The sequence below is a fragment of the Xanthobacter luteus genome (genome assembly GCF_040049235.1).
Classification (GTDB): Bacteria; Pseudomonadota; Alphaproteobacteria; order Rhizobiales; family Xanthobacteraceae; genus Xanthobacter.
In genome coordinates, this window is sequence record NZ_JBDZDO010000003.1 from 111,561 (window position 1) to 166,236 (window position 54,676).

The 54,676-nt window shown below is 71.3% G+C and carries 54 protein-coding genes and 1 other RNA gene (2 of these 55 only partly in view); 27 read left to right on the forward strand and 28 right to left on the reverse strand.

The window, feature by feature from the left end; genetic code table 11:
• The 3 genes from ABLE88_RS11510 to rnpB form a co-directional block, all read right to left on the reverse strand.
• On the reverse strand, positions 1-838 hold the 5' portion of the coding sequence (locus ABLE88_RS11510; RefSeq protein ID WP_348831825.1) for a glycerol dehydrogenase. 281 nt of this gene lie to the left of the window's left edge; the window shows 838 of its 1,119 coding nt (coding positions 1-838); the start codon lies at positions 836-838; its stop codon lies beyond the left edge, outside the window.
• Between the two features lie 38 nt (positions 839-876).
• The gene (locus tag ABLE88_RS11515; RefSeq protein ID WP_348831826.1) at positions 877-1,596 is read right to left on the reverse strand and encodes an SDR family NAD(P)-dependent oxidoreductase; all 720 of its coding nucleotides are present in this window, start codon (positions 1,594-1,596) and stop codon (positions 877-879) included.
• A gap of 457 nt (positions 1,597-2,053) precedes the next feature.
• Positions 2,054-2,422: RNase P RNA component class A (gene rnpB, locus ABLE88_RS11520), an RNA gene on the reverse strand.
• Positions 2,423-2,757: 335 nt separating this feature from the next.
• Here rnpB and ABLE88_RS11525 point away from each other — a divergent pair.
• The 7 genes from ABLE88_RS11525 (at position 2,758) to ABLE88_RS11555 (ending at position 12,876) form a co-directional block, all read left to right on the forward strand.
• On the forward strand, positions 2,758-4,365 hold the full coding sequence (locus ABLE88_RS11525) for a carboxyl transferase domain-containing protein (RefSeq protein WP_348831827.1): 1,608 nt from the start codon (positions 2,758-2,760) through the stop codon (positions 4,363-4,365).
• Positions 4,366-4,597: 232 nt separating this feature from the next.
• Positions 4,598-5,374, forward strand: coding sequence for an enoyl-CoA hydratase/isomerase family protein (locus ABLE88_RS11530; protein ID WP_348831828.1), 777 nt, complete (start codon positions 4,598-4,600; stop codon positions 5,372-5,374).
• Positions 5,371-7,386, forward strand: a complete 2,016-nt coding sequence (locus ABLE88_RS11535) for an acetyl/propionyl/methylcrotonyl-CoA carboxylase subunit alpha (RefSeq protein ID WP_348831829.1) — start codon at positions 5,371-5,373, stop codon at positions 7,384-7,386. Before ABLE88_RS11530 ends, ABLE88_RS11535 begins: the two co-directional genes overlap by 4 nt.
• Positions 7,386-8,291: a hydroxymethylglutaryl-CoA lyase gene (locus tag ABLE88_RS11540; RefSeq protein WP_348831830.1), complete on the forward strand. Its 906-nt coding sequence runs from the start codon at positions 7,386-7,388 to the stop codon at positions 8,289-8,291. The genes ABLE88_RS11535 and ABLE88_RS11540 overlap by 1 nt, the downstream gene beginning before the upstream one ends.
• A 291-nt stretch (positions 8,292-8,582) precedes the next feature.
• Positions 8,583-11,447: an HD domain-containing phosphohydrolase gene (locus ABLE88_RS11545; protein ID WP_348831831.1), complete on the forward strand. Its 2,865-nt coding sequence runs from the start codon at positions 8,583-8,585 to the stop codon at positions 11,445-11,447.
• Between the two features lie 214 nt (positions 11,448-11,661).
• Positions 11,662-12,102, forward strand: a complete 441-nt coding sequence (locus tag ABLE88_RS11550; RefSeq protein WP_348831832.1) for a PaaI family thioesterase — start codon at positions 11,662-11,664, stop codon at positions 12,100-12,102.
• Between the two features lie 192 nt (positions 12,103-12,294).
• On the forward strand, positions 12,295-12,876 hold the full coding sequence (locus tag ABLE88_RS11555) for a TetR/AcrR family transcriptional regulator (protein WP_348831833.1): 582 nt from the start codon (positions 12,295-12,297) through the stop codon (positions 12,874-12,876).
• Positions 12,877-12,896: 20 nt separating this feature from the next.
• Here ABLE88_RS11555 and ABLE88_RS11560 read toward each other — a convergent pair whose 3' ends face one another.
• From ABLE88_RS11560 to ABLE88_RS11570, 3 genes are all read right to left on the reverse strand, one after another.
• Positions 12,897-13,316, reverse strand: coding sequence for a DUF1330 domain-containing protein (locus ABLE88_RS11560; protein WP_348831834.1), 420 nt, complete (start codon positions 13,314-13,316; stop codon positions 12,897-12,899).
• A 4-nt stretch (positions 13,317-13,320) separates the two neighbouring features.
• Positions 13,321-14,133 carry a crotonase/enoyl-CoA hydratase family protein gene (locus ABLE88_RS11565; RefSeq protein ID WP_348831835.1) on the reverse strand — a complete coding sequence of 271 codons (813 nt, stop codon included), beginning with the start codon at positions 14,131-14,133 and terminating at the stop codon, positions 13,321-13,323.
• Between the two features lie 154 nt (positions 14,134-14,287).
• On the reverse strand, positions 14,288-15,400 hold the full coding sequence (locus tag ABLE88_RS11570) for a site-2 protease family protein (RefSeq protein WP_348831836.1): 1,113 nt from the start codon (positions 15,398-15,400) through the stop codon (positions 14,288-14,290).
• A 155-nt stretch (positions 15,401-15,555) separates the two neighbouring features.
• On the opposite strand from ABLE88_RS11570, the gene ABLE88_RS11575 reads away from it, so the two are divergent.
• The 4 genes from ABLE88_RS11575 to ABLE88_RS11590 all read left to right on the forward strand — a co-directional run bounded on the left by ABLE88_RS11575 (position 15,556) and on the right by ABLE88_RS11590 (position 18,549).
• Positions 15,556-15,996, forward strand: a complete 441-nt coding sequence (locus ABLE88_RS11575; RefSeq protein WP_348831837.1) for a MarR family winged helix-turn-helix transcriptional regulator — start codon at positions 15,556-15,558, stop codon at positions 15,994-15,996.
• Positions 15,993-17,351, forward strand: coding sequence for a multidrug effflux MFS transporter (locus ABLE88_RS11580; RefSeq protein WP_348831838.1), 1,359 nt, complete (start codon positions 15,993-15,995; stop codon positions 17,349-17,351). Before ABLE88_RS11575 ends, ABLE88_RS11580 begins: the two co-directional genes overlap by 4 nt.
• Positions 17,352-17,515: 164 nt before the next feature.
• Positions 17,516-17,947, forward strand: coding sequence for a cysteine rich repeat-containing protein (locus ABLE88_RS11585; RefSeq protein ID WP_348831839.1), 432 nt, complete (start codon positions 17,516-17,518; stop codon positions 17,945-17,947).
• Positions 17,947-18,549, forward strand: coding sequence for an OmpA family protein (locus tag ABLE88_RS11590; protein ID WP_348831840.1), 603 nt, complete (start codon positions 17,947-17,949; stop codon positions 18,547-18,549). The genes ABLE88_RS11585 and ABLE88_RS11590 overlap by 1 nt, the downstream gene beginning before the upstream one ends.
• A gap of 243 nt (positions 18,550-18,792) precedes the next feature.
• Here the strand turns inward: ABLE88_RS11590 and ABLE88_RS11595 are convergent, their stop codons facing one another.
• On the reverse strand, positions 18,793-19,359 hold the full coding sequence (locus ABLE88_RS11595; RefSeq protein ID WP_348831841.1) for a hypothetical protein: 567 nt from the start codon (positions 19,357-19,359) through the stop codon (positions 18,793-18,795).
• A gap of 354 nt (positions 19,360-19,713) precedes the next feature.
• Here ABLE88_RS11595 and ABLE88_RS11600 point away from each other — a divergent pair, with 354 nt between their 5' ends.
• Positions 19,714-20,172: an arsenate-mycothiol transferase ArsC gene (locus ABLE88_RS11600; RefSeq protein WP_348831842.1), complete on the forward strand. Its 459-nt coding sequence runs from the start codon at positions 19,714-19,716 to the stop codon at positions 20,170-20,172.
• A gap of 109 nt (positions 20,173-20,281) precedes the next feature.
• Here ABLE88_RS11600 and denD read toward each other — a convergent pair whose 3' ends face one another.
• The 5 genes from denD to ABLE88_RS11625 form a co-directional block, all read right to left on the reverse strand.
• Complete coding sequence (gene denD / locus ABLE88_RS11605; protein ID WP_348831843.1) at positions 20,282-21,259, reverse strand: D-erythronate dehydrogenase; 978 nt, start codon at positions 21,257-21,259, stop codon at positions 20,282-20,284.
• Positions 21,260-21,269: 10 nt separating this feature from the next.
• Positions 21,270-22,016: an SDR family oxidoreductase gene (locus ABLE88_RS11610; protein WP_348831844.1), complete on the reverse strand. Its 747-nt coding sequence runs from the start codon at positions 22,014-22,016 to the stop codon at positions 21,270-21,272.
• A 37-nt stretch (positions 22,017-22,053) separates the two neighbouring features.
• Complete coding sequence (locus ABLE88_RS11615; protein WP_348831845.1) at positions 22,054-22,755, reverse strand: GNAT family N-acetyltransferase; 702 nt, start codon at positions 22,753-22,755, stop codon at positions 22,054-22,056.
• A complete protein-coding gene (locus ABLE88_RS11620) occupies positions 22,755-23,594 on the reverse strand; it encodes an isocitrate lyase/PEP mutase family protein (RefSeq protein ID WP_348831846.1) in 840 nt (279 codons plus the stop codon). The genes ABLE88_RS11615 and ABLE88_RS11620 overlap by 1 nt, the downstream gene beginning before the upstream one ends.
• A 178-nt stretch (positions 23,595-23,772) precedes the next feature.
• Positions 23,773-25,587: an IlvD/Edd family dehydratase gene (locus tag ABLE88_RS11625; protein WP_348831847.1), complete on the reverse strand. Its 1,815-nt coding sequence runs from the start codon at positions 25,585-25,587 to the stop codon at positions 23,773-23,775.
• Between the two features lie 408 nt (positions 25,588-25,995).
• On the opposite strand from ABLE88_RS11625, the gene ABLE88_RS11630 reads away from it, so the two are divergent.
• The 3 genes from ABLE88_RS11630 to ABLE88_RS11640 are packed head-to-tail and all read left to right on the forward strand — an operon-like array spanning position 25,996 to position 27,814.
• The gene (locus tag ABLE88_RS11630; RefSeq protein ID WP_348831848.1) at positions 25,996-26,655 is read left to right on the forward strand and encodes an energy-coupling factor ABC transporter ATP-binding protein; all 660 of its coding nucleotides are present in this window, start codon (positions 25,996-25,998) and stop codon (positions 26,653-26,655) included.
• Positions 26,652-27,269, forward strand: a complete 618-nt coding sequence (locus ABLE88_RS11635; protein WP_348831849.1) for an energy-coupling factor transporter transmembrane component T family protein — start codon at positions 26,652-26,654, stop codon at positions 27,267-27,269. Before ABLE88_RS11630 ends, ABLE88_RS11635 begins: the two co-directional genes overlap by 4 nt.
• A complete protein-coding gene (locus tag ABLE88_RS11640; protein WP_348831850.1) occupies positions 27,269-27,814 on the forward strand; it encodes a biotin transporter BioY in 546 nt (181 codons plus the stop codon). Before ABLE88_RS11635 ends, ABLE88_RS11640 begins: the two co-directional genes overlap by 1 nt.
• A 3-nt stretch (positions 27,815-27,817) precedes the next feature.
• Here ABLE88_RS11640 and rnhA read toward each other — a convergent pair whose 3' ends face one another.
• The 3 genes from rnhA to ispH are packed head-to-tail and all read right to left on the reverse strand — an operon-like array spanning position 27,818 to position 30,233.
• Entirely contained in the window at positions 27,818-28,282 is a 465-nt protein-coding gene (rnhA, locus tag ABLE88_RS11645) for a ribonuclease HI (protein WP_348831851.1), read from the reverse strand.
• A gap of 19 nt (positions 28,283-28,301) precedes the next feature.
• Positions 28,302-29,267 (reverse strand): homoserine kinase, encoded by a 966-nt coding sequence (locus tag ABLE88_RS11650; protein WP_348831852.1) that lies wholly within the window; start codon positions 29,265-29,267, stop codon positions 28,302-28,304.
• Between the two features lie 3 nt (positions 29,268-29,270).
• On the reverse strand, positions 29,271-30,233 hold the full coding sequence (gene ispH / locus ABLE88_RS11655) for a 4-hydroxy-3-methylbut-2-enyl diphosphate reductase (RefSeq protein ID WP_348831853.1): 963 nt from the start codon (positions 30,231-30,233) through the stop codon (positions 29,271-29,273).
• A gap of 287 nt (positions 30,234-30,520) precedes the next feature.
• Between ispH and ABLE88_RS11660 the strand changes: the two genes are divergently transcribed.
• On the forward strand, positions 30,521-31,222 hold the full coding sequence (locus ABLE88_RS11660; protein ID WP_348831854.1) for a DUF1013 domain-containing protein: 702 nt from the start codon (positions 30,521-30,523) through the stop codon (positions 31,220-31,222).
• A gap of 34 nt (positions 31,223-31,256) precedes the next feature.
• Here ABLE88_RS11660 and ABLE88_RS11665 read toward each other — a convergent pair whose 3' ends face one another.
• The 7 genes from ABLE88_RS11665 to ABLE88_RS11695 form a co-directional block, all read right to left on the reverse strand.
• On the reverse strand, positions 31,257-31,628 hold the full coding sequence (locus ABLE88_RS11665; protein ID WP_348831855.1) for a DUF2019 domain-containing protein: 372 nt from the start codon (positions 31,626-31,628) through the stop codon (positions 31,257-31,259).
• 227 nt (positions 31,629-31,855) lie between these two features.
• Entirely contained in the window at positions 31,856-32,227 is a 372-nt protein-coding gene (locus tag ABLE88_RS11670) for a DUF2019 domain-containing protein (RefSeq protein ID WP_348831856.1), read from the reverse strand.
• On the reverse strand, positions 32,224-32,799 hold the full coding sequence (locus ABLE88_RS11675) for a hypothetical protein (protein ID WP_348831857.1): 576 nt from the start codon (positions 32,797-32,799) through the stop codon (positions 32,224-32,226). The genes ABLE88_RS11670 and ABLE88_RS11675 overlap by 4 nt, the downstream gene beginning before the upstream one ends.
• A 436-nt stretch (positions 32,800-33,235) precedes the next feature.
• A complete protein-coding gene (locus tag ABLE88_RS11680; protein WP_348831858.1) occupies positions 33,236-35,302 on the reverse strand; it encodes a hypothetical protein in 2,067 nt (688 codons plus the stop codon).
• Positions 35,303-35,327: 25 nt separating this feature from the next.
• A complete protein-coding gene (locus ABLE88_RS11685; protein ID WP_348831859.1) occupies positions 35,328-38,147 on the reverse strand; it encodes a DUF4159 domain-containing protein in 2,820 nt (939 codons plus the stop codon).
• A gap of 58 nt (positions 38,148-38,205) precedes the next feature.
• On the reverse strand, positions 38,206-39,138 hold the full coding sequence (locus ABLE88_RS11690) for a DUF58 domain-containing protein (RefSeq protein ID WP_348831860.1): 933 nt from the start codon (positions 39,136-39,138) through the stop codon (positions 38,206-38,208).
• Between the two features lie 12 nt (positions 39,139-39,150).
• A complete protein-coding gene (locus ABLE88_RS11695) occupies positions 39,151-40,152 on the reverse strand; it encodes an AAA family ATPase (protein ID WP_348831861.1) in 1,002 nt (333 codons plus the stop codon).
• A gap of 193 nt (positions 40,153-40,345) precedes the next feature.
• Here ABLE88_RS11695 and ABLE88_RS11700 point away from each other — a divergent pair, with 193 nt between their 5' ends.
• Genes ABLE88_RS11700 through ABLE88_RS11715 form a run of 4 tightly spaced genes read left to right on the forward strand, consistent with a single transcriptional unit; the run spans position 40,346 to position 43,172 of the window.
• Entirely contained in the window at positions 40,346-40,963 is a 618-nt protein-coding gene (locus tag ABLE88_RS11700) for a DUF1285 domain-containing protein (RefSeq protein ID WP_348831862.1), read from the forward strand.
• Positions 40,964-40,969: 6 nt separating this feature from the next.
• Positions 40,970-41,707 (forward strand): CoA pyrophosphatase, encoded by a 738-nt coding sequence (locus ABLE88_RS11705; protein WP_348831863.1) that lies wholly within the window; start codon positions 40,970-40,972, stop codon positions 41,705-41,707.
• Positions 41,704-41,964 carry a DUF6111 family protein gene (locus tag ABLE88_RS11710; protein ID WP_348831864.1) on the forward strand — a complete coding sequence of 87 codons (261 nt, stop codon included), beginning with the start codon at positions 41,704-41,706 and terminating at the stop codon, positions 41,962-41,964. The genes ABLE88_RS11705 and ABLE88_RS11710 overlap by 4 nt, the downstream gene beginning before the upstream one ends.
• Positions 41,961-43,172: a CCA tRNA nucleotidyltransferase gene (locus tag ABLE88_RS11715; protein ID WP_348831865.1), complete on the forward strand. Its 1,212-nt coding sequence runs from the start codon at positions 41,961-41,963 to the stop codon at positions 43,170-43,172. Before ABLE88_RS11710 ends, ABLE88_RS11715 begins: the two co-directional genes overlap by 4 nt.
• Before the next feature lie 28 nt (positions 43,173-43,200).
• On the opposite strand, the gene ABLE88_RS11720 is transcribed toward ABLE88_RS11715, so the two are convergent.
• From ABLE88_RS11720 to ABLE88_RS11735, 4 genes are all read right to left on the reverse strand, one after another.
• Complete coding sequence (locus ABLE88_RS11720) at positions 43,201-43,425, reverse strand: YodC family protein (protein ID WP_348831866.1); 225 nt, start codon at positions 43,423-43,425, stop codon at positions 43,201-43,203.
• Positions 43,426-43,512: 87 nt separating this feature from the next.
• Positions 43,513-44,406: an oxygen-dependent coproporphyrinogen oxidase gene (hemF, locus tag ABLE88_RS11725; RefSeq protein WP_348831867.1), complete on the reverse strand. Its 894-nt coding sequence runs from the start codon at positions 44,404-44,406 to the stop codon at positions 43,513-43,515.
• A 102-nt stretch (positions 44,407-44,508) separates the two neighbouring features.
• The gene (locus tag ABLE88_RS11730; protein WP_348831868.1) at positions 44,509-45,522 is read right to left on the reverse strand and encodes a sulfotransferase family protein; all 1,014 of its coding nucleotides are present in this window, start codon (positions 45,520-45,522) and stop codon (positions 44,509-44,511) included.
• 94 nt (positions 45,523-45,616) lie between these two features.
• The gene (locus ABLE88_RS11735; protein WP_348831869.1) at positions 45,617-46,093 is read right to left on the reverse strand and encodes a tRNA (cytidine(34)-2'-O)-methyltransferase; all 477 of its coding nucleotides are present in this window, start codon (positions 46,091-46,093) and stop codon (positions 45,617-45,619) included.
• Positions 46,094-46,387: 294 nt separating this feature from the next.
• Between ABLE88_RS11735 and petA the strand changes: the two genes are divergently transcribed.
• The 6 genes from petA (at position 46,388) to ABLE88_RS11765 (ending at position 52,388) form a co-directional block, all read left to right on the forward strand.
• Positions 46,388-46,915, forward strand: a complete 528-nt coding sequence (gene petA, locus ABLE88_RS11740; protein ID WP_348831870.1) for a ubiquinol-cytochrome c reductase iron-sulfur subunit — start codon at positions 46,388-46,390, stop codon at positions 46,913-46,915.
• A 51-nt stretch (positions 46,916-46,966) separates the two neighbouring features.
• Positions 46,967-48,247 (forward strand): cytochrome b, encoded by a 1,281-nt coding sequence (locus ABLE88_RS11745; protein ID WP_348831871.1) that lies wholly within the window; start codon positions 46,967-46,969, stop codon positions 48,245-48,247.
• Positions 48,248-48,270: 23 nt separating this feature from the next.
• A complete protein-coding gene (locus ABLE88_RS11750; RefSeq protein WP_348831872.1) occupies positions 48,271-49,104 on the forward strand; it encodes a cytochrome c1 in 834 nt (277 codons plus the stop codon).
• 274 nt (positions 49,105-49,378) lie between these two features.
• The gene (locus tag ABLE88_RS11755; protein ID WP_348831873.1) at positions 49,379-49,915 is read left to right on the forward strand and encodes an adenine phosphoribosyltransferase; all 537 of its coding nucleotides are present in this window, start codon (positions 49,379-49,381) and stop codon (positions 49,913-49,915) included.
• Positions 49,916-50,211: 296 nt separating this feature from the next.
• The gene (locus ABLE88_RS11760) at positions 50,212-51,210 is read left to right on the forward strand and encodes a Gfo/Idh/MocA family protein (protein WP_348831874.1); all 999 of its coding nucleotides are present in this window, start codon (positions 50,212-50,214) and stop codon (positions 51,208-51,210) included.
• 26 nt (positions 51,211-51,236) lie between these two features.
• Positions 51,237-52,388 (forward strand): DegT/DnrJ/EryC1/StrS family aminotransferase, encoded by a 1,152-nt coding sequence (locus ABLE88_RS11765; RefSeq protein ID WP_348831875.1) that lies wholly within the window; start codon positions 51,237-51,239, stop codon positions 52,386-52,388.
• A 23-nt stretch (positions 52,389-52,411) separates the two neighbouring features.
• Here the strand turns inward: ABLE88_RS11765 and ABLE88_RS11770 are convergent, their stop codons facing one another.
• The gene (locus ABLE88_RS11770) at positions 52,412-52,894 is read right to left on the reverse strand and encodes a thermonuclease family protein (RefSeq protein ID WP_348831876.1); all 483 of its coding nucleotides are present in this window, start codon (positions 52,892-52,894) and stop codon (positions 52,412-52,414) included.
• Between the two features lie 227 nt (positions 52,895-53,121).
• Between ABLE88_RS11770 and ABLE88_RS11775 the strand changes: the two genes are divergently transcribed.
• Positions 53,122-54,195: a sensor histidine kinase gene (locus tag ABLE88_RS11775; RefSeq protein ID WP_348831877.1), complete on the forward strand. Its 1,074-nt coding sequence runs from the start codon at positions 53,122-53,124 to the stop codon at positions 54,193-54,195.
• Positions 54,196-54,268: 73 nt separating this feature from the next.
• On the opposite strand, the gene cobT is transcribed toward ABLE88_RS11775, so the two are convergent.
• A protein-coding gene (cobT, locus tag ABLE88_RS11780; RefSeq protein ID WP_348831878.1) for a nicotinate-nucleotide--dimethylbenzimidazole phosphoribosyltransferase crosses the window boundary here: on the reverse strand, positions 54,269-54,676 show its end. 624 nt of this gene lie beyond the right edge of the window; 408 of the gene's 1,032 nt are visible here — the last part of the coding sequence; the start codon falls outside the window, past its right edge; it ends in the stop codon at positions 54,269-54,271.

Sequence of the window (54,676 nt, forward strand, 5' to 3'; positions counted from 1 at the left end):
GGCAGCCGTGCAGCGCGGATGCGGTCTCCGGCACCGCGGTGAGGCCGCGCGTCATGGCGTGGGCGATGGACAGGCCGGCGCCCTCGAAGCCGAGGCCGGCGAGCAGGAAGCAGGCCTCCACCACCTTCTCGAACGCCTCGTCCGGCGCCTTGGCCCGGGCCGCGGCGAGAGCGTCCACCGCATGGGCGCGCAGCACCCGGTCGCACAGTTCGGCGAGCGCCGGCGCGGCGAGCGTGGCGCGCGCGCCGAACATGTTCGGTCCGTCCGCGCCGACGCACTGGGCGGCCTCGAAGCGCTTCACCAGCGCGTCGCCGATCCCCGACACGAGGAGTTCCGCCGGCGCCTCGGCGAGGATCTGCGTGTCCACCAGCACGATCTCGGGATTGCGGGCGAGCCGCTCCGCGCGCAGCAGCCGGTGGTCGTCGCCGTAGAGCACGAAGACGCGGCTCGTGGCGCCGTCCTGGGAGGCGGCGGTGGGCAGGGTCGCGAGCCGCACGCCGAGGGCGTGGGCCACCGCCTTGCCCATGTCGACGCCCTTGCCGCCGCCCGCCGCGAGCACGAGGTCGGGCGCGAAGCCGCGCGCCTCGCCGGCGAGGCGCCGGGCGGTGGCCTGCGTCACCGCGCCCTGGAAGCCGAGGACCGAGAAGGCAAGGCCTTTCGGCTCCAGCAGCGGGGCGATCCGCTGCTGGAGGGGCCCCGCCATCAGCGCGTCGGACACCAGGAGCACCCGGCGGGGCGGCGGCGACAGATGGGTGGCGAGCAGGTCGGAAAGCGTGGCGAGCGCGCCCGGCCCCTGCACGTAGAGGCTCGGCGCGCCGAAGACTTTGAGATGCCGCATGGGGATGCCTTCTCCCTTTCCTGGCGACGTCGGCGGCGTCAGGCGATGGAATAGCCGCCGTCGACCGGCAGTACCGCACCGGTCACGTAGCGCGCCACGGGGGAGGCGAGAAAGCCGACGACGCCGGCCACGTCGTCCGGCTCGCCCCAGCGGCCGAGCGGGATGCGCGCGGTGATGGCGGCATGGCGGGCGGGGTCGTTCATGGCGCCGGCCGACAGCCTGGTGCGGATCCAGCCCGGCGCCACCGCGTTCACCCGCACCCCGTCGCCGGCGAACGCCACCGCGAGCGAGCGCGTGAGCTGGACGATGGCGCCCTTGCTCGCGGCATAAGCGGGGTTGCGGCCCGAGCCGAAGAACGACCACATGGAGGCGAGGTTGACGACGCTCCCGCGCCTCAGCCGCAGGGCATCGCGCAGCGCCATGGTGACGTCCTGGGCGCCGCAGAGGTTGACGTCGATCACCCTGCGAAACCCGGCGGGGGAGAATTCCTCCATGTCGTGCAGGATGATGCCTGCCGCATTCACCAGCACGTCGACGCCCGGGAGCCGGGCGGCGAGATGGGCGATGGCGCCCTGGTCCGTGACGTCGAGCTCCTGGAAGACGAGCCGCGGATGCGCGGCCGTGGCTTCGCGGTCGCGCCCCAGCGCCACCACGGTGCATCCCTCGCGCAGGAAATGGAGCGCGCAGGCGAGCCCGAGCCCGGTCCCGCCCCCCGTTATCACCGCCACCCGACCACTTAAATCGATTAGCCCATCCATGGAAACCGCCACTCCCTCCCGCCATTCCCGCGCCTGCCCTTGGCGTGGCGCGGGGTGCGCCCTTTGTCGGTCCCGCCTGTGCGCGCGCCTGGCCCTCGGGGGATAAACGCGGCGGCGGGGACGGCGTCTTGACCAGATGTAGCATGAGGTCCGCCCGCGCGAACAGGCGCCGGCGGGCATCCTCGCCGGTTCGGCGGGCGGGCGGCGCGCCCGGGGCCGGATTGCGGAAGCGCAGAGGCCCGGATCTGCCGAGGCGATAGGCGATGCCGGCGCCGACGCCCCATCCGCCGGGCAGGCACCGGTGTCGTCCTGCCGGGGGCGCCGAGATGGTTCCGCGCGTGGCCGCGTGGGCGGTCCGCGCGGCCGGCACGAGGCCAAGCGGCCGCACGAAAATTTGTTGCCACGATAGCGGTTCGCGCGCGGCGCGGTCGCCGCGGCGGCACGGGGAAGGCTCGAGAGCACCAGCCGGCCTGTAAGCCGGGTTCTGTACGGCGGGCTTGCGCCCGCGCGGCGGCCATTCCTCTGGGACGCCGGTTGCCCGGCGCCTCTAGCAGTCAACCCGGACGACGCCCCGGAGGCGGGGCTGGTTTCCCGTGCCGTCCCTATTCGACTTTGCTCCCGGTGGGGTTTGCCGTGCCGCTTCCGTTGCCGGTCGCGCGGTGGGCTCTTACCCCACCGTTTCACCCTGGCCCGTGCATGCACGGGTGGTTTGATTTCTGTGGCACTTTCCCTGGGGTTGCCCCCGCCGGACGTTATCCGGCACCGTGTCTCCGTGGAGCCCGGACTTTCCTCGGCATCGAGATGCCGCGGCCGCCCGGCCGGCTGGTGTCGTGCAGCAATGGGGATCGCGGCCCGCCGCGTCAAGGCTGACGCGGCGACTCGTGGCGCCGACTGGGGATATCCTCCGGCGCGGGCGAGGATCCCGGCCCGGTCGCGGGCCGATCGCAGCGCCCTTTGCTCCCTTGCGACTTTGGTGTAACCCGCAGGCAGCCGCCCGGCCGACGCCGGCCCACCTTCCCCCTTGCGCCGGCGTTAAAAAAACGTACGATCGTTTCCAAGCCGGCCGAACCGGCACCGGAGGAGATCGCCGCGCCACGCTGCCCGCCCATCGCGGCGCGCGGCAGCGGGTCCAATCTTCTCGCAAACGGGGCGAGGACGCTCATGGCCATCATCGAGGATGCGGTCGACCGCCGCTCCGACACGTTCCGGCGCAACCGCGAAGCCCTCGAGGCGAGCGTCGCCGACCTGCGGGACAAGGTGGAGCACGCCGCCGAGGGCGGCGGACCGGTCGCCCGCGAGCGCCACTTGAAGCGCGGCAAGCTGCTGCCGCGCGACCGCATCCGCACCTTGCTGGACACCGGATCGCCGTTCCTGGAGCTGAGCCAGCTCGCCGCCTACGGCATGTATGACGACGAGGTGCCGGCGGCCGGCATCATCACCGGCCTCGGCCGGGTCTCCGGCCGCGAATGCGTGATCGTCGCCAACGACGCGACGGTGAAGGGCGGCACCTACTTCCCGATGACGGTGAAGAAGCACATCCGCGCCCAGACCATCGCCCTGAACAATCATCTGCCGTGCCTCTACCTCGTCGATTCCGGCGGCGCCAACCTGCCGAACCAGGACGAGGTGTTCCCGGACCGCGAGCATTTCGGCCGCATCTTCTTCAACCAGGCCACCATGTCGGCGCGCGGCATCCCCCAGGTGGCGGTGGTGATGGGCTCCTGCACCGCGGGCGGCGCCTATGTGCCGGCCATGGCGGACCAGTCCATCATGGTGAAGAACCAGGCCACCATCTTCCTCGGCGGGCCGCCTCTGGTGAAGGCGGCCACCGGCGAGGTGGTCACCGCCGAGGAGCTGGGCGGCGCGGAGGTCCACACCCGCATCTCCGGCGTCTCCGATCACATGGCGGAGAACGATTCCCACGCCCTCGGCATCGCCCGCTCGATCGTCGCCGACCTCAATTCCCGCAAGGCGCACTCCCTCGACATCCGCGAGCCGAGGGCGCCGCTCTACGACCCGAAGGAGATGTACGGCATCGTCTCGGCCGATCCCAAGCGGCCGTTCGACGTGCGCCAGATCATCGCCCGCATCGTCGACGGCTCGCAGTTCGACGAGTTCAAGCCGCTCTACGGCCAGACGCTGGTGACCGGGTTCGCGCGCATCTTCGGGTATCCGGTGGGCATCGTCGCCAACAACGGCATCTTGTTCTCCGAAAGCGCGCAGAAGGGCGCGCACTTCGTGGAACTGTGCTGCCAGCGCAACATCCCGCTGGTCTTCCTGCAGAACATCACCGGCTTCATGGTGGGCCGCAAATACGAAGCCGGCGGCATCGCCAAGGACGGGGCGAAGTTCGTCACCGCGGTGTCGTGCGCCAGCGTGCCGAAATTCACCGTGGTCATCGGCAATTCCTTCGGCGCCGGCAATTACGGCATGTGCGGGCGCGCCTTCGATCCGCGCTTTTTGTGGATGTGGCCCAATGCCCGCATCTCGGTGATGGGCGGCGAGCAGGCGGCGAACGTGCTGGCGCAGGTGCGCCGCGACGGCATCGAGGCCAAGGGCGGCGCCTGGCCGGCCGAGGAGGAGGAGGCGTTCAAGGCGCCGATCCGCCACCAGTACGAAGTGCAGGGGCACCCTTATTATTCCTCCGCCCGCCTGTGGGACGACGGCGTGATCGACCCCGCCGACACCCGCATGGTGCTGGCGCTGGCGCTGTCCGCCTCGCTCAATGCCCCCGAGAGGGAGACGCGCTTCGGCGTGTTCCGCATGTGAGGGCGACCCCGCTTCCTGCCGCGCACCGTGTTCCCCGGACAAGCGACGGCGCAGCCGGAGCGCCGAGCCGGAGTCGAGCGCAAGACTCCTGCGCAGCAGGCATTGCGTTCTGCCGTCGTGCCCACGAAGACCGCCTTCGGCGGCACTTCTGCGCTGGATCCCGGCTCTCCTGCCGCGCGGCTGCGCCGCGCGCCCGTCGGCCGGGACACGCCAGGCGTGAAAGGCTGACCCCATGAGCCTCCTCGCATCCGTGGAGGACGGCGTCGCCGTCCTCACCCTCGACCGGCCGCAGGTGCACAACGCCTTCGACGATGCGCTCGTCGCCGCGCTCACCCGCGCCTACGCGGCGGCGATCGCCGATCCTTCCGTCTACGCCATCGTGCTGCGGGCCAACGGCAAGAGCTTCTCCGCCGGCGCCGACCTCAACTGGATGAAGCGCATGGCGGGCTATTCCCGCCACGAGAATCTGGTCGACGCTTTGGCGCTCGGCACGCTGCTGCGCACCATCGACACCTGCCCCAAGCCGACGCTGGCGCGGGTCCAGGGCTCGGTGTTCGCCGGCGGCACCGGGCTGGTGGCCGCCTGCGACATCGTCGTGTGTGTGCCGGAGGCGGAATTCGCCGTCACCGAGGTGCGCCTCGGCCTGATCCCGGCGGTGATCAGCCCCTACCTCGTGCGGGCCCTCGGCGCGCGGCAGGCGCGGCGCTATTTCCTCACCGCCGAGCGGTTCTCGGCCGCGACCGCGCTGGCGCTCGGCCTGGTCCACGAACTGGTGCCGGCCGAGGAGCTGGACGCCGCGCTCGCGCGCCACCTGAAGGCGCTCAGGGCCAACAGCCCCGCCGCCATCGCCGCCACCAAGGACCTGATCGCCGCCGTGGACCGGCCGGTCGATCCGGCCGTGGTGCAGGACACCGCCCGGCGCATCGCCGACCAGCGCGCCAGCGCCGCGGGCAAAGAGGGCGTCGCCGCCTTCCTGGAAAAGCGCAAGCCCAATTGGGGGACGCCATGATGGGGAACGCCAGCAACCGGCCCATTCGCACCCTCCTGGTGGCGAACCGGGGCGAGATCGCCGTCCGCGTCATGCGCACCGCGAGGTCCATGGGGATCCGCACCATCGCGGTCTATTCCGAGGCCGATGCCCACGCGCTCCACGTGGCGGTGGCGGACGAGGCCTATCCCATCGGCCCCGCCCCGGCGCGCGAGAGCTATCTGAAGATCGACGCCATCCTGGACGCCGCGCGCAAGAGCGGGGCGGATGCCATCCATCCCGGCTACGGCTTCCTCTCGGAGAATGCCGATTTCGCCGAGGCGTGCGCCAGAGCGGGCATCGTCTTCGTCGGCCCGCCCGCTTCGGCGATCCGCGCCATGGGCTCGAAGAGCGCCGCCAAGGCGCTCATGGAGACCGCCGGCGTGCCGCTGGTGCCGGGCTATCACGGCGCCGACCAGGACGAGGCGCTGCTCGCCCGCGAGGCGGCGCGCATCGGCTTCCCGGTGCTCATCAAGGCCTCCGCCGGCGGCGGCGGCAAGGGCATGAAGGTGGTGGAGGGCGAAGCCGCGTTCCCTGAGGCCCTCGCCTCCGCCAAGCGCGAGGCGCAAAGCGCGTTCGGCGACGACCGGGTGCTGATCGAGAAGTATCTCACCCGGCCGCGCCACATCGAGGTGCAGGTGTTCGCCGACACGCACGGCAATGCGGTCTACCTCCACGAGCGCGACTGCTCGATCCAGCGCCGCCACCAGAAGGTGGTGGAGGAGGCGCCGGCCCCCGGCATGACGCCCGAGCGGCGCGCCGAGATGGGAAGCGCGGCGGTGGAGGCGGCCAAGGCCGTGGGCTATGTGGGCGCCGGCACGGTGGAGTTCATCGCCGAGGGCGACGGCTTCTATTTCATGGAGATGAACACCCGCCTGCAGGTGGAGCATCCGGTGACCGAGGCGATCACCGGCCAGGACCTCGTGGAGTGGCAGATCCGCGTCGCCGAGGGCGAGCCGCTGCCGCTCGCCCAGAGCGAGATCCCGCTCGAAGGCCACGCCATCGAGGTGCGCCTCTATGCGGAGGACCCGCAGAAGGACTTCCTGCCCCAGATCGGGCGGCTGGAGCATCTCGTCCTGCCGGTCGCCGCGCCCGGCGCGCGGGTCGACACGGGCGTGCGGGCCGGGGACGCGGTGTCCGTGCATTACGACCCGATGATCGCCAAGATCATCACCCGCGGCGCCGACCGCACCGAGGCCATCGCCCGGCTGGAGACGGCGCTCGCCATGACCGAGGTGGTGGGCCTTTCCACCAACCGCGCCTTCCTGAAGGCCATCGCCTCCCATCCGGCCTTCGCCGCGGCCGACCTCGACACCTCCTTCATCGCCCGCCACCAGGCCGATCTCCTGCCGCCGCCGGCGCCGGTGGACGACGCCGTGGTGGCGCTCGCCGCGCTGTTCGTGCTGAAGGAGGAGGCGCGCCAGTCCGCCGAGGCGGTGGATGCGGCCGACCCGTTCTCGCCCTGGGGCCGCGCGCCGGGCTGGCGGCTCAACCGCGACGCCCATGTGGACCTCACCTTCGCCGACCGGGAGCGGCGGATCGCCGTGCGGGCCCATTTCCGGCCCTCGGGCTTCGTGCTCGATCTGCCCGGCGGCCCCTTGACGGTGGAGGGCGAGGCGGACGCGGAGGGGGCGATCCGCGCCCGGCTCGACGGCGTCGCGCTGTCCGCCCGGGTGGTGCGCACCGGCGCCCATCTCATCGTGTTCGTGCGCGGCGGCGAGTTCGGCCTCGAATTCGTCGACCCGCGCCTCGCCTCCCAGGCCGCCACCGGCACCGCCGGCCGCCTGGTCGCGCCGATGCCGGGCACCATCATCCGCATCGCCGTCACCGAGGGCCAGGAGGTGGCCAAGGGCGCGCCGCTGGTGGTGGTGGAGGCCATGAAGATGGAGCACACGGTCGCCGCCCCCCGCGACGGCCGGGTGAAGGCGCTCAAGTTCGCGGTCGGCGACCTGGTGGACGAGGGCGCCGAGCTGCTGGTTCTGGAGGAGGTTTGATGGCCCGGCCGTCTTTCGTGCGCATCGTCGAGGTGGGCCCGCGCGACGGGCTCCAGAACGAGCCCGGCATCGTGCCGCTCGCCGCCAAGGTGGCGCTCGTCGAGGCGCTGGCCGACGCCGGCCTCAAGGTGATCGAGGCAGGCTCGTTCGTCTCGCCCAAATGGGTGCCGCAGATGGCCGACACCGCCCAGCTCCTGGCGGCGCTGAAGCGGCGGCCCGGCGTGCGCTACACCGTGCTCACCCCGAATCTCAAGGGGCTCGAGCAGGCGCTGGCGGCGCAGGCCGAGGAGGTGGCGGTGTTCGCCGCCGCCTCGGAGGCGTTCAGCGCGAAGAACATCAACTGCACCATCGCCGAGAGCCTGGAGCGGTTCGCGCCGGTGCTCGACATCGCACGCGCCAACGGCATCGCCGTGCGCGGCTATGTCAGCTGCGTGCTCGGCTGCCCCTATCAGGGCGAGGTGCCGGTCGCCAAGGTGGTGGAGGTGTCGCAGGCGCTGGTCGCCATGGGCTGCTACGAGGTCTCGCTCGGCGACACCATCGGGGTCGGCACGCCCGACAAGGCAAAGGCCATGGCGAAGGCGGTGGTGGACCAGATCGGCGCCGCGCGCACCGCGCTGCATTTCCACGACACCTACGGACAGGCGCTCGCCAACGTGCTCGCCTGCCTCGATCTCGGCATCGCCTCGGTGGATGCGGCGGTGTCCGGCCTCGGCGGCTGCCCCTATGCCAAGGGCGCCTCCGGCAATCTCGCCACCGAGGATCTCGTCTACATGCTGGACGGCCTCGGCATCGAGACCGGCGTCGATCTCGACCGGCTCGCCGCCGCCGGGCGCGCCATCACCGAGGCCCTGGGGCGCCCCTCGGCCTCCAAGACGGCGCGGGCGCTCGCGGCCAGGGCCGGCTAGCGGGCCCTCCCGCAGAGACACGCCGGTTCGCCGGGCGGACGGTCGTGCCCGCGGGCCGGTACCCCGTGCCGACGGGCATTGACGAACCCCCGCTTTCAGGATGGGATCACGGCACCGCTTCGTCAGGCCGGAATGAGGCGGTCGCGGTGAGCTGATGTCAGCAAGACGCCGCTCCCCGACCCGGCGCAGGCGCCGCGGGGGGCGGAACCAAAGCCGGCCGGTGGAGCGCCCATGCGCCTCGCGAAGACTGGCCTTTCGTCTCGCCGTCCGCGTGGCGGGTTCACTTGGCCCTTGCCGCTGCTCATCGCGATCGTGGTGGTGGCTTCCATGAGCGCGCTTGGGGCGCTGCTCATGTGGCAAGGCTGGCAGGTCGCCCGGACGGCGCTGCTTCAGTCGGCGCAGGAGAGCACCCTCGCCATGGGGCGGCTCATCGACGAGAAGGTGCGCCGGCTGATCGCGCCGGCCTCGGCGAGCCTGCGCTATCTCGCCAACGACCCGATCGTGAACGAGAGGGATCTCCAGGGGCGGCTCGCGCGGGTGGGCGCCTTCATCCAGATCCTCGAAGGCATCCCATTCCTGTCCGCGGCCTATGTGGGCTATGCGGATGGCGAGTTCATCCTCGCCCGGCCGCTGCGCACCGCCGCCGCGCGTGCCCAGCTCGATGCGCCGGATGGCGCGCTTTATCTCCTCCAAAGCGTGGAGCGCGGCGCCGACGGGCAGGTGGACACGGTCTGGCGCTTCCTCGGCGAGGACCGCGCCTTGTTGGCCACGCGCACGGTGGCGGGCAACACCTTCGATCCGCGCCAGCGGCCCTGGTACATCGACGCCGACCAGTCTCCGGGCGAAAACCTGACCGCTCCCTACATTTTCTTCACCACCCGGCAGATCGGCGTGTCGCTCAGCCTCGCCTCCCGCGACGGGGCGGCCGTGGCGGGCCTCGACGTGGACCTGTCCGACCTCGGCAACGAGCTGAAGGCCCTGCGCCTGACGCCCCATTCGGAGATCGCCATCGTCGGGGCCGACGGCAACGCTTACGCCTATACCGACCTTGAGCGCGCCTATCGCCGGGTCGGCGACGAGGTGCAGCTCGCCAAGCTGCGCGAACTCCAGGTTCCGGCCCTCACCGCGCTTGCGGAAAGTGGCGCCGGCGACAACCAGCCGGTGCGGCTGCCGGTGGGCGGTGATTCCTGGTTCGGCATCGCCATGCCGCTCGCGGCCTTCCCGGTGGGCCGCCTGCGGCTGCTCATGGCGACCCCCGACAGCGACCTCCTTGCCGGCGTCCGCGCCGGCCTCATGCGGCAGGCCTGGCTGACCGCGGGCCTCGCGGCGGCGCTGCTGGTCATCGGCTGGCTGGTCGGCCATCGCCTGGGGCGGGACCTCACCGATCTGGCGCGTGAGGCCCAGCGCCTGAGCCGCTTCGATTTCCGCAAGCCCCAGCTGCGCGGCTCCATGATCCGCGAGATCCGGCAGCTGGAGGACGTGCTGGGCGAGGTGTGCACGACGATCCAGAACTTCCTCGGCACCACCGAGACCATCGGCAACGAGCCCGCGCTCGACCGCATGCTGGCGACGGTGCTCCAGCAGACCGTGGAAGCGACCGGCTGCACCCAAGGCGCGGTCTATCTGCTGGACGCGCAGGGCGGCGGCCTCGACCTCGCAACGGTGGCGGCGCAAGGCGCCGCGGCCGTCGGCCGCCTCCCCGCGCACCTCGCGCTCGACAGCCTGTCGGCAGGGGGCGGCATGCTCGCCCGGCCCGCCGACGGGCAGGGCCAGCTGGTCCTGCCGCTGACCGACCGCCAGTCGGACACCCTCGGCCTGCTCGTCCTGGAGCATCCCCGCGATGTCCCGCACGGCGGCGCCGAGTTCCGCGCCTTCGCGGAGCGCCTGTCCGGGGCCCTGTCCTCCGCCATCGAGACGCGGCGGCTGATCGAGGCGCAGCGCAAGGTGCTCGACGGCTTCGTGCACCTGGTCGCCGACGCGGTCGACGCCAAGAGCCCTTATACCGGCGGGCACTGTCGCCGCGTGCCCGAACTGGCGACCATGATCGTCGACCGGATGACGCAGGAGCAAGAAGGTCCGTTCAAGGATTTCCGCCTGAACGCGGAGGAGCGGCACGCATTCCATCTGGGCGCCTGGCTGCACGATTGCGGCAAGGTCACGAGCCCAGAGCACGTGATCGACAAGGCCACCAAGCTGGAGGCCATCCACAACCGCATCCACGAGGTGCGCACGCGGTTCGAGGTGCTCTGGCGGGACGCGGAAATCGCCCACCGGGACCGCCTCGCCGCGGGGGCGGACCGTGCGCGCTCGCAGGCCGAGCTGGCCGCCGCCCAGGCGGCGCTGAGGGACGATTTCGCGTTCGTCGCCGCGAGCAATATCGGCGGCGAGTTCATGACCGACGAGGCGGTCGCCCGGATCAGGGCGATCGCCGGGCGCACCTATCTGCGCCACTTCGACGACCGGCTCGGGCTCTCGCGCGAGGAGGCGCGGCGGGTCGCCCACGTGCCGGCGGACACGCTGCCGGCGGTCGAGGCCCTGCTCTGCGACCGCGAGGCCGACATCATCCCCTGGTCCGGGCGCCGTCCGCCGGTGGAGACGGGCGATCCCGCGAACGTCTACGGCTTCGACATGGTGCTGCCGCCGCACCGGGAGAACCGCGGCGAGATCCACAATCTCTCGATCCGCCGGGGCACGCTGACGGACGAGGAGCGATTCCTGGTGAACGACCACGTGGTGCAGACCTACGCCATGTTGAGGAGCCTGCCCTGGCCGCGGCATCTGGCGCGGGTGCCGGAGATCGCCTCCACCCACCACGAGCGCATGGACGGGACGGGCTATCCGCGCCGGTTGAAGGGCGGTGCGCTCTCGGTCGAGGAGCGCGTGATGGCGCTCGCCGATGTATTCGAGGCGCTCACCGCCGCCGACCGTCCCTACAAACCGGCCAAGCGTCTCTCGGAGGCGCTGCGCATCATGGCCTTCATGTGCAAAGACGGCCATCTCGACCCGGCTGTGTTCGGCTATTTCCTGGAAAGCGGCATTTGGCAGACCTATGCCGAGCGCTTCCTGCGGCCGGATCAGCGCGACGGGATCGACATCGGCGCCCTGCGCGCCGTCGCCACCGCCGTCGCCGGCGCCGGCAGGGCGCCCGCGGCGTGAGCGCCCGCGCTCCGGCGCGCGTTTCCCGCGTCAAGGCCGCTGGAGCCGCAGCTGCCGGCACGGGCAGCGGAACCGTCCGGTCCCACAAGGTGGAAAGCGAATGGCCGGCGCCATGGAACCGGGCGGTGGTTCCATAGGCTCGGATCGCGCTTTAGGCTCGGCGGGAACCCCAAGGTGTCGGGAGGGCCGGATGGGCAGCGAGTTTGGGAAGCCGGTGAGTGAGGCGATCGCGCGGCGGGTCGAGGAGAGCTTCGCCCGCCAGGGCCTGATGGTCCATCTCGGCGCCGTGCTGCACGAGATCCGCCAGGGCCTCGTCGCCATCCGCATGCCGTTCCGGCCGGAGCTGTCGCAGCAGCACGGCTATTTCCACGCCGGCGCGACCTCCGCCATCGCCGATACCGCCGGCGGCTATGCCGGCTTCACGGTGTTTCCCGAGAACAGTTCGGTGCTGACGGTGGAGTTCAAGTTGAACCTGCTGAATCCCGCCCAGGGCGATTTCCTCGAGGCTGTGGGCCGGGTCGTCAAGTCGGGCCGGACGCTGACCATCTGCCAACTCGAGGTGTTTGCCCACCGGCCGGACGAGCGGGTGCCGGTGGCCATCGGCCAGCAGACGCTGATGTGCATGGCCGGCCGGCCGGATGTGCCGAGCGGCTAGGCCCCCGCCGCGGAGGTTTCTCGCCCCCCGGACGGGTCCCGCGCGTGGGGACGCTGGCGCGGGTGGCGCGCCGGGTCAGTTCCATCTCAGTTCAGATCATATACTGAATCTAAATTCAAACTTCTCGTTTTGTATTGACGAGCGCAAATAATCGTCTAAGTCAATTTGAGATGAAAACGGTGAATCTTGCGCATGAAGACCCCCGGACCGCCGACCCGCGCGCGCATCGTCGCCGCCGCCTCCAAGCTGTTCTACGCCGAGGGCATCCGTAGCGTCAGCGTCGACGCGGTGGCGGAGAAAGCCGGCGTCACCAAGCGCACGCTCTATTATCATTTTGCCAGCAAGGACGATCTCGTTGCCGCCTATCTGGCGATGCGCGACCAGCCCAATCTCGCTCTGTTCATGCGCTGGTTCGCCGAGACCGAGGGCGCGACCCCAGAGAAGGTGCGGGGCATCTTCCGCAGCCTCGCCAAGTCGGCGCGCCATCCCAAATGGAAGGGCTGCGGCTTCCTGCGCACCTCGGCGGAACTCGCCAACATGCCCGGCCATCCCGCCATCAGGATCGGCGCCGCCCACAAGAAGAGCTTCGAGGGCTGGCTGCGCGGCGTGTTCGAGGCGGACGGCTGCCGCGATGCCGCGACCCTCGCGCGGCAGATCCTGCTGCTGCTCGACGGCGCCTTTTCCGTCGAGCTGCTGCACCGCGACCCCTCTTACATGGAGACGGCGGGCGAGGCGGCGTTCGCCCTCGTGGCCGCCGCCCGCCCGGCCCCCTGACGCCTGCGGCCGGGGGCGCGTCATCCGGCGAATCCGGCGCCCGGCGGCAAAGCCGAGAACCGGATCAGGCAGCTGTCGGCGACCCCCGCCTGGCGGTGCACCATCGCTTCCCGGTAGAGCGGGCTGCGGAACATCTGGGCGAACGCCGCCGGGCTCGGATATTCGGCGATGAAGGCGATGTCCCACCGGGTGTCGGCCGGACCCACCAGCGCCTGCTCGAACCCGCCGCGCCAGACGATCCACCCGCCGAGCTCGTGCAGCACCGGCGCGCTGAGGCGGCTGTAGGCCGCATAGGACTCCCGTCCGCAGGCGGCCCGGCCGTCGCCATAGGCCGCCTGCGGACGCAGGCGGATGAGGTTGAGCATGTGCACCGGGCCGGGTCGGCCATCGGCGCGCAAGGCGGCGAACGCCTCCTTGGTGAAGCTGGTGTGGCCGGTCACCGCCTCACTCCGCCGCCACGGCGGTCCAGGAGCCGGGATAGACCGGCGTGCGCCGGCCGATCCAAGCGTCGAGGCCTTCCCTAAGGTCCTCGGTCGGCGCCATGCGGGCGAACTGCTCGGCCTCGATCAGCAGGCCCTCGGCGATCGGCAGGTTGATGCCGCGCGTGACCGCCGTGAGGATGGTCGCCACCGCCAAAGGCGAATGGACCAGGATGCGCTCCAGGAGGCGGCGCGCCGCGGGCATCAGGTCGGCATGGGGAACCACCGCGTTGACCAGCCCGAGCTCCAGCGCCCGCGCCGGCGAGAAGGCCTCGCCGGTGAGCAGCAGCTCCATGGCCCGTTTGCGCCCGGCGAGGCGCGGCAGGCGCTGGGTGCCGCCGAAGGTGGGCGGCATGGCGAGCCGGATCTCCGGCTTGGCGAACACCGCTTGCTCGCTCGCCACGGCGAGCGGCGCCGCCTCGGTGACCTCGCAGCCGCCGCCAAAGGCAAGGCCGTTGACCGCCACCACGATCGGCTTGCGGAACGCCTCGATGCGGGCGGTGAGACGCTGGCCGCGCGCCACGAAGTCCCGCAGCGCCGGGTCGGCGCCCAGCGCCACCGAGCGGGCGAATTGCGGGATGTCGCCGCCCGCCGAGAACGCCCGCTCGCCCGCCCCGGTGAGGATGATGCCGCGGACCGCGTCATCGCCCTCGATGGCGTCGAGATCGGCGAGCAGCGTGTCGATGGTCTCGTAATCGAGCGCGTTCAGCTTGCGCGGGCGATTGAGCGTGAGCGTCGCGATCGCGCCATGGGTTTCCTTGAGCACCGGCCGTGTCATCGGCACCTCCTCCTGAGGATCAGGCGGACAGGATGCGCGGGGCGCCGGCTCAGGTACACTGACTGTACGGTATACATGACGGCGCGCCGAAGCAGCCGCCGCCACGGTTTGCCGCGGCCCCGCAGCGGCGGGCCCGCTGGCGACGCGCGCGGCCTCAGGCCGCGCCGGCGGGCCGGGGGGCGTGGGGCCGGCCGCCGAGCGCGACGTGGATCATCATCAGCTCGCCGACATTTTCGGCCGTCAGCAGGCCGACGAGCCGGCCGGTGCCGTCGAGCACGCCCACGGCCGGAGCCTGCGTCTCGGTGAGGAGCTTCAGCGCCGTGTCGAGGGTGGCGCGCGCATCCACCGTGGGCACGTCCGGCTGCATCACCTCGATCACCGGGGTCTGCGGACCCTGGTCCTTCAAAGCGCGGATCATGGCGTCGCGGGTCAGCACGCCGCGCAGGCGCCCGCTGCCATCCACCACCGGGAACTCCTTCTGGGTCGAGCGGATCAGCGCCTCGGCCGCGTCGTCCACCGTGGACTGGGGGCCGAGGGTCTCGAAATGGGTGATCATCGCGTCCTGGACCAGATGGCCGCGCGAAGCCTCCTTGAGCTGCACCTGCCCGGCCTCGCCCGAGGCGGCGAGGAACACGAACACGGCGATCACGATCAGCATGGGATTGCCGAAGATGCCGAGCAGGCCGAGGGCGATGGCGAGGCCCTGGCCGATCGTGGCGGCGAGCGCGGTGGCCCGCGAAAAGCCCATGTTCATGGCGAGCACGGCGCGCAGCACCCGCCCGCCGTCCATGGGGAAGGCCGGGATCAGGTTGAACACCACGAGGAAGATGTTGGCCCCCGCGACCTTGGCGAGCAGCGAGGTGCCGGGGTCCTCGATCTTGGCGAGGTCGTCCACGTTCAGACTGCCACCCAGCACAAGCAGCAAGACCAGCGCGATCAGCACGTTCACCGCCGGACCGGCGAGCGCCACCACCAGTTCCTCGGACGGCTTCTCGGGGATGCGCTCGAGATTGGCGATGCCGCCGAACGGCCAGAGCGTGATGTCCGGCGTCTTCACGCCGTAGTGGCGCGCCGCGACCACATGGCCGAGCTCGTGCAGCAGCACGCACAGGAACAGGAGCGCGACGAAGATCACCCCCTCCCACGCCGCCTGCGACCCGCCGAGGCGGTAATAAGCGGCCCAGATCCACACCAGGAACAGAAGGAAGGTGACGTGGATCCTGATGGCGGTCTCGCCGAACCGGCCGATGGTGAGGGACCAGGGCATGGACGTCTCCCGTTGGGCTCGCCCCCACTCATAAAGGTTCGAGGCCGGCGCGCAACGCACCTTGCCGCACCGCCGCGGCACCTTTGCGGCCGCACGCTTCCTTGCACCGCACGCGCCGATATTATATGGTTAGCTTATTATATGGTCTACTTGCTATGAATGAACCTCCCCTCGGCTTTCTCCTCGTGGATGCGGCGCGGCTTTATCGCGCGCGGATCGACAGCGCCTTCGAGCAGTCCGGGGTCGGGCTGACCGCGGGCGAGGCCCGCACCCTGGCTTATGTCAATCTCTATCCCGCCCACCGCCAGTCCGCCTTGGCGGTGAAGATGAATGTGGAGCCCATGACGCTGGTGGGCTTCCTCGACCGTCTGGAGGCGCTCGGCCTGGTGGCGCGGGAGACCGATCCGGCCGACCGCCGCGCCAAGATCGTCCGTCTTACGGCGGCCGCCGCCCCCGATCTGGAGCGCATCACCGCGGCCGCGGCCGCGGCGCGGCAGGAGGCGCTGGCGGGCTTCAGCGACGAGGAGCAGGCCGCGTTCCGCAGTCTCCTGGCGCGGGTGCGCGCCAATCTGGCGCGCTGCAAGGAGGCCCCGTGAGCAAGCTGGATCCCCTGACCATGACGACCTCCGGTTCCGGCACGCCGCGCGGTCCGCTGATGTCGGAGGCGCGCGTCGCCGTGGTGGGCGGGCTCATGGTCACCATCGGCCCGGTGAGCCTCACCATGTACACGCCGGCCATGCCGCAGCTGGTGGCTGCGTTCGCGACCGACATCTCGACGGTGAAGCTCACCATCACCGTGTTCTTCCTCGGCTTCGCCGTGTCGCAGCTGATCTGCGGCCCGCTCTCCGACGCCTACGGGCGGCGGCCGGTGGCGCTCTCCTTCTTCGGCGTCTATCTGGTGGGCGCCTGCGTCGCCATGCTGGCGCAGGACATGAGCTGGCTGCTGGCCGGGCGGGCGCTGCAAGGTGTGGGCTGCGCCGCCGGCATCGCCATCTCCCGCGCCATCGTGCGCGACCAGTTCACGGGCCAGGCCTCGGCGCGGGTGATGAACCATATCGGCACCATGCTCGCCATCGGCCCGGCGCTCTCGCCCACCATCGGCGGCCTGCTGCTCGCCGTGGCGAGCTGGCATGTGCTGTTCATCGCCATGTCGGTATTCGGCGTGCTGCTCATGGGCCTCATAGTGCTCGGCGTGCCGGAGACCAACCGCTACCCCGACCGCGCCTTGGCGGAGCCGCGGCGCATCCTGAAGAGCTATGGCGAGCTGCTGCGCAGCCGCGTGTTCCTGCGGGCGAGCCTGGTGCTCGCCTTCGCGCTCGGCGGGGTGTACACGCTCGCGACCTTGGTGCCCTTCATCCTGATCGACAAGGTGGGCCTCAGCCCGACCCAGTTCGGTCTGGCGATGATGATCCAGAGCGGCTCCTTCATCGTCGGCACCCTGGTGGCCGGGCGCCTGCTGAAGCGCACCAACGCGCTCAAGCTGGTGCCGGTCGGCCTCGCCCTCGCCATGCTGGGCGCCACCGGGCTCAGCATCGGCCCGCAGGTCCTGCCCTTGACCACGGCCACCATCATGGTGCCGATCGGCTTCTGGACCTTCGGCATCGCCTTCATCGTGCCGGGCTGCACCACGACCGCGCTCGCCGGCTTCGCCCACATGGCCGGAGCAGCCTCGGCGCTCATGGGCTTCCTGCAGATCGGCGGCGGCTCCTTCGGCTCGGCGCTCTCGGTGCTGTTTCCCACGCCGCTCGCGGCGCTGGCGAGCCTGCTGCCCGCCATGGTGGCCTCGGCCATCGCCACACACGTGCTGCTGCGTCCGCCGGCCGGCGCGCGCGCCGGCGCGCCGGAGCCCCTGGTGGAGGCGACGGACCTCGAGCTTGCCGCCGATCCGCTGGGCGTGATCGGTGCCGCGGGCGACGAGATCGAGGCCGAGACGTACACCCGCCGGCGCTAAGGCGGGGCAGGGTCCCGCCCTCATCCGCCGCCGCTGCGAGCGGCCGCCGCGGCGGCCGCCTGGTTTGCCTTCAGCGGCCAACGCGGCGCGGGCCATGACCTCGCCCATTGACCTTGGGGCCGGTGCGTGGCCAATCTCCCGGCAACGGCTGGGAGAGGGACACCATGAAATTCTGGAAAAGCTCCGGGTGCGTGCTTGCGCTCGTCCTGGCGGCGTTCGCCGGCGCCGGATCGGCCCGCGCGCAGACGGTGAGCTACGCCGAGGCGGCGGGCCTCTTGGCCCAGCATTGCGGCGAGGACATCATGAGGCTCTGCCGCGGGCTCAATCTCGGCAATGGCGCGATCCACCAGTGCCTCGCGGGCAATGCCGCCCGCCTGTCGCCCGCCTGCGGCGCCAACCACGAGGCGATCCGGCAGATGACCGAGGCGCGGGCCGCCGCGCAGGCCCAGGTCTTCAAGATTTGCGATCGGGACCGCGCCGAGTTCTGTCCCGGCATCGTGCCCGGCGACGGCAACGTCGTTTCCTGCCTCCTGGAGGCGTCCAAGGTGGTCAGCCAGGCCTGCACCGGCGCCATCGTGAATGCGGGATATCGCTGATGCGTGCGCTTGCCTCGATCCTCGCTTCGACCCTTGCTCTCGCCGCCGCCCTTGCCGCGGCGCCGGCCGGCGCGCAGCAGTTCACCCCCAATGGGCAGATCGTCGAGGGCCTTCAGGGCACGCTCGCCGACGCCCCGCAGGTGAGTGCGGAGGCGCTGCGCGGCCTCGCCATCGCCCACATGCAGTATTCCGGGCCGCCCGAGAGCCGCCCGCCGTTGGCGATCCAGCTGGACCAGCTGGCCCAGATCAACGTGGAGATCGAGTTCGATCTCAATTCGGCGATGGTGAAGCCCGCCTCGTACCGCACGCTCGGCTCCATCGCCGACGCCATGCACAACCCGGTGCTGCTCGGCTACAAGTTCCTGGTGGTCGGCAACACCGACGCCACCGGCACCCGCGAATACAACATGAAGCTCTCCCAGGAGCGCGCGGACGCCGTGGTCGCGGCGCTCTCCACCACCTTCCGCGTGGATCCGCGGCGGCTCGAGGCGGTGGGCCTCGGCCAGGAGAACCTCCAGGACAGGCGGAACCCGAATGCGGCCATCAACCGCCGGGTGCAGATCTTCAATATCGGGCGTGCCGGCGTCCTGACCCCGCAATAGCCGCCTGCCGTGCCGGACGGCACGCGGCGGACATCAGCCTCAGGCCGGCGCGAGCGGATGCGATCCGCCGTGCCCGGGGACTGATCTGGGAACATGGGGAAAGGGTGCAGCCTTCGCGCGCCGCGCCCGCGGCGCGGCCGGGGCCTGTGGCGCTGGCGTGCTGCCGGCGGCCTTGCCGGCGCGCGGCCGCCGGGACGCGGACTGAGAAGCCCGCATCCTGACGGGCCGGACCTGGGCCTGAGATCAGGCCTTGCCGGACTTCGCGGGAGCCTTCGCCACCGCCTTCGGAGCGGCCGGCTTGGCCGGCGCCTTGGCGGCGGCCTTGGCCTTGGCCGGAGCCTTGGGAGCGGCAGCCTTTGCCGGAGCCTTGGCGGCCACGGTCTTGGCGGCCACGGTCTTGGCGGGCGCGCTCTTGGCCGCGGCGGGCTTGGCAGTGGCGGGCTTGGCCGCAGCGGGCTTGGCGGGTGCAGCCTTGGCGGCGACCGGCTTTGCCGCAGCCTTGGCGGCCTTCGCGGGGGCGGCGGCCTTCGGGGCAGCGGTCTTGGCGGCGGCGGCCTTGGGCGCCATCTCCGCCTTGGCGGGCGCCTTCGGCTTTGCGGCCGGCTTGGAGGCGGCCTTTGCGGCCGGCTTGGCAGCGGTCTTCGCCGGCGCCTTGGCCGGCGCCTTGGCGGCCTTCGGCTTGTCCGCCGCCTGGGTGAGGCACGAGGCCGCGAGCTTCTTGATCTCCTCGTGCGTGATGCCGGCCGGGTCCCGCAGCGCCTTCGCAGCGATCTTGCTCACCTCGGCGCCGGTCGTTTCGGTCTTCGCCATACTTGCCTCCAAAATCAGCCAACCGGCGAAGAATCAATCACCGCAACGCGATGCCCGCCAGCGTCACATAAATCTCCCGGAATAACTTCGAAATGGTTAACGCGTGAAATCGCCTTTTCACGCAATTGTTTGCTACCATGTGCGCGGCGTCCGGGGCTGGCCCCGGGCCGCTTTTGCGACCTTCGTGTCGTGAAATCATCGGCAAGATGTGCCAGGGGGCCGTCCAGGAAGGCACCGCACCGCGGGGCATTTCGACATGGAGCGTCCTGTCATCTTGGCGTCGGGGCTTCGTCCTAGCGTCGCGCCATCGCGATTCGGGCGAAGGGGGCGCCCGGCGGCCAGGCAGGAGGCTCCATGACGCTCACCGGACGTCCGTCCATCCTCTTCGTATGTCGGGACAATTCCGGCCTCAGCCTGATGGCCGAGGCGATCGCCATCGCCGCCCACTCCCATGTGCGCGCCTTCAGCGCCGCCGTCGCCGAGACCGCCCCGGTGGACATCGCCGCCGTCGAGTGCCTGCATTACGCCCGCATCCCGGCCGACGGCCTGTCATCGAAGCCGGTGGAGCTGTTCGGCTTCTCTGGCGCGCCGCGGGTCGACGTCGTGGTGGCCATGGTGGACGAGGCCCACCAGGCGCTGGGGCGCCTCGCCTGGCACCAGATCGCCCGCATGGAGCGCTGGACCTTCGACGACGTGTCGTGTCTGCGCGACGTGAACCAGCGCCGGATCAGCTATCGCCGGCTGCTGCCGCGCCTCAAGGCCGCGGTGCGCGCCGTGGTGGATCGCGCCGCCGCCCTTCCGGTGGCCGCCTGAGGCCAGGGCGCAGGGCAGATCGGCTCCCGCTCGTCGGGCAACTGCCTCTGATGCCCGCGGCAGAGGTCGGAGGGCTGCACGGGAGGCCTCCGACCCGCCGGATCGCGCGCTAGGCGGCGATGCGGCCGCCCAGCTCGTCCTCGATATGGATGCGGATGATCTCCTCGAACGAGGTCTCCGCCGAAAAGCCCAGCGCCGCCGCGCGCTTGGCGTCGAACTTGCGCGGCCAGCCGGCGACGATGGTCTCGATCACCGGATCGGGCGCGCGCTTGATCCGGGCCACCGCCTTGTCCCCCGCCACCTTGCGCAGCGCTTCGATCTGCTCGCCCACAGTCACCGCGAGGCCCGGCATGGTGAGGTTGCGCCGCGTGCCCACCTGCCGCCCGTCGAGGGTGGCGGCGTGGAGCAGGAAGCCCACCGCGGCGCGCGGCGAGGCGTGCCAGTGCATCACCGTCTCCGACACCGGCAGGATCGCCTCCTGGCCGGCGAGCGGCTCGCGGATGATGCCGGAGAAGAAGCCCGAGGCCGCCTTGTTGGGCGCGCCGGGGCGCACGCAGATGGTGGGCAGGCGGATGCCGATGCCGTCGAAGAAGCCGCGCCGCGTGTAGTCGGACAGCAAAAGCTCGCCGATCGCCTTCTGCGTGCCGTAGGAGGTCAGCGGCGTGTGGAAGAACTCGTCCGGGATCGCATCGGGGAAGGGGGCGCCGAACACCGCGATGGACGAGGTGAAGACGAGACGCGGCGCATAGCCCTCGATCAGCCGCACCGCGTCGAAGAGGTGGCGCGTGCCGTCGAGATTGATGCGGTTGCCTTTCTCGAAATCCGCCTCCGCCTCGCCCGAGACGATGGCGGCGAGGTGGAAGATCACGTCCGGGCGCTGCGCCACCAGCGCCGCCGCCTCGCCGGGCACGGAGATGTCGGACACCCGGCTGTCGGTGGCGAACGGCGCCGGCGGCAGCTTCGGGGGCACCACGTCGTGGGCGGTGAGGCGGGTGATGGGCCTGTCGCCGAGCCGCCCGTCGCGGGCGAGGCGCTCGATCAGCTTGCGGCCCACCATGCCGGCGCCGCCGATGACCAGGATGTGCATGTCTGTCTCCTCAGAGCGCCCAGCCGCCGTCGATGACGTGGGCCTGGCCGGTGGTGAAGGCGCTCTCGTCGGATGCGAGATAGAGCGCGAGAAAAGCGATCTCCTCCGCTGTGCCGAGCCGGCCCATGGGCTGGCGGCCGACGAAGTCGGCGCGCACCTGATCGAGGGTGCGCCCGGTCTGGGCCGCCACCGCCGCGATGCGCTCGTCGAGGGAAGGGGACTGCACGGTGCCGGGGCAGATGGCGTTGACCCGGATGCCCTTGAGGATGAAGTCCGCCGCCACCGCCTTGGTGAGGCCGATCACCGCCGCCTTGGTGGTGCCGTAGGCATAGCGGTTCGGCACGCCGCGGATGGACGAGGCTGCCGAGGCGATGTTGATGATGGAGCCGCCGCCGGTCTCCAGCATGCCGGGCAGGACCGCGGAGATCGTGCGGTGCATGGACTTCACGTTGAGGTCGAAGGAGAAGTCCCAGTCCTTCTCCGAGGTCTCGAAGATGGTGCCCTGGTGCACGTAGCCGGCGCAGTTGGCGAGCACGTCCAGCGGACCCAGCTCGGCCGCGAGCGCGTTCACCGCCTCGGTCGAGAGCACGTTCAGCGCCCGCGCCTGCGCACCCCCCAGATCGGCGAGCTTGGCCGTGTCGAGGTCGGTGGCGATCACCCGTGCCCCCTCGCGCACGAACGCCTCGGCGATGGCGCGGCCGATGCCCTGCCCCGCCGCCGTCACCAGCGCCGTCTTGCCGTGAAGTCGTCCTGCCATGGCGTTCCCCCTGTCCTGCTTTGCGGACGCCGCCTCTTCAGAGCGCGGCGCGGATCTCTTCGAGCCGTCGGCGCTGGCGTCCCTCGGCGTCGAAATTGCCGGGGGCGAGAAAGGCCTCGAACGCCGCCTTCGCCCTCGGCCAGTCGGTGTCCAGCAGGGCGAACCAGGCGGTGTCGCGGCTCAAGCCCTTGACGATCATGTGCTGGCGGAACACGCCCTCGAAGGTGAAGCCGAGACGCTCGGCGGCCCGCCGGGAAGGGGCGTTCAGCGCGTTGCACTTCCACTCGTAGCGGCGGTAGCCGAGCTCCTCGAAGGCGTGGCGCGCCATGAGATACATGGCCTCGCTCGCCCCCGCCGTACGCTGGAGCGGCGGGGTGTAGAGAATGTTGCCCACCTCGATCACCCGGTGCGCGGGCTCGATGCGCATGTAGGTGACGTGGCCCACGGCGCGTCCGCCCGGTTTCTCCTCGATGGCGAACAGCAGCGGGTCGGCCTTGGTTGCCGCGTCCGCATAATGGCGGGCGAAGGCGGCTGCGTCGGGGAAGGGCGCCGGGGAGAGATAGGCCCACAGCGCCTCCTTCTCCGGCCCGTGCGAGAGGGCAAAGAGCGCGGCCGCGTGCCGCTCCGCCTCGAACGGGACGAGGCGCACGTGCCGGCCTTCAAGCACCGTCGGCTCCGGCCGTCGCGCCGGGCCGCCGGGAACCGGCGGGCCGAGGGGCAGGGCGGGGGCCGGCGCCATCAGCCGGCCCTCCGGTCCGCATCGGCGCGGAATAAGCCGTTGATCTCGGCGAACGGCACCGCGCCGCGAAACGTCTCGAAGCCGCCCGGCCCTCGGATCTCCTCCACCGCAGCCATGAAGGCGCCCCAGGCCACCCGGCTCAGCGTGCTGCCGACGCTGATGCGGCGCACACCCATCGCGGCGATGTCGCTGACCGTGAAGCCGAGCGCGCCCGGCATCAACAGGTTCACCGGCACCGGCGCGACCGCCTCCACGACCGCGGAAATCTCCGCGCGGGTGCGGATGCCCGGCGCATAGAGGCAGTCCGCCCCCGCCTGCGCGTAGGCGGTGAGCCTGGCGATGACCTCGGCGATGTCCGGCCGGCCCACCAGATAGCATTCGGCGCGGGCGGTGAGGACGACGCCGCCGCCCGCCGCGTCGATGGCGCCCCGGGCCGCGCGCACCCGCGCCACGGCAGCGTCCAAGGCGTAGAGCGGCGCGCCGGCGTCGCCCGTCGCGTCCTCGATGGAGAGGCCGGCGACGCCGGTCGCCACGCACAGGGCGACGCTCTCGGCGACGCCGGCCGGGTCGGCGGCGTAGCCCGCCTCGAAGTCCGCATTCACCGGCAGGTCGGTCGCGGCGACCAGCTCGGCGATGTGCGCCAGCATCTCGTCCCGCCCGACGGCGCCGTCCGGCCGCCCCCTGGAGAAGGCGTAGCCGGCGCTGGTGGTGGCGAGCGCGGCGAAGCCGGCCTGTTCGAGATAGCGGGTGGTTCCGATGTCCCACGGATTGGGCAGCACGAAGCAGCCGCTCTCATGCAGCTTGCGGAACGCGCGGCGCTTGTCGGCTATGGACGTCATGGCTTCCTCTGCCTTCCGCGGCCCCGATGGCGGGGCCGGCGGGCGGGGATTAGAGCCGGGCGCCGGCGAGATGGGAACGACCCGCGCGGTATACCCGGCTCCGGGCTGCCCATAGCCCGGCTGGGCGCGCGCCCGGGAGGGCGCGCGCGGCCGGCGCGCCGCTCCTTGCCGCCGGCCTTCAGTGGTTGTCGCGCGGAACGCCCATGGTCTGGGCGACGCGCTGGTACTTCACCGCCGGCTTCAGCACCATGCCCTCGTCGAACTGCGCCACCATGGAGCGCTGGATCTCCTGCCAGGGGGTCTGGCTCTTCGGCATGGGAAAGCCGCCATGGGCCTGGAGATCGGCGCGCCGCTGGGCCAGCTCCTCCGGCGGGATCAGGATGTCGGCGGTGCCCTTGGAAAGGTCGATGCGCACGCGGTCGCCGGTCTTCAGCAGCGCGAGGCCGCCGCCCGCCGCCGCCTCGGGCGAGGCGTTGAGGATCGAGGGCGAGCCCGAGGTGCCCGACTGGCGCCCATCGCCGATGCAGGGCAGCGCGGTGACGCCCTTCTTGATGAGCGCCGCGGGCGGCTGCATGTTCACCACCTCGGCGCCGCCGGGATAGCCGAGCGGACCGGTGCCGCGGATGAACAGCAGGGTGTTCTCATCGATGCCGAGGGCGGGATCGTCGATGCTGTGGTGGTAGTCCTCCGGCCCCTCGAACACCACCGCGCGGCCCTCGAACGCCTCGGGGTCCTTGGGGTTCGAGAGGTAGCGGTCGCGGAATTCCTTGGAGATCACCGAGGTCTTCATCACCGCATTGTCGAACAGATTGCCCTTGAGGACGATGAAGCCGGCATTCGGCTTGAGCGGCGCGTCATAGGCCTTGATCACCGCGCGGTCCCAGGTGAGCTTGCCTTTGCAGTTCTCGCCCATGGTGCGCCCGTTCACGGTCAGCGCCCCCTCGTGGATCTTGCCCTGGGCGATCAGCTCGGCCACCACCGCCGGCACGCCGCCGGCGCGGTGGAACTCCTCGCCGAGGAATTCGCCCGCCGGCTGCATGTTCACCAGAAGCGGGATCTTGTGGCCCACGGCCTGCCAGTCCTCCACCGTGAGCGGCACGCCCACATGGCGGGCGATGGCGTTCAGATGGATCGGCGCGTTGGTGGAGCCGCCGATGGCGGAATTGACGCGGATGGCGTTCTCGAACGCCTCGCGGGTGAGGATGTCGGAGGGTTTCAGATCCTCCCACACCATCTCGACGATGCGCTTGCCGGTCTCGTAGGCGATCTGGCCGCGCTCGCGATAGGGCGCCGGGATCGCGGCGCAGCCGGGCAGCGACATGCCGAGCGCCTCGGCCAGCGCGTTCATGGTGGAGGCGGTGCCCATGGTGTTGCAGTGGCCGACCGAGGGGGCGGAGGAGGCCACCACGTCCATGAAGGTGTCGTAGTCCATCTTGCCGGCGGCGTGCTCCTCGCGCGCCTTCCACACCACCGTGCCGGAGCCGGTGCGCTCGCCCTTCCACCAGCCGTTCAGCATGGGGCCGCCGGAGAGCACGATGGCGGGGATGTTCACGGTCGCCGCCGCCATGATACAGGCCGGCGTGGTCTTGTCGCAGCCGGTGGTGAGCACCACGCCGTCGAGCGGATAGCCGTAGAGGATCTCCACCAGGCCGAGATAGGCAAGGTTGCGGTCGAGCGCGGCGGTGGGGCGCTTGCCGGTCTCCTGGATCGGATGCACCGGGAACTCGAACGGCACGCCGCCCATGGCCTCGATGCCGGCGCGCACGCGCGTGGCGAGCTCGAGATGGTGGCGGTTGCAGGGGGAGAGGTCCGAGCCGGTCTGGGCGATGCCGATGATCGGCTTGCCGGACTGCAATTCCTCGCGGGTGAGGCCGAAATTGAGGTAGCGCTCGAGATAGAGCGCGGTCATGCCCGGATTGTCGGGATTGTCGAACCACAGCTGTGACCTGAGCTTCAGCCCGTGCTTCTCCGGCTGCTCGCCTCGTCCCGACATGGACTGTTCTCCCTTCGCCCTGACCGCCGCGTTTTAATCGATTTGATCGGGGGCGATTTATGCGCCGCGCCCCCGCTAAAATCAATCGTGTTTGGAGCGGATGCAAGGTGTGCGGCTCAGGCACGGGCGGCTTCGCGCAGCGTCCTTCGCGGTCAGGATGCGTCGCGCGCGGCGGCAGGGCAAGGCCCGCCGCCGCCCGCACTGGGCCGGACGGCGGTCGGCCGGCGCGCGCGGGGCTTGCGCGCCAACGAGAAAGGCTTAATGCGGGCCGTAAGGCCGAACCACATGCTGAACCGTCCAGGACGCCGACAACCTTCCCCGCACGCGGATGCCCCGCCTTCGCCCGGCGCGGCGCCCCCCGGCGGTGCGCGCCTCGAAGACGTGCGCCTCGTCCGGTCCGGACGGGTCGTGTTCGACGGGCTCACCTTGGCGCTCGCCGAACCGCGCATCGGCCTTATCGGCGACAACGGCTCGGGCAAGAGCACGCTGCTGCGGCTGCTGAACGGCTTGCTGCTGCCCGACGCCGGAACGGTGGAGGTCTGCGGCCTGGAGACCCGCGCCAACCGGCGCGCCTTGCCCGGCCTCGCCGGCTTCGTGTTCCAGAACGTGGACCACCAGATCATCTTCCCGACGGTGGGCGAGGAGATCGCCTTCGGCCCTCTGGAGCAGGGCATGGGGAAGGCCGACGCCCACGATCTCGCGCAGCGGCTGCTTGCGGCCCATGGCTGCGCCGGCTGGGAGAGCCGGGCGGTGGAGGAGCTCTCGGAGGGGCAGAAGCAGCTGGTCTGCATCCTCGCCGCTCTGGCCTCGGGTCCGCGCGTGCTGCTGCTGGACGAGCCGTTCGCGAGCCTCGATCTGCCCACCCGGCTGTTCCTCGCGTCGCGGCTCGCCGCGCTCGATGTGCAGGTGGTCATGGCGACCCACGATCTGCACCTGCTGGAGGGCTTCGACCGGGTGGTCTGGCTCGACCAGGGCCGTATCGCCGCCGACGGCGCGCCCGGCGCGGTTCTCGCCGCTTATGCCGCCCACGCCCGCGCCAAGGCGCACGCGCAGGGGCGCCTGCCATGAGGGGCGGCTACCTTGCCGCGGACACCGTGCTTCACCGCCTGCCGGCCGGGGTGAAGCTCGCGGGCCTCGTGCTCGGCTCGATCGCGCTGCTGCCGCTCCAGGATCCGCGGCTTCTCGCTTTGGCCCTCGCGGCCGTGCTCGTGCCCTATGGGATGCTCGGCCGGCGCGGTTTGTCGCGGCTCGCCCAATGGGCGCCGCTGGTGCCGCTGCTGGCCATCGTCGGCGTCATCCAGGCGTTCGCCGAGACACCGGCCGCCGCGCTCGCCAGCATCCTGCGCATCCTCGCTCTGGTGCTGATGGCGGACCTCGTCACCCTCTCCACCCGCCTCGACGACATGATGGCGGCGCTCGGCTTCGTGCTGCGCCCGCTCGGCGTCCTCGGCCTTGATCCGCGCCGGCTGGCGCTGGCGGTGGCGCTGGTGCTGCGCTTCGTCCCGGTGCTGGCGCAGAGCTGGCGGGCGCGGGAGGAGGCGTGGCGCGCGCGGAGCCCGCGCCGGCCGCGCCTTGCGGTGTTCGCCGCGTTCTTCGCCGGCGCGCTCAAGGGCGCCGACCAGGTGGCCGAGGCACTGGACGCGCGCGGCTTTTCGTTCTTGAAAGACCGCCGGAGGCCCTGATGGAGACCAAGACCCTCGTGCGCATGGCGCTCATGGCGGCGCTGATCGGCGCGCTGGGCCTCATCCCGCCGCTCTTTCTGCCGCTGGCGGCGGGCGCGCCCATCACCGCCCAGAGCCTCGGCGTGATGCTGGCGGGCCTCCTGCTCGGCGCGCGCGCCGGGGCGGGCGCGGTGGCGCTGTTCTGCTTCGTGGTGCTGCTCGGCGCGCCGCTGCTCGCGGGCGGACGCGGCGGACTCGGCATCCTGTTCGGGCCCACCGCCGGCTATTTCCTCGGCTATATCGCCGGCGCCTATGTGACCGGCCTGCTGGCGCCGCGCCTGCCCTTCGGCACCGCCGTCTCGGCCTTCCTCGCCGCGGTGATCGGCGGCATCGGCGTGGTCTATGTCTGCGGCATCCCGGTGCTCGGCGCGGTGGCCGGCATCGGCCTTTGGAAGGCGGCGCTCGCCTCCACCGTCTTCATCCCCGGCGACCTCCTGAAGGCGCTCGCGGCGGCGCTGCTGGCGACGACCGTGCTGAAGGGCTGGCGCGCCGCGCCGCACGGCTGAGGGCTATTCGCTTACGCCGATCGAGCGGCGCAGCTTGAACGGCGCCATGCCCTCGCGCGCCAGTTCGTCGGCGCGCTCGTTCTCGGGGTGGCCGGCATGGCCCTTCACCCAGTGCCAGCGGATCTCGTGGCGCTTGAGCGCGGCATCGAGCCGCTCCCACAGATCCTGGTTCTTCACCGGCTTCTTGTCGGCGGTGCGCCAGCCGTTGCGCTTCCAGCCGGCCAGCCACTTGGTGACGCCGTTCTTGAGATATTCGCTGTCGGTGTGGAGGTCCACCACGCAGGGCTCCTTGAGCGCCTCCAGCGCCGAGATGGCGCCCATCAGCTCCATGCGGTTGTTGGTGGTGAGCTGCTCGCCGCCGCTCAGCCCCTTCTCGTGGGCGCCGAAGCGCAGCAGCGCGCCCCAGCCGCCGGGCCCCGGATTGCCCGAGCAGGCGCCGTCCGTGAAGACGTCGACGTCCTTCTTCATCGGCCGCTTTCACCCGCTGTCATGGCGCCAGACCATAGTCGCGCGCGCTGTCCACAGCGCGGTGGAAGCGCAGCTTGCGCAAGTATTCCACCGGGTCCTTCGGCCGCACCAGCGCGCCCTCCGGCACGTTCAGCCAGTCCACCAGCCGCGTCAGCAGGAAGCGCAGCGCCGCCCCGCGCGCGAGCCGCGGCAGGGCCGCGGCCTCTTCGAGGCTGAGCGGGCGTAGGCTCTCATAGCCGGCGAGCAAAGCGCGCCCCTTGGTGACATTGTAGGAGGCGTCCGGCTCGAAGCACCAGGAATTCAGGCACACCGCCACGTCATAAGCGAGGAAGTCGGTGCAGGCGAAGTAGAAGTCGATGATGCCGGAGAGCGCGTCGTCGAGGAAGAAGGCGTTGTCGGGGAACAGATCGGCGTGGATCACCCCGGTCGAAAGGCCGGTCGGCCAGTCGCCTTCGAGGTCGGACAATTCCTCCTCGATGGTGGCGGCAAGCCCCGGCGCCACCGTGTCCGCGCGCCCGCCTGCGGCGCGGTAGAGCGGGCGCCAGCCGGCGACCGAGAGCGCGTTCGGCCGGCGCATGGGGAAATCGCGGCCGGCGAGGTGGAGCTGGGCGAGCCCGCGCCCCAGCTCGGCGCAATGCACCGCGCTCGGCCGCCGCACCGAGACGCCCGGCAGGAAGGTGACGATCGCCGCCGGCCGCCCGGCGAGCTCGCCCAGCATCTCCCCCGAGCGCGCCGCCACCGGCTGCGGGCAGGACAGGCCGCGCCGGGCGAGATGCTGCATCAGGCCGAGGAAGAACGGCAGGTCGCCGCGCGCCACGCGCTTCTCGTAGAGCGTGAGGATGAAGGTGCCGGCGGTGGTCTGGACCAGGAAGTTGGAATTCTCCACCCCCTCGGCGATGCCGTGGAAGGAGGTCAGCGTGCCGATGTCGTACAGGCTGAGGAACGCGGCGATCTGGCTCGCCGAGACGTCGGTATAGACCGCCACCGCCTACTCCGCGGCGTCGGGGCGCAGCGCGCGGGGCAAAGGGAAGAACACGTTCTCCTCGGTGGAGGTCACGGACTCCACCTCCACCGCGAAGCGCGCCGCGAAGGCGTCGATGATCTCCTCCACCAGCACCTCCGGCGCCGAGGCGCCGGCCGTGATGCCGAGGCTGGAGATCGCGCCGAACACCGACCAGTCGATGTCGGCGGCGCGCTGCACCAGCGCGGCGCGGGCGCAGCCCTCGCGCTCGGCCGCCTCGCGCAGGCGCTGGGAATTGGAGGAATTGGGCGCGCCCACCACGATCATCGCGTCCACCTGCGGCGCCACCTTCTTCACCGCCTCCTGGCGGTTGGTGGTGGCGTAGCAGATGTCCTCCTTGTGGGGCTCGGCCATGGCCGGGAAGCGCGCGCGCAGGATCGCGACGATCTCCGCCGTGTCGTCGAGGGAGAGCGTGGTCTGGGTGGCGTAGGCCAGGTTCTGCGGGTCGGCGGGGGCGAGGGCGCGGGCATCGTCCGCCGTCTCGACCAGCGTGATGGCGCCCGCCGGGAGCTGGCCCATGGTGCCCACCACCTCGGGATGGCCCCTATGGCCGATGAGCAGGATGTGCCGGCCCCGCTTGTGATGCACCTGCGCCTCGCGGTGCACCTTGGTGACCAGCGGGCAGGTGGCGTCGATGGCGAAGAAGTTGCGCTCCGCCGCCTCGGCCGGCACCGACTTCGGCACGCCGTGGGCGGAGAAGATCACCGGCGCCCTGGTGTCCGGCACCTCGGCGAGTTCCTCGACGAACACCGCGCCCTTCTTCCTCAGGCTCTCCACCACGTATTTGTTGTGGACGATCTCGTGCCGCACATAGACCGGCGCGCCATACATCTTCAGCGCCTGCTCCACCGCGTCGATGGCGCGCACGACCCCGGCGCAGAAGCCGCGCGGGGCGCACAGGAGGATGCGGAGGGGCGGCTTCTCTGGCATCGGAAGTTCCGTCGGCGGCGGGACCAGGGTCGGTTTTCCGGAGATGGGATGCTCCTGTGCGGCGTGTCAAGCGCGACGGCGCCGGGACCGGTCCATTTTACCGCCCGGGGACGCGGCCTTGGCTCCGTCTGCTGGGGAATTGCAACTGGCGCGCCTGACGCCTATGTTATGGGCATCCCGGACATCGCGATTGGTGCCGTGGTCCGCCCCTGGGGGAGGGGCGTGCCAGCGAGCCCGCGCATCCCAACCTGAACACCGCGCGCAGCGCAAAGACATCCGAGGCCGCCATGTCGACCAACATTCCGCTGATGCCCAAGGCCACCGCCGTCTGGCTGGTGGACAACACGGCGCTCTCCTTCGAGCAGATCGGCGATTTCTGCAAGCTCCACCCGCTCGAGGTGAAGGGCATCGCCGACGGCGAGGTGGCCCAGGGCATCAAGGGGCTCGACCCGATCTCCACCGGCCAGCTCTCGCGCGAGGAGATCTCGCTCGCCGAGGCCGATCCGAACCGCCGCCTCAAGCTGCAGGACCCCAAGGTGCGCCTGCCGGAGCAGAAGAAGCGCCGCGGCCCGCGCTACACCCCGGTGTCGCGCCGCCACGACCGGCCGAACGCGATCCTGTGGCTGCTGCGCAACCATGCCGAGCTGAAGGACGCGCAGATCATCCGCCTCGTGGGCACCACCAAGGCGACCATCCAGGCCATCAAGGACCGCAGCCACTGGAACTCGGCCCAGCTCCAGCCCATGGACCCGGTGACGCTCGGCCTGTGCAGCCAGATCGACCTGGACATGGAGGTGCAGAAGGCCGCCAAGGACCGTCCCGCCGGTCCCGCCGAGGATCGCGGCGCGACCCTGCTTCCGGCGGACGTCACCACGGCACGGGAGGAGGCGGCGGAAGCGCGCGGCAAGGGCCGCGAATCGCTCGACCTCGAGACCGTGTTCGCCAAGCTCGGCGGCTCGAAGAAGGGCGAGGAGGACGACGAGGAGTGATCGCTCCGGCGCGCCGGCGGACCGGCGGCGCGCTTCAGGTCGGCTTGAAGATGCCTTCGTCCAAGGCCCACAGGCACATGCCGGCATCGGCGGCCTGGGGCGTGTGGGTGATCCGGCTCAGCGCTTCCAGGGTGGCCCGCGCGGCTTCCGGCGCCACCGCGAGCGTGGACTTCGCGGCGCGCAGGCGCACCTCCAGATTGGGGTGCTGAAGCAGCGGCACGAGGGCGCTGCGCTTGTCGCCGGGCATGGCCTTCAGAAGGTCGTCCACTTGATCCATTTCCCGATACAGCCTGTTGAACCGCCTGGTGTCGAAGTCGATGTTGGCCTCTTCCTGCTCGAGCGCGATCGTGACGAAGAGAGCCACAAGCTCCTCCACGCTGGGATGGGGCGGGATGCGGGATTTCATGGCTTGAGAATTCCCTCTTTGATCAGCCTTTCTCGACCTACGCGGACGCGCGTGTCCCAGTCCTTGCCCCGCAGATAGTCGCGGGGGGATTGGCCGCCGAAATCCCTGTTCCGCGTCGCATACCAGCTGGTGATCTCCCAATGCTTGAGGCGGGAGATCCGCACCCGGTTTTCCGGCGCCTCGATCCTCTCGTCCGGGAAGCCGTCCGCCCGGGCGGGCGGCGCTCTTCAGGTCGGCTTAAAGATGCCCTGGTCCAGGGCCGACAGGCACATGCCGGCGTCAAAAGCCTGGGGCGTGTGGGTGATCCGAGTCAGGGCCTCCAGCGTGGCCCGCGCCGCCTCTGGCGCCACCGCGAGGGTGGACTTCGCCGCGCGCAGGCGCACCTCCAGATTGGGGTGCTGAAGCAGCGGCACGAGGGCGCTGCGCTTGTCGCCGGGCATGGCCTTCAAGAGGCCTTCCACCTTGTCCATCTCCCAAAAGAGCCTGTTGAAGCGTTTGGTATCGAAGTCGATATTCGCCTCTTCCTGCTCGAGCGCGATCGTGACGAAGAGGGCCACAAGCTCCTCAACACTTGGATTTTGTGGGATGCGGGATTTCATGGCTTAAGGAGTCCCTGTCTGATCAGCGCGTCTCGGCCGACCCGCACACGCGTTTCCCAGTCTTTTCCGCGCAGATAGTTCCGGGGCGATTGATTTCCAAAATCCTTGTTCGGCGTCGCATACCATCTGTTGATCTCCCAATGCTTGAGGCGGGAGATCCGCACCCGGTTCTCCGGCGCCTCGATCCTCTCGTCCAGGAAGCCGTCCGCCCGGGCGGGGCTCTGCTCGACGATATGATGCACATCCGTGCCCGGCTGGGGAGTAGAAGCGGCGCTCTGCAACTCATGCAGCGGCGCCGGCTCGGCGAGATAGGCTTCGATCCAGGGATAATACTGGTAGATCCAATAGGCGGCTTCGGCGGCGATCAGCACGCCGGCGAGCGGCGTTACCCGCAGCCCGATCCGCGCCGCCCATAGCGCCACGCGGACCACGGCCCGCAACTGCGCGCGCTGGGATGAGGGCCGCGTCGGGATTTCCGGCGGCTCCTCCATGGGCGGGCCACCATTGTCGCCGATCCGCGGCAGCGGGGTGATGGTGAGGCGCAGCCGCGACCTGCCGTCATCGCCGGCCATCGCCCCGCCCGACCCGGGCGCCCACTCCCCGCCCTCGGGATTGCCGGCCGGCACGCGGGGCTGAGCGGGATTGAAGTTCGCCTTGGGAAGCAGGCGCAGGAGCGCCAGCCCCTTGACGATGACCCTGAGGCCCGCCAGCTCGCAGCGCAGCGCGAGGATCTCGTCGAGGGCGGGTGGCTGCTCCCGCCGGATGCGTTAGGTCTGATCCATGATCCGTTCCGACCTTCCGTTGGCGGAAGGATGCGGCCGGCACAGGGGTGCGGGGATAAGTGGCGATCCCCCGGAGGTGGCGGCGGGCCAAGCTCCAGAGGTCGATCTATGAATAAAATCCTATCTTTGAATGGCCGTCGCGCGCGGCAAAAAAAAATCGGCGCCGGAGCGTCCGGCGCCGATCTATCCCCTTGCCTGTGGCCCCATCCGCCGCCCGAAGGCGCGGCTACCGCCCTTCCCGCACCCACATGGCGGCGAGCGCGCCGAGCAGCAGCAGGAGCCCGGAGAGCCCCGCGAACAGCGGGAACAGGCCGATGCCCCTGACCACCGAGACGTCGCGGGTGCGCAGCCCCATCCAGTCCTCGCCCGCGAGGCGCTCGCCGGAGGAAACGCGCACCACCCGCGGCACCGCGCCGGAGAGGTCGGCGAGGCGCCACACCCCGCCGCCGGTGGCGGTGGCGATGGGGGCGACCACGTCCCGGGTGCTGGTCACCTCGGCGAATTCCTTCGGGTTCAGCGGGCCGATATTGGCGAGCGCGGTGAAGCGGCCATTGGCGGCGCGCCACAGGCCCAGCTCGTCGGCGGGCGTGGTGGCGCGCCACAGACCGGGCTCGGCCTGCGCCAGGGTCAGCGTGCGCACCGCGCCCGAGGGCGTGGTGAGCGTGGCGGGCGGCACCTGGTCGCCCATGGTCTGGCGCTCCACCACCAGGTCGCGGCCCTGGAGGACGAGCTTGAGGCGCTCCTCCTCCAGGTCCGGCTCCTTCATCAGCCAGTGGGAGAGCCGGCGCAACAGGTCGATGTGCGGGCCGCCGCCCTCATAGCCGCGCGCCCACAGCCAGATATGGTCCGACAACAGCAGCGCCACGCGGCCCTCGCCCACCCGGTCGATCCGCAGCACCGACTTGTCGCCCGGCGCCGCCATCAGGCTGGTGCCCGAGCGGGCCTTGGTGTCGATCACCCGGAAGAAGCGGCTCCAGTGCGGCGGGTCGCTTTCCGAGCCGGGAAGGGCGCGCGTCACGGGGTGGCGCTTGCCGGGATCGGTGAGGCGCGCGTGATAGGGCGCGAGCGTCTGGTCCCCCGTGGGGATGCCCGGCAGGATCTCCTCCAGCGGCGTGTTGGCGAGCGAGCCGACGTCGATGAAGTCGGTGCCCGCCGCCACCAGCACCGCGCCGCCGGCGCGCACATAGCGCACGATGTTGTCGAAATAGACCTGCGGCAGCACGCCCTGCTGGGCGTAGCGGTCGAAGATGATGAGGTCGAAATCCTTGATCTTGGTCTGGAACAGCTCGCGCGTCGGGAAGGCGATGAGCGACAATTCGTTGATGGGCGTGCCGTCCTGCTTCTCCGGCGGGCGCAGGATGGTGAAGTGGACGAGGTCCACGTTGGCGTCACTCTTGAGCAGGTTGCGCCAGGTGCGCTCGCCGGCGTTCGGCTCGCCGGAGACCAGCAGCACCTTCAGCTTGTCGCGCACGCCGTCGATGGAGACCGCGGTGCGGTTGTTCACCTGGGTCAGCTCGCCGTCGAGCGGCGGCACCTCGAACTCGACGATGTTGGCCCCCGCATGGGTGACCGCCACGTCGATGGAGGTGCTCTGCCCGGCGGTGACGATGGGGCGGGCGATCACCTCGCCGTCGCGCCGCACGGTGATGCCGACCCGCGCGTCGGGCGGGGCGCCGTCGTCGGTGACGCGGAAGGTCACCGACTGGGTCTGGCCGACGATGCCGAAGCGCGGCGTCTTCTCGAGCGCGATGCGCCGGTCGCGCTCGCCCGGCCGGCCGGAGATCAGCGCGTGGACCGGCGCGTTGAAGCCGAGCTGCTGGGCATTCTCCGGCACGTCGTGGACCCGCCCGTCGGTGATCAGCACGGCCCCCGCCACCCGCTCCGGCGGCACGTCCGACAGGCCGGCGGACAATGCGGAGAACAGGCGCGTGCCGTCGAGGTCGCCGTCGCCGGCATCGGCGACGATGGTGCGCACCTCGAGGCCCGGCACCCGGTCGAGCCGCTCCTTCAGCGCCGCGCGGGCGGCCTCGGTCTGGGCGGTGCGCTCGCCGAAAGACTGGCTCGCGCTCTCGTCCACCACCACCGCCACCACCGAGGTGAGCGGCTCGCGCTCCTCGCGGGTGAGCGAGGGGTTGACGAGGGCGATGAGGCCCACCGCCAGCGCCAGCGCGCGCAGCACGCTGCCGCGGGTGCGCGCGACCAGCAGCAGCCCGCCGAGCAGCGCCGCGACGACCGCGAGGCCGACGAGCAGCGGCAGCGACACCAAGGGGGAGAAGGCGAGGCCGTAGGTCATGGGGCGGAAACCGCGATGCGCACGCTCATTGGCCGAGGCGCTCCAGAAGGGCGGGCACGTGCACCTGGTCCGCCTTGTAGTTCCCGGTCAGCACATACATCACCATGTTGGCGCCGGCGCGGAAGGCGAAGTCGCGCTGGCGCGGCTCGCCCGGGGTGAGCGGCAGCAGCGGCTCGCCGCCTCGGCCCACCGCCCAGGCGCCGGCGAGGTCGTTGGAGGTGATGATGACCGGGGAGACGCCGTCGCCGGCGCGGGCCGGCCGGTCGCTCTCGTCGCCCCGGGGCAGCGCCTCCACCCAGGTCGTGCCGCCGGTGAATCGGCCTGGGAAATCCTTCAGCAGATAGAAGGCCTTGGTGAGCACGTGCTCGCGCGGCACCGGGGCGAGCTCGGGGATGTCGAGCCCGGAGAGGATGGCGCGCAGCTTCGCCGCGGCGGGGGTCAGCGCGGAGCCGGGCCCGCCGGTGCTCTCGATGGCGTCGCGGGTGTCGAAGATCACCGTTCCGCCCTGCTTCATGTAGCCGTCCACCTTGGCCAGCACGGCCGGCGCCGGCACCGGCGCGTCGGCGAGGACCGGCCAGTAGATCAGCGGGAAGAAGGACAATTCGTCCTTGGCGAGGTCGATGCCCATGGCCGCGCCGGGCTGCAGCGCGGTGCGCTGGCCGAGATAGGCGGAGAGCCCGTCGAGCCCGGCGCGGGAAATGTCGTCCACGTCGCTCTGGCCGGTGGTCACATAAGCTAGGTGGGTCTGGCGCGTGGCGGTCACGGCGAAGGTGTCGTCGGCGCGCGCGCTCTGCGGCAGGAGGCCAGCGCCGAGCGGGGCGGCACAGAGCGCGAGCGAGAGGGCCGCCGCCGCCGCGCGCCGGCCGCGCAGGCGCGTGAGCCCGCCCGAGAGGTAGAGCACCGCCAGGGCGTCGAGCAGCAGCAGCACCATGGCGGCGAGCAGCACCGCGCCGCGCAGGTCCCGCGGCTCGCTTTCCTTCAGCGCCTCGACCCGCCCGCCGAGGGCCGCCAGATCGAGCGCCTTCGGCCGGTCGTCGGGCCGCAGCGCGTTGATGGCGAGCAGGCCGTCGGGCGGACCGTAGAAGCCGGGCGGGTGCTCGGCGCTGGCGATGCCGGCGAAATTGGCCGGGATCGCCCGCGCGGTCGGCCCGGCCGGGCGGAAGGCGCCGAAGCCGTCCAGCAGCCGCGAGGGCGACAGGCTCGATGCCTCCGAGCGCAGCCCGGCGCGGCCGGTGTCGGCGGGCGCGCCGTCGGCGGCGGGCGGCGGGGTGTCGGAAAGCGCGATGACCTGGCGCAGCATGTCCACGAAGGTGCCAGACAGCGGCAGGTTCGACCAGGAGGTGTCGGCGGTGACGTGGAACAATGCGAGCGTGCCCTTGCCGAGCCGGGTGCCGGTGACGAGCGGCGTGCCGTCGGCCAGCGTCGCCCAGGTGCGCTCGCCGAGCAGGCCGTCGGGCTCGGCCAGGACCTGGCGGTTGACGGTCACGTCGGTGGGCACCTTGAGATCGTGGAACGGCCCCTCCGGCGTCACGGCGCCGAGCGGCTGGGGCGTGTCCCAGGACAGCGAGCCGCCCAGCACGCGGCCGCCCCGGCGCAGCTTCACCGGCAGGAGATCCTCCTGGGTGTTGTTGGCGAGGCGCGCGCCGGCAAAGCGCACCAGCACGCCGCCGTCCTCCACGAACCGGGTGAGGCGGGCGCGGGTGGCGGCGGGGATGGTGCCGACGTCGGTGAGGATCAGCACCGGCAGGCGCTGGTCGAGGAAGGCGTTGATGTTGTCGGTCGCCGAGCCGGTCTCCGCCACCTTGAGGTCCGCATAGGGGCCGAGCGCGCGGGACAGGTAATAGGTGGGCGCGAGCAGCGGCTGGCCGGTGTCGGTGGTGGTGCCGGAGACGATGCCGACGGTGCGCCGGCGCCAGCGCTTGTCCACCAGCTGCACCGCCCCCGCCGAGCGCTCGGCGACGATCTCGAGCCGCGCCACCTCGTTGCGGATCTCGACCGGCAGCGCGAACCGGGCCTCGGTCTCGCTCGCCCCGTCGGGCAGCGTGAAGGCGGCCTCGCCGAGGGAAAGGCCGCGCATGTCCCGCGCTTCCACCCGGCCCGCGCGCGGCGGGCCGCCGGCGGGGCGCAGCACCTTGACGGAAAGCGCGTCGGCGGCGTTCTCGGTGGCGGCGAGCGCCAGCGGCGCGGCGACGCCGCCGGTCACCACCAGCGGCGCGTGGTCCCGGACCGGCGCGAACACGGCGCGAAGATCACCGTCGGCGCCGAGATCGACCCCGTCGGAGAGGAAGACGAAGCCGGCCTCGCGGTCGGCCTCCAGCAGCTTGCCGGCGAGCGCGAAGGCCTCGGCGCGGGACGGCGCGTAGGGCACGGGGTCGAGCGAGCGCAGGCGGTCGCGGGCGGCGACCGGGGCAAGCAGGGTCGCCTCCTTCGGCACGTCGCCGGTGGGGATGAGGGCGACGCCGCGCCCGTCGCGCTCCGCCTCGTCGATCAGGGCGTCGGCGGCGGCCTTGCGCTGCGCCCAGCTCTGGGCGGCGGGCCAGCCCTGGTCGATCACCATCACCAGCGGGCCGCTGCGGGACGGATCGGTGGCGGGCGGATTCCAGATCGGCCCGGCGGCGGCGAGGATCACCAGAGCGGCGAGCAGCAGGCGCAGCGCCATGAGCCACCAGGGCGTCTTGGCCGCGCTCTCCTCCTTGGGCTTGATGTCGAACAAAAGCGCGGTGGGCGGAAACGCGATCTTGAGCGGGCGCGGCGGCACCACGCGCAGCAGGTACCACAGCAGCGGCAGCCCGACGAGCGCGGTGAGGATGAGGGGCGAGGCGAAGGCGAGCGGCAGGCCGAGCATCAGGCACGCCCTTCCATGAGGGGGGGTGCGCGCCGGCGCGCGGGCAGGGACGGCATCGTCATTGGGCCGCCTCCTTCTGCGGGGCGTGGGCGAAGCCGGGCGCGGCACCAGGGCCGCCGGCGCCCATGCGCATGTGGAGCGCGAGCAGGAGGTCGCTCGCCGGCCGGTCGGTGCGGTGGACCATGAAGGTCCAGCCCGCCCGCTGGGCGGCGGCGCGGATGCGGGCGCGGTGCTCGACCAGCTTCAGGTCGTATTCCGCCCGCCAGCTCTCGGCGCGGCCCACGGTGAGGCGGCCGCCGCCCTCCGGCTCCTCGAACTCGATGCGGCCGGAGAACGGGAAGGTCTCCTCCGAAGGATCGACGATCTGCACCAGATGGCCGTGGGCGCCGGAGGCGGCGAGGTCGTGGAGGCGCGCGGCGATTTCGGCCGCCGGGCTCCAGAAGTCGCCGAGCAGCACGACCTCCGACAGGGGCGAGGGGCCGAAGGCGGGCGGCAGGCTCGCCGGCAGTTCGGGCGCCAGAATCACCGCCTCCGCCATGCGCTCGACGATGCGCCGGGTGGCGGAGGGGCGCATGAGCTCGGGCACGCCCACCCGCTCGCCGCCTTTCACCAGCATATCGGCGAGGGCGAAGGCGATGACCAGCGCCCGCTCGCGCTTCGGCGGCTGCTTGTGGGTGGCATAGCCCATGGAGGCGGAAAGGTCAGGCCAGATCCACACCGTGTGGGCGGCCTCCCACTCGCGCTCGCGCACATAAAGATGGTCGTCGCGCGCCGAGCGGCGCCAGTCCACGCGGGCGGCGGGCTCGCCGTCGACGAAGCGCCGATACTGCCAGAAATTCTCACCCATGCCCGAGCGCCGCCGCCCGTGCAAACCGTGCTGCACGTTGGAGGCGATGCGGCGCGCCTCCAGCACCAGCCGCGGCATGGCGGCGACCAGCGCGGAAGCCGATTGGGCGGCCTGCTCGACCGATGAGCGCGCTTGTTCTGTCACGTCGCTCCGTCCTCACCCGAGCCGTTCGGTGAGGCGCCTGACGATGCGCGCCACGCTCTCGCCCTCGGCGCGGGCGGCGAAGGTGAGCGCCATGCGATGCTTCAGCACTGGCTCGGCGAGCGCCACCACGTCGTCCAGGGACGGGGCGAAGCGCCCGTCCAGCAGCGCCCGGGCGCGCACCGCCAGCATCAGCGCCTGCGACGCGCGCGGGCCGGGACCCCAGGCGATGAAGCGCTGCTCGGGGCCTTCGGCGGCGGGACGGGCCGAGCGCACGAGGGTCAGGATCGCCTCCACCACGCTTTCGCCCACCGGCAGGCGGCGCACCAGGCGCTGGGCCGCCAGTAGGTCGTCGACGCTCATGGCGGCGCGCGGCTTCTGCTCTTCCGCGCCGGTGGTCTCGAACAGGATGCGCCGCTCGGCGTCCCGGTCGGGATAGTCCACGTCGATCTCCATCAGGAAGCGGTCGAGCTGCGCCTCCGGGAGCGGATAGGTGCCCTCCTGCTCCAGCGGATTCTGGGTCGCGAGCACATGGAAGGGCTTGGGCAAGTCGTGGCGCTCGCCGGCCACCGTGACGTGATATTCCTGCATCGCCTGCAGCAGGGCCGACTGGGTGCGCGGCGAGGCGCGGTTGATCTCGTCCGCCATCAGCAACTGGGCGAAGATCGGGCCGCGGATGAAGCGGAAGGCGCGCTTGCCGCCCGCGCTCTCCTCCAGCACCTCGGCGCCGAGGATGTCGGATGGCATCAGGTCCGGGGTGAACTGCACGCGCCGGGCGTCGAGCCCGAGCACCGTGCCCATGGTCTCCACCAGCTTGGTCTTGGCGAGGCCGGGCACGCCGACGAGCAGCGCGTGGCCGCCGGCGAGGATGGTGATGAGCGCCTGCTCCACCACCGTCTCCTGGCCGAAGATGACCGAGGTGACGGCCGCGCGCGCCGCCCGCACATGGGCGCCGGCGGCTTCCGCATTGCGGACGATCATCTGGTCGAGGTCGAAGGTCTCGGTGGCTGACGACATCTACGCTTCTCCGTCTCCCGGACAGGCTCGCCGCGAAAAGCGGCAAGAAAAGGCCCCGGAGGATCACCCCCGCCTTCGACCCTTGCAAAGGTCGCGCCAGCCGATTTGGGAGCTTACGATAACATGACGCCGCGTCGAGGCCCCGCGAAGCCGCGGGCGCGGCTCTATACTCACGTCATCGCGAGGAGCCCCGATGAGTGGACCGGACCAGACCGTGCCGATGCCCCGCCCCAACACCGGTGGCGGGCGGCTCGAAGCGCTGCTTGCGGCGGTGCGCGAGGCGGGCGGCCGGGGACCCGCGCCGGTCGAGGCGTGGGATCCCCCCGATTGCGGCGACATGGACATGCGCATCGCCGCCGACGGCACCTGGTTCTATGGCGGTACGCCGATCGGGCGGCCGGCTTTGGTGCGGCTGTTTGCCTCGGTGCTGACGCGCGAGGGCGGCCGCTTCGTGCTGAAGACCCCTGCCGAGAAGATCGGCATCAGGGTGGACGATGCGCCGTTCCTCGCCGTCGACATGGCGCAGGAGGACAGCGAGGCTGGCCCGGTGCTGGTGTTCCGCACCAATCTCGACGACCTCGTGCGCTGCGGACCGGGGCACGATCTGCGCTTCGCCCCGGGCGGGCAGGAGGGCGAGGTGGTGCCCTACGTCCATGTGCGGCGGGGACTGGAGGCCAGGCTCACCCGCGCCCTCGCCTTCGACCTCGCGGCCAGGGGAGAGGTGCGCGATCGGGCCGGGACGCCTATGTTCGGGGTCGCCTCGGCGGGCGTCTTCTATCCCATGCTGCCCGCGAGCGCGCTCGGCCTTTGAGGGAAGATGAGCGAACCCTTCATGCGCGATCACCACCGGCACGGCGACGGGGAGGAGCAGGCAGCGCCTGCGCCGGCCGAGCATTCCGGGCCGCCGGCCGGCGGCGCCTTCAGCCTCGAGGATTTCCTCGCCCGCGCCGCGCGCGGCCTGCGGCCGAGCCCGCCGGACGTCTTCACGCCCGATGCCTATCCCGGCGTCAATGGCGACCACGCGCTCTCGCCCGACTGGCACGGCGAGCCGCCGAAGCGCGCGCCGCGCCATGCCGCCGTGCTGGTGCCGGTGATCGCCCGGCCCGAGCCGGCGATCCTGCTCACCTTACGCTCGGCGCATCTGTCCACCCATGCGGGCCAGATCGCCTTCCCCGGCGGGCGCGTGGACCCCGGCGACCGCGACGAGGTGGACGCCGCGTTGCGCGAGGCGCGCGAGGAGGTGGGCCTCGACAGCGCCCTGGTGACGCCGCTCGGCTTTCTCGACGGCTATCTTTCGCGCACCGATTTCTGGATCGTGCCGGTGGTCGGGCTGGTGGATCCCGCCTTCGGCCTGGCGCTCAACCCCGACGAGGTGGACGAGGCGTTCGAGGTGCCCTTGTCGTTCCTGATGACGCCGGAAAACCACGAACGCCAGGCCCGCGAATGGCGCGGGACGCTGCGGCATTTCTATGCCATGCCCTATCAGGAGCGCTTCATCTGGGGCGCCACGGCGGGCATGCTGCGCAACCTCTATGAGCGGGTCTACGGCGCATGATCCGCACCCTCCTGGTCGAATTCGCGCTCTTCCTCACGCCGTTCGTCGTGTACGGCGCGCTGATGTTGGCGACCCGTGGCGCGCTGGTGCCGGAGCACTGGTCGGCGCGCACCCTGGCCTTGCTCTCGGTGGCGGCGATCGGGCTCATGATCGTCGGCCTTGTGGTATTCGAATACGGGCGCAGCGCGGCGCCGGGCAGCCGCTACGTGCCGGCCGAGATCCGCGACGGGCAATTCGTGCCGGGCCATTTCGAATGAGCGGGCGCCCGCTCGCCGGCGCCGATTTCTGGGGCCGGGCCGGCCTCGCCGAGCTGCTGGCGCTGCTGAACCGCGACGGCGAGGAGGCGCGCGTGGTCGGCGGCGCGGTGCGCAACACCCTGCTCGGCCTTCCGGTCACCGACGTCGACGTCGCCACCACCGCCTTGCCGGAGGTGGTGACGGCGCGGGCGCGGGCGGCGGGGCTGAAGGCGGTGCCGACCGGGATCGCGCACGGCACGGTCACGGTGGTGGTGGGCCACCACGACTTCGAGGTCACCACCCTGCGCGAGGACACCGAGACCGACGGGCGCCGCGCGGTGGTGCGCTTCGGCCGCTCGTGGGCGCATGACGCGGCGCGGCGCGACTTCACCATCAACGCGCTCTACGCCACGCCCGCGGGCGAGGTGGTGGACCTCGTGGGCGGGCTCGCGGACCTCGCCCGGCGCCAGGTGCGCTTCATCGGCGACGCGCAGGCGCGGATCCGCGAGGACTATCTGCGCATCCTGCGCCTGTTCCGCTTCCACGCTTTCTATGGCGAGGGCCCGCTGGACGCGGCGGCGCTCGGCGCGGTCATCCGCCTGCGCGCCGGCCTGCTCGGCCTCTCGCGGGAGCGGGTGCGCGCCGAACTGCTGAAGCTGCTCGTCGCGCCGCGCGCTGGGCCGACGCTCGCGACCATGAGCGATGCCGGCCTGCTGCAGCCGCTGCTGGCCGGCATCGCCGACCCGGCCTTGTTCGCGCGGCTCGCCGCAGCGGAGGCGCGCCACGGCGTCGCGCCCGACGCGGTGCGCCGGCTCGCGGCTTTGGCGCTGCGCGTGCCGGACGACGCCGAGCGGCTGCGCGAGAAGCTGCGCCTGTCCAATGCCGAGGCCCGGCGCCTCGCCGACCTCGCCGTTCCAGTGTGCGATGGCGCCGATGAGGCCGCCGCCCGTCGCCTCGTCTATGCGGCCGGGGCCGAGGCGGCGGTGGACCGCGCGCTGCTCGCCGAGGCGCGGGGCCGGGCGGACGCCTCGGTGGTTCTCGCCACCGCGCGCGCCTGGACGGCGCCGAAGCTGCCCGTGGGCGCGGCCGAGCTGATGGCGCGGGGACTGAAGCCGGGCCCGGCGCTCGGGGCGGCGCTGGCGCGGGTCGAGGCGGCGTGGGTGGCGGCGGATTTCCCGCTCGAGCCGCGCGCGCTCGACGCCGTCATGACGCGCGCGCTCGGCGGCTGAGGGCCGGCCCGGTTCCGCAAAGGCAGGCTCAGTCCTCCTCGTCTTCGTCCTCTTCTTCTTCCTCGTCCTCGTCGTCCGCGAAATCGTCCAGTTCGAGGGATTCCAGCGCCACCGCCGGGATCGTGAGGGTACGGAACTCCCCCACCTCGTCGGCGTACCAGAACACCTTGACCTCGTCCCCTTCGACGCCGACCACGGTCAAGGCCGGGCTTCCGGACTTGAGCTGCACGATGTCTCCCGGCGTAAACGCCATGGCTCTCTCCCCGGATCTGGTGCGACGCTCCCGCACCGAACCTGAGGCTTAGCCGGGGTTCGTGACGCAGGGATCACAGCCGGCTCGTCACGGCCACTTCACCACCGGCGGCATGGAGGAGAGGATCGAATCGACGTTGCCGCCGGTCCTCAGGCCGAAGATGGTGCCGCGATCATAGAGCAGGTTGAACTCCACGTAGCGCCCGCGGCGGATGAGCTGCTCCTCGCGCTCGGTCTCGCTCCAGGGCGTCGCCATGTTGGCGCGCACCAGGGCCGGATAGACGCCAAGGAAGCTCTCGCCCACCGCGCGGGTGAAGGCGAAGTCATCGTCCCAGCTGCCGGTGCCGGCGCCGGCGCTGTCGAGATAATCGTAGAAGATGCCACCGACGCCGCGCATCTCGCCCCGGTGCTTCAGGAAGAAATACTCGTCGCACCAGGCCTTGAAGCGGGCATAGTCGGCCACCGCGTGGCCGGCGCAGGCCTGCTCCATGGCGCGGTGGAAGGCGATGGTGTCGGGGTCCTCCTGGGTGCGGCGGGCGATCAGGGTGGGGGTCAGGTCCGCCCCACCGCCGAACCAGGCCTTGGTGGTGACCACGAAGCGGGTGTTCATGTGCACCGCCGGCACGTGCGGGTTCGCCATGTGGGCGATCAGCGAGATGCCGGAAGCCCAGAAGCGCGGGTCCTCGGCGGCGCCCGGGATCTGGCCGCGGAATTCGGGGGCGAACTCGCCGAACACGGTGGAGGTATGCACCCCCACTTTCTCGAACAGGCGCCCGCGCATGAGCGCCATGGTGCCGCCGCCGCCCGGCGCGCCGCCGTGGTCGGTGCGGGCCCAGGGGGTATGCGCGAAGCGGCCCGGCGCGCCGCCATAGAGCGCGGGCGCCTCGTCCTCCAGCGCCTCGAAGGCGGCGACGATGCGCCCCTGCAAGGCCTCGAACCAGGCGCGGGCGCGGGCCTTGCGGGCATCGATATCGGGCAGCATGCGCTCTCCTGCGGCCAGCCGGCCAAATCGGGCGGGCCGGCCGGACAGGGTGGTTGTAGTGCGCGAACGGGGGAAATTGAATCCCTTTGCGCCGATCGCGCCCTATGCGGGCTCTTCGCCCTGCGCCGCCGCGGCCTGGCGGGCGGCGAAGACCGCCACCGCCATGTCATAGAGCCGGTCATCGAGGGTGGTGTGCGACGCCAGGGCGTCCGCCAGCGCCGGATCGGCCGTGACCGGCGCGACCGGTTCCAAGGCCGGATGCTCCTGGGCGATGCGGCCGGTCTGCTGGAAATGCCCGATGCCGCCCGGCGCCGCCAGCCCGAGCGCGGCGAAGATGTGGGCCACCGACTGGTCCATGCGCTCCACCAGCCCGAACGCGGCCATTCCCATGAGATTGGCCTGCGCGGTCGCCAGCGCCAGTTCGGGCGACCGGTCCGCCAGCGCGGCGCCATAGACGTCGCCCGGACGCAGGGCTTCCCAACGCTTCTGCGGCAGGGCCCCCGAAAGCTGGCGCACGGCGGCATTGTTGACCGTCGGGTGGCGCGCCAGCATCTCGTGGCTGAAGAACGACACGGGATCGAGGGCGCGCGCGAGCGCCACGAGCCCCATGTTCTGGCCTTCCAGGGCGACGGCCTGCGGGGTGTGCGCGCGCAGGAACCGGTAGAGCGAGATCAAGCGGTCGGCCGGCTGGCGCAGCATGGTGACGATCGAGACCTTTTCGGCCGGGATCAGGCCGAGGCTCGGGAAGTCGAAGTGGCCGGAAAAGAAGCGGTAGTGCGCCAGGGCGCCCGCCGGCCAGTCGGCGAGCCCGTTGTGGCGCTCGGGGCAGGCCATTGTCCCGTAGTGGGCCGTCAGCGCCATATGGAGGCTCGTGCCGGCGCATTTCGGGATATGGAGGAACGCCACCGCCGGGCGCTCCAGGTCCGCGTCGGTCCCGTAGCCGAGATCGAGGTCCAGCGGGTGCCGCTCGCGGTATTCCCTGCTGGCCATGAGGCTCTTGCGGAGCGTGGCCACATCGCCGAAACCGAGATGCGCATCTATGGCGGCCTCGGATTCGGGGTCGCGACCCAGGATGAACTTGAACCCGTAAACGACCTCGTCTCGACTGACCGGCATACCATCCCCTGCCCGGACCCGGCGGAATAGCCCCGCCCGACGTCTTGAATCATACCTCTGCACATTATCCGGGCTATTGGCCGGGAATATGGCTTCAGCCCGCGCGCGGGCGGGCCGCCGGAAAGCCGCCGGTCTGTCGCAGCGCCTCTGCGAGCCCCATGGCCGCACTCACCGCCACGTTCAGCGACCGCAGGCCGGCCTTCATGGGAATGGTCACGCGCGCGTCCGCCCGCCGGTGCACGGCCTCGGGGACGCCCTCCGACTCGCGTCCGAACAGCAAGGCGTCGGACGGCGCGAACGCGAAGTCCGTGAACCCCGTCGCCCCCGCCGTGGTGAACAGGATCAGGCGCCGGCCTTGCGCCCGCCGGGCGGCGTCGAAGGCGTCGAACGAGGCGTGGCGCACCAGGTCCGCGGCATCGAGATAGTCCATGCCGGCGCGGCGGAAGGCGGCGGCGCCGACCGGAAAGCCCGCCGGCTCGACGATGTGCACCGGCACGCCGAGGCAGGCTCCGGTGCGAATGGTGGTGCCGGCGTTCTGGGCGATGTCCGGGCAATAGAGGGCGAGGATCATGGGCGGCCTCGGGATCGGTCTGTGAATGCGACAGGATATGCCCCAAGATGCGCGGCGGGCGGCATGCCCGCGCCGGCCGCGCCGCGGCAGGCGGGTGGCGGCGAAGGTAGCCGGGGGTTTTCGCGGCCAGGACCGCGTGCCGCACGGCCATCATCTGGACAAGATCGGATGAGGGTGCAATTAGAGGCGCTCGAAGGTGGCGACAGGTGTCTTCAGCCGCCTCTCATGTCTGCGCGTGCCGACGTCGGGCCGCGCCGCGCGGGCGGAAGCGGATACAGGATCGGGGATAGCGCCGTGGCACATACGGAGACGCAGGACACGACGACGCGTCGAGACTTCATCTACATTGCAACGGGGGCGGTCGGCGCGGTCGGCGTTGTCGGCATGGTGTGGCCCTTCATTTCCCAGCTCCAGCCGGATGCTTCGGTGCTCGCCCTCTCCAGCACGGAGGTGGACCTCTCCCCCATCGCCGAGGGCCAGATCGTCACCGTGCAGTGGCGCGGCAAGCCGGTCTTCATTTCCCACCGCACGCCCGCGGAGATCAAGGCGGCCCAGGACACCCCGCTCTCCGACCTCAAGGATCCCCAGCCCGATTCCGCCCGTGTGAAGGCGGGCAAGGACCAGTGGCTGGTGGTGATCGGGATCTGCACCCATCTGGGCTGCGTTCCGCTCGGCCACCAGGGCCCCTACAATGGCTGGTTCTGCCCTTGCCACGGTTCGGCCTACGACACTTCGGGCCGCATCCGGGTCGGGCCGGCGCCGCTCAACCTCGAGCTCCCGCCCTACGCCTTCACCACCGACACCAAGATCATGATCGGCTGACGCCGTCCCGTCGCCCGGCCGTCGCCGCATCAATTCAAAAGGTTGGATCCCATGGAAGGACACTCCACCTACCAGCCGAAGGGCAAGCTCGCGCAGTGGTTCGAGAGCCGGCTGCCGCTGGTCGGTCTCATCCACTCTTCGGCTGTGGCCTATCCGGTGCCGAAGAATCTGAACTATCTGTGGACCTTCGGCGCGATCCTCACCTTCATGCTGGTGGTTCAGATCGTCTCGGGCGTGGTGCTCGCCATGCACTATGTGGCCTATGAGCCGGTCGCCTTCGCCCGCGTCGAGCACATCATGCGCGACGTCAATTACGGCTGGCTGATCCGCTACATCCACGCCAACGGCGCGTCGATGTTCTTCATCGCGGTGTACATCCATATGTTCCGCGGCATGTATTACGGCTCCTACAAGGCGCCGCGCGAGGTGCTGTGGATCCTCGGCGTGATCATCTATCTGCTGATGATGGCGACCGGCTTCATGGGCTACGTGCTGCCCTGGGGTCAGATGTCGTTCTGGGGCGCCACCGTCATCACCAACCTGTTCTCGGCCATTCCGTGGGTGGGCGAGACCATCGTGCAGTGGCTGTGGGGCGGCTATTCGGTCGGCGCGCCCACGCTGAACCGCTTCTTCTCGCTGCACTATCTGCTGCCCTTCATGATCGCCGGCGTGGTCATCCTCCACATCTGGGCGCTGCACCATGTGGGCCAGAACAATCCCGACGGGATCGAGGTGAAGAGCGTCGCCAAGGACACCGTGCCGTTCACGCCCTACGCCACCATCAAGGACATCTTCGGGATGGTGGTGTTCGTGATCTTCTTCTCCTGGTTCATCTTCTACATCCCGAACTATCTCGGCCACTCGGACAACTACATCCCGGCCAATCCGCTCTCGACGCCGGCGCACATCGTGCCGGAATGGTACTACCTGCCGTTCTACGCGATCCTGCGCTCGATCCCGGACAAGCTCGGCGGCGTGCTGGCCATGTTCGCGGCGATCGCGATCCTCGCCTTCCTGCCCTGGCTCGACACCTCCAAGGTGCGCTCGGCGAAGTACCGGCCGCTGTTCAAGCAGTTCTTCTGGATCTTCGCGATCGTCTGCGTCGGCCTCGGCTATCTCGGCTCGCAGCCGGCCGAGGGCGGCTACGTGATCGCCTCGCGCATCCTGACCGCCTACTACTTCATCCACTTCCTCATCATCCTGCCGCTGCTCGGCATCGTCGAGCGGCCGAAGCCCATGCCGGCATCCATCGCCGACGCGGTACTCGCAAAGGGCGCCAAGGGGGGCGCGGCTGTGGTCGCGGGGGCTTCGGCCCCCGAGACCAGGGGCTGAGCCGGGCGCGGAGAGAAAGCCAAATGACCATTCGCAGCATTCTCTTCGGTGCCGCCGCGGCGGTGCTTCTCGCCTCTTCGCCCGCGCTCGCCGCGGGCGGCGAGGCCCCGCGCCCCGAGCGCATGTCCTGGTCGTTCGCCGGTCCGTTCGGCATGTACGACCCGGGCCAGCTCCAGCGCGGCTTCAAGGTGTTCAAGGAAGTCTGCGCCGCCTGCCACTCGGCCAACTTCTTCTATTTCCGCAACCTCGCCCAGGAGGGCGGCCCGGCCTTCTCCGAGGCCCAGGCCAAGCAGGTGGCGAGCGAATACCAGATCACCGACGGGCCGAACGATGCGGGCGACATGTTCCAGCGCCCTGGCCGCCTGTCGGACCACTGGCCGGCGCCGTTCCCGAACGACAATGCCGCCCGCGCCGCCAATGGCGGCGCGCTGCCGCCGGACCTCTCGGTGATCGCCAAGGCCCGCTCCTACCATGTGGGCTTCCCGGGCTTCATCACCGACGCCTTCATCCAGTACCAGGAGCACGGCGTGGACTATATCCATGCGCTGCTCACCGGCTATGTGGACCCGCCGGCGGACGCCCATGTGCAGCCCGGCCTGCACTACAACACCTATTTCCCCGGCCACCAGATCGCCATGCCCAAGCCGCTCAGCGACGGCCAGGTGGAATACACGGACGGCGCGCCGCAGACCGTGGAGCAGTATTCCGAGGACGTCTCGGCGTTCCTGATGTGGCTCGCCGAGCCGCATCTCGACGCGCGCAAGCGCATCGGCTTCCAGGTGATGATCTTCCTCGTCGTCTTCGCCGGCCTGCTCTATTTCACCAAGAAGAAGGTCTGGAAGAACGTCGCCCACTGATCCGGGCGGCGGGTTCCAACCACGCAAGGGGCCCCGCCGGGGCCCCTTAAAGTTTCCAGGCCCCGCCGGGGCCCCTTAGAGTTTCCAGGCCCCGCCGGGGCGCCTTAGAGTTTCTGGGCCCCGGCGGGGCCCTCTTGACGTGGGTCGGCGCCGCCGGGCCCTCGGATGTTCCCCGGGGGTGGCGCCGGGCGTTCCGATTTGCCGGCCGCGGCAGGCTCCCGTTTAATCGGGCGGCCACGCGCTTGCCCTTCCGTGCCGAGGACGAAAGCCGCTTATGACCCCCGACGATTTCGCCGCCGCCATCCGCACCATTCCGGACTATCCCAAGCCCGGCATCCTGTTCCGCGACATCACCACCCTGCTCGGCGACCCGCGCGCCTTCCGCTGCGCGGTGGACGAGCTGGTGCAGCCCTGGGCCGGGGCGAAGATCGACAAGGTGGCGGGCATCGAGGCGCGCGGCTTCATCCTCGGCGGCGCCGTGGCGCACCAGCTCTCCGCCGGCTTCGTGCCGATCCGCAAGAAGGGCAAGCTGCCGCACCAGACCGTCCGCATGGCCTACGTGCTGGAATACGGCCAGGACGAGATGGAGATGCACGTGGACGCGGTCGCCCCCGGCGAGCGGGTGCTGCTGGTGGACGACCTGGTGGCGACGGGGGGCACCGCGGTGGGCGCCGTGAAGCTCCTGCGCTCCATCGGCGCCCGGGTGGAGGCGGCCTGCTTCATCGTCGACCTGCCGGACCTCGGCGGCGCCGCGGCGCTCCGGGCCATGGAGGTTCCGGTGCGCACCCTGGTCAGCTTCCCCGGCCATTGACCGGCGCTGCCGGGGCGCCAGCGTGGCCGGCGCGGTAACACGGGGATGCAATTCTTGAATGGACGAGGCCCCGCGCGCGGCCCGGGGCGCCTCGCTTCCGCCCCGTTGGCCGTGCTAGGGAGGCCCGGCGGGCAGATTTTTCCGGTCGGACCGGCGGTTGCGCCGGAGGCCTCGGGGCCGGGCGCCGTCCGGTTCGCGGCGGACCCGGGCCACGACGGGATCGGCCGGCACGTTCAAGGCGCATGGCGGCGGCCCCAGCGGCGGCTGCCGGCGCGGCAAGGTTCAAGAGGGCTGACATGGCTCATACGGCAGCGCCCGAGCGGGCGCGCCCCCTTCGCGTCGGGGTCACCGGCATCGGCATCATGGGCTCCAACCACGCCCGCGTGCTCAGCGCCATAGGCGGCGCCGAGCTGGTGGCGGTGGCCGACCCCGATCAGGCCCAGGCGCAGCGCGTGGCGAGCTTCCTCGGCTGCCAGGCGGTGGGCGACCACCACGACCTGCTGGCCCTCGGCCTCGACGCCGTGGTGGTGGCCGCGCCCACCCATCTGCACCATCCCATCGCCCTCGACGTGATGGCCGCCGGCTGCGCCGTCCTGGTGGAAAAGCCGATCGCCTCCACCGCCGCGGAAGGGCGCGAGATCGTCGCCGCCGCCAAGGCGAAAGGCGTGACCTTGATGATCGGCCACGTGGAGCGGTTCAACCCGGCGGTGCGCGCGGTCAAGGACGCGATCCGCGGCGAGAACATCCTCTCGGTCGCCTTCACCCGGGTCGGCCCGTTCCCCCCGCGCATGTCCAATGTGGGCGTGGTGATCGACCTCGCGGTGCACGACATCGACCTGATCCGCTGGCTCACCGACAGCGAGATCGTCGACGTCCAGCCGCAGACCTCGGCCGCCCTCGCCGAGCGCGAGGACATCGCGCTGCTGCAGTTCCGCACCGCCTCCGGCGTGCTCGCCCACATCAACACCAACTGGCTGACCCCGTTCAAGGCGCGCACGGTGCACGTGGCGACGGCGCGCAAATACGTGATCGGCGACCTGCTCACGCGCCAGGTGACCGAGCATTTCGACTACCGGCCGGACGGCTCCTATTCCACCCGCCATCTGCCGGTGGCCTATGCCGAGCCGCTGCGCGCCGAGCTCGAGAACTTCCTGTCGGCGGTGCGCGCGGGCAGCGAGCCCGAGGTCACCGGCGAGCAGGGCGTGGCCAGTCTCGACATCGCCATCTCCTGCCTCGCCGAGCGCGCCGAGGCGCGCGCCCGCTCCGCCCGGCGCCGCGCGGCGGCGGCCGGCTGAGCCCTTTCTGTCTTCGAGGATTGTCCATGACGTTTCCCGCGACGGCGCCCGCGCCCATCGCCTTCATCGACCTTGCCGCCCAGCGCGCCCGCATCGGCGCCCGCATCGATGCGGCGGTCGGGCGCGTGCTCCAGTCCTGCCGCTTCGTGAACGGGCCGGAGGTCGCCGAATTCGAGGCCCAGCTCGCCGCCTTCGCCGGGGCACGGCATGCCGTCTCCTGCTCCAGCGGCACGGACGCGCTGGCGCTCATCCTCATGGCCTGGGGCGTGAAGCCGGGCGACGCGGTGTTCTGCCCCGCCTTCACCTTCTGCGCCACCGCCGAGGTGGTGCCGTGGGTGGGCGCCACCCCGGTGTTCGTGGACGTGAAGGCGGACACCTTCAACATGGACCCGGAGAGCCTGGAACAGGCGATCGCGGTCGCCATCGAGCAGGGCCTCTCCCCGAAGGTGGTCATCCCGGTGGACCTGTTCGGCCAGCCGGCGGACTATGACGCCATCCTGCCCATCGCCGAGGCGCACGGCCTCAAGGTGCTGTGCGACACCGCCCAGGGCTTCGGCGGCACCTGGAACAACCGGCGCACCGGCTCGATCGGCGACGCCACCGCCACCTCCTTCTTCCCGGCCAAGCCGCTCGGCTGCTACGGCGACGGCGGCGCCATCCTCACCGACGACGCCGACCTCGTGGCGGTGCTGAAAAGCCTGCGCGAGCACGGCCAGGGCACCGACAAGTACCAGAACGTGCGCATCGGCATGACGGCGCGGCTCGACACCATCCAGGCCGCGGTGCTGCTGGAAAAGCTCGCCGTGTTCGACGAGGAGATCGCCGCCCGCGAGCAGGTGGCCCGGCGCTACAACGCCCTGCTGGCGGACGTGTGCCAGGTGCCGGTGGTGGACACGCGCGCCACCTCGGTGTGGGCGCAATACACCATCCGCCTCGCCCCCGGCGTGCGCGACGGCCTCGCCGATCGGCTCAAGGCCGTGGGCATCCCGACCGCGGTCTATTACCGCCTGCCCATGCACCTCCAGCCGGCCTACCGCCATTTCCCCTCCGCGGGCGCCATCCTGCCGGTGTGCGAGACGCTGGCGGAGGAGGTGATCTCCCTGCCCATGCACCCCGACCTCGACCCGGCGACCCAGGACCGCATCGTCGACGCGGTGCGCCGGGGGCTCGCGGCCTGAGACCGGTGCCGCGCCCGCGCGCCTCAGCGGGGATGGTCGGCCCGGTAGTCCGCCGGGCGCTGGAAGGTGCCGGCCCACAGCCCGCGCCGGGCGGCGCGCGCCTGCGCCTCCTCGGCGCCGTAGCCGCCATAGGCCACCGCCAGGCCCTGCCGCACCATGAGCGCGCCGAGGTCCTCGCCCGCCACCGTGCAGTGCGCCAGCGGCCGGTCGTAGCCGTCGCGCTCGCTGAAGGTGCAGGCGACCGCCCCCTTGCCGAGCGCCGCCGCCAATGCGCGCTTCGCCTCGCGGCCGCAGGGCCATTCCTTGCCGTCGCGGGTGCAGCTCTGGGCGAGTTCCGGGGCGTCCATGCCCTTGAGCCGCACATGCGCGCCGTCGAGGATCAGCGTGTCGCCGTCCGCCGCCCGGGCGGCGCCGGTCACGTTCTCCTGGAGCAGCAGATCCGCGAGCACGGCGAGGCCCGCCAGCAGCAGGACGGCGACGACGATGTCGAGGCGGCGCAGGCGCATGGGATCTTGCGGGTCTTCCTGCGCGCGGCCCGCGCGCGGTGCGGGCGGCAAGGGGCCGCCGCCGCCATCAAGGCGGATTCGCTCCGCCCGCGCAATCGGTGGAGGACGGGGCCGGCATCCCGTCTCGTTAACCGGCGATTAACCCTGCGGCCTGAGGGTGGGGGCGCACATGCGCGCCTGTGCTTCGGCCGGCTCCGGCCAGCGCGGGCCGCGGAGGGCTCGGCCCCATGAGACGCACGCAAGAACGCCCCGACGGCGGCCCGGCGCGCAGCCCGGAGGGCCGCCTCGGCGCCGCGCCGGCCGCTTGCGCGCCCGGCGGACCCGAGCGCGGCTCCAGAGCCGGTACCGTGTTCCTGATCATCGCCGGCGGCTTCCTGGCGCTGACGCTGCTGATCGCCGCCGCCTCCGTGCTGGGCGCCACCGGGCTCGGCATCCTGGCGCTGCTCGCTTCCGGCATCGGGCTCGGCGCCTATGGCGCACGCCGGCTCGGCGCGGGCGGCGCGTCGCTTCGCGAGCGGGAGCTCGCCGCGCGCCTCGATGCGGCCGAGGCGGCCTGCCGCGCCGCCGAGGCGGAGAGCGCGGCCAAGTCGCGTTTCCTCGCCGAGATGAGCCACGAGCTGCGCACCCCGCTCAACACCGTCATGGGCTTTTCCGAGATGATGGCGCAGGAGGTGCTCGGCCCGCACCGCATCCCGGCCTATGGCGGCTATGCCCGCGACATCCTCGCTTCGGCGCGCCACCTTCTGGCGCTCGCCGACGATCTGCTCGACCTCGCGCGCATCGAGAGCGGCCACCGGGTGCTGCTGGAGACCGCGGTGCCGGTCGACCTCCTGGCGCGCGAGTGCCTCGCCATGATGGCGCCGGAGGCGAAGCGGCGCGGCCTCGTGCTGCGCGCGGACGGCGCGCCGCTGCGGCTGTGGGCGGACGAGCGCGCGCTCCGGCAGATGCTGCTCAACCTGCTGGCGAATGCCGTGAAGTTCACCCCCGAGGGCGGCGAGGTGCGGCTCGCCTTCGGGCTCGCGGAGGGCGCGCCCTTCGTGCGCGTCGAGGACACCGGGCGCGGGCTTGCCGAGCGCGAGCTGCCGCTCGACGACGCGCGCCACCGGGAGAGCCGGGTGGACCTTGCCTCCGGCCGCGGCGCCGGGCTCGGGCTCGCCATCGTCGAGGGCCTCGCCGCGCTGCATGGCGGCAGTCTTTCTCTGACGCGGCGGGCCGGCGGCGGCACGCGGGCGAGCCTGTCCTTGCCGGAGAGCCGGGTGATGGCGCAGGAGCCGGCGGCGTTGAGCGGCGCGGCGGCCTGAGGGCGCTGCCTCCGAGACCGGTTCGCCCTGCATTCCCGCAGACGGGCGTCGCCGACGGGCGCCCCTTGGGCGCTCACCCCCCCGAGACGCCCGCCTCGGCGAAGGTCGCCATGCCGGAATGGCAGGCCACCGCCGCCTTGATGACGCCCACCGCCAGCGCCGCGCCCGAGCCTTCGCCGAGCCGCATGCCGAGATCGAGCAGCGGGCGCAGCTTGAGCCGCTCCAGCAGCGCGCGGTGCGCCTTCTCGGCCGAGACGTGGCCGGCGAGGCAATGGTCGAGGGCGGACGGGTCCATGGCGTGGAGCACCGCCGCCGCCGCCGTCACCACATAGCCGTCGAGCACCACCGGCACCTTCTCGTGGCGCGCGGCGAGGATCGCCCCGGCGATCGCGGCAAGCTCGCGCCCGCCGAGCCGGCGCAGCACCTCCAGCGGGTCGCCGAGCTGGCCCTCGTTGAGCGCCACGGCGGCGCGCACCGCCGC

Excerpts from the sequence above, each read along its gene's own strand:
- ABLE88_RS11765 (WP_348831875.1), top strand. The coding sequence starts at position 51,237 with ATGACGTTTCCCGCGACGGCGCCCGCGCCCATCGCCTTCATCGACCTT.
- ABLE88_RS11680 (WP_348831858.1), bottom strand. The coding sequence starts at position 35,302 with ATGACCTACGGCCTCGCCTTCTCCCCCTTGGTGTCGCTGCCGCTGCTC.
- ABLE88_RS11770 (WP_348831876.1), bottom strand. The coding sequence starts at position 52,894 with ATGCGCCTGCGCCGCCTCGACATCGTCGTCGCCGTCCTGCTGCTGGCG.
- ispH (WP_348831853.1), bottom strand. The coding sequence starts at position 30,233 with ATGCCAGAGAAGCCGCCCCTCCGCATCCTCCTGTGCGCCCCGCGCGGC.
- ABLE88_RS11695 (WP_348831861.1), bottom strand. The coding sequence starts at position 40,152 with ATGTCGTCAGCCACCGAGACCTTCGACCTCGACCAGATGATCGTCCGC.
- ABLE88_RS11640 (WP_348831850.1), top strand. The coding sequence starts at position 27,269 with ATGGAGACCAAGACCCTCGTGCGCATGGCGCTCATGGCGGCGCTGATC.
- ABLE88_RS11515 (WP_348831826.1), bottom strand. The coding sequence starts at position 1,596 with ATGGATGGGCTAATCGATTTAAGTGGTCGGGTGGCGGTGATAACGGGG.
- ABLE88_RS11720 (WP_348831866.1), bottom strand. The coding sequence starts at position 43,425 with ATGGCGTTTACGCCGGGAGACATCGTGCAGCTCAAGTCCGGAAGCCCG.
- ABLE88_RS11615 (WP_348831845.1), bottom strand. The coding sequence starts at position 22,755 with ATGGCGCCGGCCCCCGCCCTGCCCCTCGGCCCGCCGGTTCCCGGCGGC.
- ABLE88_RS11595 (WP_348831841.1), bottom strand. The coding sequence starts at position 19,359 with ATGGCGAAGACCGAAACGACCGGCGCCGAGGTGAGCAAGATCGCTGCG.
- ABLE88_RS11535 (WP_348831829.1), top strand. The coding sequence starts at position 5,371 with ATGATGGGGAACGCCAGCAACCGGCCCATTCGCACCCTCCTGGTGGCG.
- hemF (WP_348831867.1), bottom strand. The coding sequence starts at position 44,406 with ATGCTGCCCGATATCGATGCCCGCAAGGCCCGCGCCCGCGCCTGGTTC.
- ABLE88_RS11625 (WP_348831847.1), bottom strand. The coding sequence starts at position 25,587 with ATGTCGGGACGAGGCGAGCAGCCGGAGAAGCACGGGCTGAAGCTCAGG.
- rnhA (WP_348831851.1), bottom strand. The coding sequence starts at position 28,282 with ATGAAGAAGGACGTCGACGTCTTCACGGACGGCGCCTGCTCGGGCAAT.
- ABLE88_RS11565 (WP_348831835.1), bottom strand. The coding sequence starts at position 14,133 with ATGACACGGCCGGTGCTCAAGGAAACCCATGGCGCGATCGCGACGCTC.
- ABLE88_RS11705 (WP_348831863.1), top strand. The coding sequence starts at position 40,970 with ATGAGCGAACCCTTCATGCGCGATCACCACCGGCACGGCGACGGGGAG.
- ABLE88_RS11760 (WP_348831874.1), top strand. The coding sequence starts at position 50,212 with ATGGCTCATACGGCAGCGCCCGAGCGGGCGCGCCCCCTTCGCGTCGGG.
- ABLE88_RS11750 (WP_348831872.1), top strand. The coding sequence starts at position 48,271 with ATGACCATTCGCAGCATTCTCTTCGGTGCCGCCGCGGCGGTGCTTCTC.
- ABLE88_RS11555 (WP_348831833.1), top strand. The coding sequence starts at position 12,295 with ATGAAGACCCCCGGACCGCCGACCCGCGCGCGCATCGTCGCCGCCGCC.
- ABLE88_RS11600 (WP_348831842.1), top strand. The coding sequence starts at position 19,714 with ATGACGCTCACCGGACGTCCGTCCATCCTCTTCGTATGTCGGGACAAT.
- ABLE88_RS11685 (WP_348831859.1), bottom strand. The coding sequence starts at position 38,147 with ATGCTCGGCCTGCCGCTCGCCTTCGCCTCGCCCCTCATCCTCACCGCG.
- ABLE88_RS11730 (WP_348831868.1), bottom strand. The coding sequence starts at position 45,522 with ATGCCGGTCAGTCGAGACGAGGTCGTTTACGGGTTCAAGTTCATCCTG.
- ABLE88_RS11715 (WP_348831865.1), top strand. The coding sequence starts at position 41,961 with ATGAGCGGGCGCCCGCTCGCCGGCGCCGATTTCTGGGGCCGGGCCGGC.
- ABLE88_RS11610 (WP_348831844.1), bottom strand. The coding sequence starts at position 22,016 with ATGGCAGGACGACTTCACGGCAAGACGGCGCTGGTGACGGCGGCGGGG.
- ABLE88_RS11700 (WP_348831862.1), top strand. The coding sequence starts at position 40,346 with ATGAGTGGACCGGACCAGACCGTGCCGATGCCCCGCCCCAACACCGGT.
- ABLE88_RS11755 (WP_348831873.1), top strand. The coding sequence starts at position 49,379 with ATGACCCCCGACGATTTCGCCGCCGCCATCCGCACCATTCCGGACTAT.
- ABLE88_RS11590 (WP_348831840.1), top strand. The coding sequence starts at position 17,947 with ATGCGTGCGCTTGCCTCGATCCTCGCTTCGACCCTTGCTCTCGCCGCC.
- ABLE88_RS11530 (WP_348831828.1), top strand. The coding sequence starts at position 4,598 with ATGAGCCTCCTCGCATCCGTGGAGGACGGCGTCGCCGTCCTCACCCTC.
- ABLE88_RS11525 (WP_348831827.1), top strand. The coding sequence starts at position 2,758 with ATGGCCATCATCGAGGATGCGGTCGACCGCCGCTCCGACACGTTCCGG.
- ABLE88_RS11585 (WP_348831839.1), top strand. The coding sequence starts at position 17,516 with ATGAAATTCTGGAAAAGCTCCGGGTGCGTGCTTGCGCTCGTCCTGGCG.
- ABLE88_RS11540 (WP_348831830.1), top strand. The coding sequence starts at position 7,386 with ATGGCCCGGCCGTCTTTCGTGCGCATCGTCGAGGTGGGCCCGCGCGAC.
- ABLE88_RS11635 (WP_348831849.1), top strand. The coding sequence starts at position 26,652 with ATGAGGGGCGGCTACCTTGCCGCGGACACCGTGCTTCACCGCCTGCCG.
- ABLE88_RS11660 (WP_348831854.1), top strand. The coding sequence starts at position 30,521 with ATGTCGACCAACATTCCGCTGATGCCCAAGGCCACCGCCGTCTGGCTG.
- ABLE88_RS11570 (WP_348831836.1), bottom strand. The coding sequence starts at position 15,400 with ATGCCCTGGTCCCTCACCATCGGCCGGTTCGGCGAGACCGCCATCAGG.
- ABLE88_RS11745 (WP_348831871.1), top strand. The coding sequence starts at position 46,967 with ATGGAAGGACACTCCACCTACCAGCCGAAGGGCAAGCTCGCGCAGTGG.
- ABLE88_RS11710 (WP_348831864.1), top strand. The coding sequence starts at position 41,704 with ATGATCCGCACCCTCCTGGTCGAATTCGCGCTCTTCCTCACGCCGTTC.
- ABLE88_RS11675 (WP_348831857.1), bottom strand. The coding sequence starts at position 32,799 with ATGGCCGGCGATGACGGCAGGTCGCGGCTGCGCCTCACCATCACCCCG.
- ABLE88_RS11620 (WP_348831846.1), bottom strand. The coding sequence starts at position 23,594 with ATGACGTCCATAGCCGACAAGCGCCGCGCGTTCCGCAAGCTGCATGAG.
- denD (WP_348831843.1), bottom strand. The coding sequence starts at position 21,259 with ATGCACATCCTGGTCATCGGCGGCGCCGGCATGGTGGGCCGCAAGCTG.
- ABLE88_RS11775 (WP_348831877.1), top strand. The coding sequence starts at position 53,122 with ATGAGACGCACGCAAGAACGCCCCGACGGCGGCCCGGCGCGCAGCCCG.
- ABLE88_RS11735 (WP_348831869.1), bottom strand. The coding sequence starts at position 46,093 with ATGATCCTCGCCCTCTATTGCCCGGACATCGCCCAGAACGCCGGCACC.
- ABLE88_RS11665 (WP_348831855.1), bottom strand. The coding sequence starts at position 31,628 with ATGAAATCCCGCATCCCGCCCCATCCCAGCGTGGAGGAGCTTGTGGCT.
- ABLE88_RS11575 (WP_348831837.1), top strand. The coding sequence starts at position 15,556 with ATGAATGAACCTCCCCTCGGCTTTCTCCTCGTGGATGCGGCGCGGCTT.
- ABLE88_RS11670 (WP_348831856.1), bottom strand. The coding sequence starts at position 32,227 with ATGAAATCCCGCATCCCACAAAATCCAAGTGTTGAGGAGCTTGTGGCC.